Consider the following 57,671-nt stretch of genomic DNA (forward strand, 5'->3'; position numbering starts at 1 on the left):
CAGCCGCCGGACCTCTGCCGCACGACGCGCTGGGCACCCCGGATCACGTCCCGGAACGGGCTGACCACCCGGATGGCGCCCGGGGCGACGCCGAGCCCGGCGAGTTCGTCGAGCAGCAGGCCGAGCGCCTGCCCTTCGGCCGGGACCCAGTGCTTCTGCGCATGCGCGGCCGGGACGTCGATCCACTCGTCCCGGCCGGGGTACGGCGGGCGGTCGCCGGTGCCGTAGACCATGAGCTCGCCGCCGTAGGCGATGCGGTTGGAGATTTCGAACATCAGCCGGTCGCACCGCCGGTGCACCCGCAGCGGGGCACCCACCCAGGTCGACCCCTCACCGATCGGATCGGGCAGGGCGGTCCCGAACCGGTTGAGCCGGTCGGCCACGCGCTGGGCGGAAGTCGCGTCCGGCAGCCACTCCTCGGCGACGGAATACCGCTTGAGCAGCGCCGTCTGCGCGGTGGACGGCAGGGTGACGATCGGCTCCAGCTGCTGGGGATCCCCGACGAGCACGGACCGCCGGGCTCGCCAGATGCCGCCCGCGGTCTGCTGGGGCGTGGCTTGGCCGGCTTCGTCGACGAAGAGCCACCCCAGCGCTTCGGGGCCCAGACGGCCGAACAGCCGCGGCAGTGACGCGAAGGTCGTCGAGATGACCGGCACCACCAGGAACAGCGTCTGCCAGACCGCGAGCAGGGTTTCGTCCCGGAGCTTCGGGTTCCCGCCGAGCACCGCGACGGCGGTCGTGAGGTTGTCGCGGATCGGCGCGCCCGCACCCAGGATGAAGGCCTTGTGCAGCCGGAGCGCCTCCAGGGTGACCCGGTTGCGGGCGGCGGTGAACTCCGGGTCGGCCCAGGGTGCGCACAGCTGGAGGGCGTCGTCGCCGGTGAACGCGGCCGGATCGGGAACCCGGTCCGGCCACCGGTTGTGCGCGGCGGCGAGGAACGAGGTGAGCTGGTTCAGCTCGAACTGGGCCCGGTCCCGCCGGCCACCGGCGTCGCGAAGCCGGGCGTCGAGGGCGGAGCCTTCCGCGGCCAGCTGGTGCAGCGTCGCCGCCCACCGCTCGGCCGCCTGTGCCGCCTGGTCGCGTTGACGGCGCAGCCGGTCGTGTTCGGCGTGCCACGCGCGTCCGGCCCGGAACAGCGTCGAGACGGAGACCCAGAACCCGGGCTTGTCCGCGCGGTGGTCGCGGTGGACCGCCGTGGCGTGCTGCAGCGCGGCCGTGGCGGCCCCGTGCCCGCGTTGCGCTTCGGTGATCCGGCCGCCCAGGACCGCCTGCTGGTGCCGGAGCTGGGCCAGCACCGCTTCGGCGTCGCGCAGGCCGGCCTCCCGGCCCGGGCGGTCGTGCAGGGCCCGGGCCACCTGCGCACGCTCGGCGGCCAGCCGCGTGCACACGGCCTCCGCCTCGCGGAACCGGCGGACGGCCGTCGCCCAGTCGTCGACGGAACCGGGCTCGTCCCGCGCGGCACGCAGGATCCGTTGCATCCCGGGGATGTCGGGCTTCGCGTCCCGGTCCTCCGTCGGCAGGGTTTCCTGCCCCCACCAGAACCGGTTGGCGAACTGGCCGCAGTTCTTGCGGTTGCCGAGCGTGGCGGCGAGCAGGCCCCACGCCGGCTTGCCGAGCACGTGCGTGGCCAGTCCGCGGAAGTAGTCGACGGCGGCCGCGGCCTCCTCGGCGCCGCCGACCGCCGCCACGCCGGGGATTTCCGCGGTCACGTTCGCGGCCGCCTTGTTCCCGGAAGTGGCCACGAGGATCTCCGCGCCGGTCACGGTGGGGGAGACGCCGCGGACGGACGCCGAGTACCGCTCGGTGATTTCGACCCGCTCGAGCTCGCCGGTGAACGCCGCGGCAGGCGAAGACAGCCTCGCGAGCGCCTGGGCCCGCTGCACCAGCACGGCGGCGACGACGTCCCGCAGCAGGGTGGTCTTCCCGGTGCCGGGCGGCCCGTTCACCGCGAACAGGCCGCCCGCGTCGCCGAGCTCGGCCATGATCCGGTCGACGGCGAACTGCTGGCTCAGCACCAGCGGCCGCGCCGGGTCGCCGGGCCACCGCCCGAGCGGCAGCCGGGCGGGCTCGACCCCGTCGAGCACGGCGCGCGGGGTGGCGCGGACGTCGACCCGGTCGCCGACCGGCACGGACCCGGCGTCGGACAGGAAACCGCGCAGACCGGTCCCGAGGTCGCCGGTCCGCACCGCCTTCGCGATCTTGGCGAGGTCGTCGACGTGGAAGCTGTTGAGGAACGTGCTGTCGCGGGCCTCGGCGGCGTCCTTGACCCGCACCTTCGTGCACTGGATGCGGACGCCCTGCGGCCCGAGCGGGCCGGTGACGCCCAGCGCCTTGGCCAGTTCCGCGGTGAACTCGTGGAGTGCCGCCGCGGTGAGGTCGAACGCCGGCGTCCGGGCACCGGCTCCCGGCTCGGCCGGCTTCTTCTTCGCCGGAGTGAGCAGCTTCTCGGCGAAGGTGCCGGCCACCGCGCCGGCGATCCCGCCCACGACCGGGCCGGCGAGCGAGGTGACCGCGGTGGCCGCGGCGGTGGTGACGGCCGCGCCCGTGGCCTTGGCACCGGCACCGGCGGCTTCCCGCGCCGCCTCCTTCGCGTGCTCGCCCAAGGCCTGCATCGCCTTGCCCTGGCGGGAGGGTGGGCTCAGCCGGTCCAGGCCCTCGGCGAAGCCGCGTTCTTCGGCCTCGAAGCCGTCGAGCCAGCCGGTGCCGTCCGGGCCGTTCTCGCTCAGCCGGCCGAGGGCCCAGGCGCAGGCGGAAAGCGCGCCGGAACCCTCGACCAGGAAGCCGTCGGCGTCGACGGTGAAGGCGAACAGGGCCGCCTGGCCGGTGCTGCGGCCGTCCGGCGGGGTCGTGTCGTCGCCGAACGCCCGGGCGAGCGTGTCCCGGATCGACGTCAGCTCGTACAGGCCGCCGTAGACGGTGAACTGCCACGTCAAGCTCGCGCGCAGTGGACGGGCGGTGAGCGGGTGGCCTTCGGACCACGGGGTCTGCTCCCGCGGGCCGAGGTCGAACACCAGCTGGTCGGCGCCCGGGCCGCCACGCCGGTCGAGCTTGGGCACGGTGGCCGGGCTGAGTGTTTCGACGGCCCGCCAGAACTCCACGGTGCGCGCTCGGCTGTCCCCCTGCATGAGCCCCCTCACGTCTGTGGCGGGAGTCACTGTACGCCATGGTCGTCACAGCGGGTCACCGACCGGGTGACCCCCGTCGGAGGGGTCCGGGCTCAGCGCAGGTAGTTGTAGACGCTGGCCCGCGAGATCCCGAGCAGGTCGGTCAGCGCCGGCACCGCGTTCTTCAGCTCCAGGAAGCCCCGCTCTTTCAGGGCGCGCACCAGGTCCTTCTTGGCGGCGGCCGGAAGGCTGCGCGGGGTGTGGCCGCGCTCGGTGGCGTAGTCCTCGACCACGGCGCGCAGCTCGTCGGCCGTGCGGGCGCGCAGGGACTCGGTGAGCGGGGCCGGTGCGTCGGTCGCCGCGAGCCGGGTCAGGGCGTGGGCCGCCGAGCCGAGGAGGGAGACGTCGAGGTTGAGGCACAACGCCGCGACGTACTCGCCGCGGCTGTTGCGGAGGCCGATCGAGGTGCTCTTCGCCGGCCTGCCGTCCGGGAAGCGGTTCGGGTAGTTCTGCAGCACGTCCGGGAAGCTAGCGTCCGCGATCCGGGCGAGGCCCAGCTCGGTCGCCGGGTCGCCGACCGCGCGGCCGGACAGGCCGCCTTCGATCGCGCGGACCGCGTGGGCCGGGTCGCGCAGGTCGTGCAGCACCACCTCGCACAGGCCGGGGAACATCCGGCCGAGGGCGTGGGCGATCTTCTCCGCCTCGCGCAGCAGCAGCTCGTCCTCGGTCATCCGATCAGCTCCCGCAGCTTGTCCGCCGCCTTCAGGCCCGAGCCGGTGAGCACGACGACCGTCGTCTCCCCGGGCCGGATGGCACCCCGCGCGCGGAAGACGTCGATCGCCGCCGCGGCCGTGGCGCTGGTCGGCTCGGCGTAGAGGCCGAGGGACGCCAGGCGGCGGGCGGCCGCGGCGATGGCGTCCTCCTCGATCGCGGCGGTGTCGCCGCCCGAGCGCCGGATCGCCGCGACGACCTCCGGCAGCCGCACCGGACGGCGGATCGCCGTCCCCTCGGCGACGGTCGGGGCGAACGGCGGTGGCTCCCGGTCGTGGAAAGCCGCGTCGACGGGGGAGCAGTTCCGCGGCTGCGCGACGAGCAGCCGCGGGCGCTTCGCGATCGACCCGGCTTCGAGGAGTTCCCCGAACCCGAGGTCGCAGCCCAGCACGATGCTGCCCGCGCCGGCCACCGTGACGACGGCGTCCGGCGCCCGGAAGCCGAGGTCCTCCCACAGCTCGTAGGCGAGGGTCTTGGTGCCCTGCAGGAAGAACGGGTGCCAGTTGTGGCTGGCGTAGGTCGTGCGGCCCGAACGGCGGACGGCTTCGGCGGCGGTGTCGTCGCGGGTACCCGGCACCAGCTCCACGACCGCGCCGTACGCGCGCGTCTGCAGCACCTTCGCCGGCGAGGTCCCCTCCGGGGCGAGGACGGTCGCCGCGATCCCGGCCGCGGTGCTGTAGGCCGCCACCGACGAGCCGCCGTTGCCGGAGCTGTCCTCCAGGAGCTCGCGGACGCCGGCACCGGCCAGCGCGGAGACCATGACGCTGGACCCGCGGTCCTTGAAGCTGCCGGTGGGACTGAACCATTCGAGCTTGAACCGCACGTCGGCGCCGCCCCAGGCCTGCGGGACGAGCGGGGTGCAGCCTTCCCCCAGCGATACCGGGCGGAGGTCGCCGGGCAGCGCGGCCCGGTACCGCCAGAGCGAGCGGACACCCGTGTCGACGTCTTCCGGGCGCAGGCCGGGCCGGGCGGCGACGGTCAGCGGAGCGCCGTCGTCGCCCCGCCAGCGCCGGGGGTCACCGGGGTAGCGCCTCCCGGACCGCTCGTCGGTGTACCAGTACTCCACCGCCACCTCCTCGTCTGGACGAACAGTCCAAGCTTAGACGTACCGTCTAGTGCTACTGCGGAGTACGCGAAATGTCTTCAGCTTCTTCTCAGGAAAGGCTTGTAACGCACGGGCGGAAAATTTCGATCACCTCCTGCTGGCCGGCGTACCGCTGGTGGCTGCCCGAATACCGCCGGTCGTCCCCGGCGGGGTGGCCGCGGCCGCCGATGTCCCCGTTCGTGGTCTTGTGAGCACCGAGAATCCGGCGGCTGCGGCCAATCCACTGTGGACCAGCAGCGCTCTGTGCGGGGCTGCCACGTATTCTTCGCTCGATTCTTCCGATGCTCCCGAAATGCACCAAGAAATCACCGAAGACAACCGGGGAAGAGTGGTGCGTGCGGGTCGCCGAAGCGAACATTTCCGCACGCGCGCTTTACCGGCGGGATAAGCGCGGCGACGCGCGGGGAAACGGCGGACCCGACGGTCGGCGTGGTCCGGTCCGGCCAGCGCGGCCGCGTCCGTCAGGTGGGATGGCTTGCGCCGTCCGGCGCCGCGGACCGGGTGGACCACGCCGGGGAACCGGTCTGCCACGCCCGGTCGGGGCAATGGTGGCGCCCCCGCGAGGGGGAGAACGTGACGGCGACGTTAAATTCTTGCGCCGTCGGCCTGGTCGATCCCGAATTTTCTGAACCTCGGCTATGAAATCGCGGGGGGTTGTTGACGGCACCGAAGGAACCCGCTTAAGTACTCCCCGTTACCCTTCACCCTTTCGTGCGTAGCGGGAGTTCCCATGCGTCTCTCGAAAGACGACTCCGTGCCGGCCGAGCTGGTCGTCGCCGTGTCGCCGCTGCGATGGCCGTCGGCGCGCGGGGTCGCCGCCGCGGCACGCGGGGGCGGGCTCGGCGTGCTCGACCTGACGGCCGGGGGTGCCGCGGCCGCGGAAGAACTCGCGCTGCTGGGCGAATGGGGTGTCCCGGCGTTCGGCGTCCGGGTGGCGCGACCGGCCGACCTGCCCGACGCCGTGACCACCGTGCTGCTGACCGAGGACGCCGGGTGCACGCCGCAGGACTTCCCGGGACGGCACGTGCTGGCCGAGGTCACCTCCCGGGCCGCGGCCCGCCGGGCCGTCGCGGCCGGTGTCCACGGCCTGATCGCCCGCGGCCACGAATGCGGCGGCCGGGTCGGGGAACTGAGCACGTTCGTCCTGCTGCAGGCCCTGCTCGCCGACGACACCTTCGCCGTCCCGGTGTGGGCAGCGGGCGGCATCGGGCCGCAAACCGCCGCGGCCGCCGTCGCGGGCGGCGCGGCCGGGGTCGTCGTCGACACGCAGCTCGCGCTGCTGCCGGAAGCCGAACTGCCCTCGGCGCTCACCACCGCCGTCACCGGCCTCGACGGCTCGGAAACGACCGTCGCCGACGGTGTCCGCGTCCTGGCCCGGCGGGGCATCGACCCCGTCGAGGCAGGTCAGGACGTCTTCCTCGCCACCCGGTTCCGCGACCGCTGGGGCACGGTGACGGCGGCGGTGCGCGGCCTGGCCGACGCCGTCGGCGAGGCGCTGCGCCTGCCGGACGCGGTGCTGGGCCCCGGCTGCGCGGGCAGCCGCGCGCTCGGCACGGCGCTGCCGGTCGCGCAGGGCCCGATGACCCGGGTCAGCGACCAGCCCGCCTTCGCGGCGGAGGTCGCCTCGGGCGGGGCGCTGCCGTTCATCGCGCTCGCCCTCTCCGGCCCCGGCCAGACCCGCGACGTGCTGGAACGGACCCGCGCGGCCGTCGGGGACGCACCCTGGGGCGTCGGTGTCCTCGGCTTCGCCGCCGACGACGTCAAGGCCGCGCAGCTGGCCGTCATCCGCGAACTGCGGCCCACGCACGCGATCATCGCCGGCGGGCGGCCCGCGCAGGCCGCGGCCCTGGAAGACGCCGGCATCGCCACCTTCCTCCACGTGCCCTCGCCGGGCCTGCTGAAGCAGTTCCTCGAGGCGGGCGCCCGCAAGTTCGTCTTCGAAGGCTCCGAATGCGGCGGGCACGTCGGCCCGCGCACCAGCTTCCCGTTGTGGGAAGCCCAGCTCGGCGTGCTCGCCGACTTCCTCGCCACCACTCCGGACGCGGCCGCCGACCTGCAGCTCCTGTTCGCCGGCGGCATCCACGACGAACGCTCGGCCGCGATGGTGGCCGCCCTCGCCGCCCCGGCGGCCGCGCGCGGTGCGGCGATCGGCGTGCTGATGGGCACCGCCTACCTCTTCACCCGCGAGGCCGTCGACGCGGGCGCCGTGCTCCCGCTGTTCCAGCGCCGGCTCCTGGAAGCCGAGCACACCGACCTGCTCGAAACCGCGCCGGGCCACGCCACCCGGTGCGTGCGCAGCCCGTTCACCGAGGAGTACGCGGCGATCAAGGCGGACCTCGCCGAGCGCGGCGTGCCGAGCCGCGACGCCTGGGAGCAGCTCGAAACGCTCAACGTCGGACGGCTGCGCCTGGCGAGCAAGGGCATCGAGCGCGTCGGCGCCGAGCTGCGGGACGTCGCCGAAGACCGGCAGCTCGCCGAGGGCATGTTCATGGCGGGCGAGGTCGCCGTGCTGCGCTCGGCCGTCACCACGATCGCCGAACTGCACACCGCGGTCGGCGAAGGGGCGAACGCCTTCCTGCGGGCGCGGGCCGCCGAGTTCGGCGTCACCGGAACCGAACCGCCCGCGCCCGAACCGCTCGACGTCGCGATCGTCGGCATGGCCTGCATGTTCCCCCAGGCCCCCGACTTGGCCGCGTTCTGGGCAAACATCCTGGCCGGCGCGGACGCCGTCACCGAGGTGCCGCCGCAGCGCTGGGACACCTCGCTGTACTACGACCCCGAGGGACAGGGCGAGCGGACGCCGTCGCGCTGGGGCGGGTTCCTGCCCGAGATCGGCTTCGACCCGCTGAAGTACGGCATCCCGCCGTCGTCGCTGGCCAGCATCGAGCCCGTGCAGCTGCTGGCCCTGGAGGCCGCGCACCGCGCGCTGGCCGACGCGGGTTACGCCGACCGCGCGTTCGACCGGACCCGGACGTCGGTGGTGTTCGGCGCCGAGGCGGGCAGCGACCTGTCGAACGCGATGACGCTGCGTTCGGTGCTGCCGTCCTACGTCGGCGAGCTGCCGTCCGAACTGGACGAACGGCTGCCGAAGATCACCGAGGACTCCTTCCCGGGCGTGCTGGCCAACGTCATCGCCGGGCGGATCGCGAACCGGCTCGACCTGGGCGGGGCCAACTACACCGTCGACGCCGCGTGCGCGTCGTCGCTCACGGCGGTCGACGTCGCCTGCAAGGAGCTGACCGCCGGAACCAGCGACCTCGTCCTCTGCGGTGGCGCGGACCTGCACAACGGCATCAACGACTACCTCCTGTTCGCCTCCGCGCACGCTCTTTCGCCCACCGGCCGGTCGGCGACGTTCGACAGCGCCGCCGACGGCATCGCCCTCGGCGAAGGCGTCGCCTGCATCGCCCTGAAGCGCCTGGCCGACGCGGAACGCGACGGCGACCGCGTGTACGCGGTGATCAAGGGCGTCGGCGCGGCTTCGGACGGCCGGGCGCTGGGGCTGACGGCGCCGCGGCCCGAAGGCCAGTACACCGCGCTGACCCGCGCGTACCGCAATGCCGGCGTCTCGCCCGCGCACGTCGGGCTGGTCGAGGCGCACGGAACCGGCACCGTCGTCGGCGACCGGACCGAGCTCGGCACGCTGACGAAGGTGTTCACCGAGGCCGGGGCCGCGCCCGGCGCGTGCACGATCGGCTCGGTCAAGTCGCAGATCGGGCACACCAAGTGCGCCGCCGGCCTGGCCGGGCTGATCAAGGCCGCCCTCTCCGTGCACACCGGCGTCAAGCCGCCGACACTGCACCTTTCGGCGCCGAACCCGGCGTGGGACCCCTCGACCAGCCCGTTCGTCTTCCAGCCGGCCGCGCAGCCGTGGACCGCCCCGCCGGCTGAGCGGTTCGCCGGGGTCAGCGCGTTCGGCTTCGGCGGCACCAACTTCCACGTGGTGCTCGCCGCGCACGACGGCGTCCCGCCCGCGCAGGCCGCGCACGAGTGGCCCGCGGAGCTGTTCACCTTCGCGACGGAACCGGCGGCGCGGGAGCTGCTGGACCTGGCCACCGAGGTCCCGGCGGGCCGGGAGCCGTGGCGGCTGCGGGACCTGGCGCTGGCGGCCGCGCGGCGGGCGCAGGGACGCCCGGCGCGGTTCGCCGTCGTCGCGTCCACTGTGGACGAACTGACCGGACTGCTGCGGCAGGCACTGGCCGGGCACGACGCGCCCGGCGTGTTCCGCGCGGACGACGCGGTGGCGGGCGAGCTCGCGGTGCTGTTCCCCGGCCAGGGCAGCCAGCGGCCGGGCATGTTCGCCGAGCTCTTCGTCGCCTTCCCCGACCTGCAGCGTTACCTGCGGCTCGACCCCGCGACGGCCGAGACCGTCTTCGGGCCGGCGGTGTTCGGGGAGACGGCGCGGCAGGAGTCCCTGGCGCGGGTCACCGACACGCGCGTCGCCCAGCCCGCGCTCGGGATGGTCGGGCTCGCCGCGTTCCGGCTGCTGACCCGCGCCGGCGTGCAGCCCGCGATGCTGGGCGGGCACAGCTACGGCGAGCTGGCGGCGCTCGCCGCGGCGGGCGCCCTCACACCGGAAGGGCTGGTGCACGCCAGCCACGTCCGGGCGGCGGCGATCCTCGACGCGGTCCCGGAGGGCGACCCCGGCGCGATGGCCGCGGTGTCGGCGTCGGCCGCCGAGGTGCAGGCGGTGCTCGGCGCTTCGCCGGTCGTCCTGGCCAACCACAACTCGCCCCGGCAGACGGTGATCTCCGGGCCCACGGCCGACGTCGAGGCGGCGGTCGGGCAGCTGCGGGACGCCGGGCTCGGCGCGAAGCGGATCCAGGTCGCGTGCGCGTTCCACAGCCCGCTGGTGGCGTCCGCGGGGGAGGCGTTCGGCGCGGCTCTGGACGCGATCGGCGTCGTGCGGCCAGCGGTCCCGGTCTACGGCAACCGGACGGCCGCGCCCTACCCGGCTTCGCCGGACGCGATCCGCGGTGAGCTGGCCGCCCAGCTGGGTGCGCCGGTCCGGTTCGTCGAGCAGGTCGAGGCGATGTACGCGGCCGGGGCGCGGGTGTTCGTCGAAGCCGGACCCGGGACCGTGCTGGGCAGGCAGGTCGCCGCCATCCTCGGCGACCGGCCGCACCGGACGGTCGGGTTCGAACAGCCGGGCCGCCGCGGCCTGCCGGGCTTCCTCGGCGCGCTGGCGCAGCTGGCGGTGGCCGGTGTGCCGGTCGAGACGGCGTGGCTGTTCCGCGGCCGCGACGCGGTGGACGCTTTCGTGGTGCCGCGCCCGAAGCGTCCCGGGTGGACGGTCGACGGCCACCTGCTCCGCGCGGCCGACGGCACGATCCCGGCGGGGGCTCTGCGTCCCGCGGAGCGGATTTCGCTCGGGGTGGTGGCCGCGGCGCCCGCCACCTCGGAGGCGATGGTCGCGGACTTCCTGCGCACGAGCCGCGAGATGATCGCGGCCCAGCGGGACGTGCTCCTCGGCTTCCTCGGCACGGAAGCGCCGTTGCCGGTCTCTGCGCCGATCACGGTCCCGGTCGTCGAGCCGCCGGGGGTGGTGCCGGTCGCGCCGCCCGCCGCGGCGTCGGTGCTGGAGACCGTGGTCGAGGTGATCGGGGAGCGGACCGGGTATCCGGTGGAGATGATCGAGCCGGACCTCGATCTGGAAGCCGACTTGAGTGTGGACTCGATCAAGCGCGCCGAGATCGCGGGCGAGCTGGCGTCCCGGCTGGGGCTCGCGGGCGGTGACGTGGAGGAGTTCGCCAAGGCCCGGACAGCGGCCGCAATCGCGAAACTGATCGGCGACCCGGACCCCGCGGCGGCGTCGGTGCTGGAGACCGTGGTGGCGGTGATCGGGGAGCGGACCGGGTATCCGGTGGAGATGATCGAGCCGGACCTCGATCTGGAAGCCGACTTGAGTGTGGACTCGATCAAGCGCGCCGAGATCGCGGGCGAGCTGGCGTCCCGGCTGAACCTCGAGACCGGCGGCGACGTCGAGGAACTGGCCAAGGCCCGCACGGCGGCAGCAATCGCCGAGCTCATCGACGTCGAGCGCCCCAATGTGGCCTTCGGTGCGTCAGACGCAACGAAGGCCGCCTTGGGTGCGTCTGACGCAACCAAGGCCACATTGGGGCGCTTGGAACCGGGCGAGCCCGCGCCGCTCATCGTTGCGCCGAAACGCCTGGTCATGGCCGAGACCGAGCTCGCACCAGCCGGGGCTCCCGACGTTGCCGGGCGCAAGTTCCTCCTCCACGGCCGCGGCCCGCTCGCTGAGGCCGTCCGGGCCCAGCTCACCACGCTGGGCGCCACCGCCGAGGTCGCCGACGAGGTACGCGCCGGGTTCGACGGTGTCCTGTTCCTGCCGGGAACTGCGCTGCCGTCCGCCTTCCCGCAGTACCAGGCCGCCCTCGCCACCAAGCCGAGATGGCTGCTGACCGCCGGCCCCGGCGAAGGCCTGCGCGGCTTCCACCGCAGCCTCGCCCGCGAATACCCGGACACGCTCACCCGCGTGGTCGAACTGCCACCGGACGAAGCGCCCGAAGCCCAGGCGACCGCGCTCGTCGAAGAACTGTCCACAGTAGATCAAGAACCGGTCGTCGTGTGCAAAGGCGGCAACCGTACCGGCTTCCGGATGACGGAGCAGGACCTCGGCCCGCTCGGCAGCAGCGGCGCCGGCCCCGCGGGCGACGGGGCCGCCGAAGCCGCCGCGATCGGCCTGGACCGGGATTCGGTCGTCCTGCTCGTCGGCGGCGCCAAGGGCATCACCGCCCGGTTCGCCGCGACCCTGGCCGCGGCCGCCGGCTGCCGGATCGAACTCCTCGGCCGGACCCCGGTGCCCGCGAACCAGGACGAATATCCGGAGGCCGAAACGGCCAACGACCTCCGCGCGGCGCTCATCGAAAACGGACTGAAGAGCCCCGCCGAGATCGAACGGACCGTCCGCCGGATCCAGGGCGAACGCGAGGTCCGGCGGACGCTGGCCCAGCTGGAAGCCCTGGGCAGCCCGGCGCGCTACCAGTCGGTCGACATCCTCGACGCCGAAGCCGTGCACCGCGCGGTCAAGGAGATCCACGCCGAGCACGGCCGCCTCGACGGCATCGTCTACGCGGCCGGCGTGATCGAGGACAAGCTCGTCGCCGAGAAGACGCCGGAGTCGTTCGAGCGCGTGTACGGCACCAAGGTCGACGGCGCCCGCACCCTCCTCGAAGCCACCGCCGACCTCCCCGACGAGCCCGCGTTCGTGGTCCTGTTCGGCAGCATCGCCGCGGCGCTCGGCAACCGCGGCCAGTCCGACTACGCCGCCGCCAACGACGCCCTCGAGACGCTCGGCCGCCGGTGGCCCGCCGGACGCGCGGTGACCGTCCACTGGGGACCGTGGGCCCCGACCGGCGAACACGACGGCATGGTGACCCCCGAGCTGATGCGTGACTACGCCCGCCGCGGCATCGCGCTGATCGATCCGGAGGAGGGCACCCTCGGCCTGCTGCGCGAGCTGGCCTGGGGCCGTCCGGACACCGGGGCCGTCGTCCACACCGCCTCGGGCTGGTGACGGACATGCGCGTCGCCATCGTCGGGATGTCGGTGCTGCTGCCCGGCGCTCCCGACCTGGCGAGCTACTGGCGCAACCTGGCCGGCGGCGTCGACGCGATCACCGAGGTCCCGCCCGGCAAGTGGGACCACGCGCACTACGCACCGGACGAGCAGCGCCGCGCCGACCGGCTCTACTGCCGGCGCGGCGGGTTCGTCGACGAACTGGCCGAAGTGGACGTCACCGGGTTCGGGATCATGCCGAACTCCGTGTCCGCCACCGAGCCCGACCAGCTGATCGCACTGCGCGTCGCGGCGCAGGCCGTCGCCGACGCCGGCGGTCCGGACCGGCTGCCCGCCGACCGCGCGAAGGTCGGCGTGGTGCTCGGCCGCGGCGGCTACCTGACGCCCGGGCTGGTCCGCCTCGACCAGCGCGTCCGCACCGCGAGCCAGCTCGTCCGCACCCTCGGCGAACTGCTGCCGGACCTGGACGCCGACCGGCTCGACGCCGTCCGCCAGGCCTTCACCGACCAGCTCGGCCCGGAGGCCCTCGAGTCGGCGATCGGGCTGGTGCCGAACCTCGCCGCCTCGCGGCTGGCCAACCGCCTCGACCTGCGTGGCCCGGCGTACACGGTGGACGCGGCGTGCGCGTCCTCGCTGATCGCCGTCGACCACGCCGTGCGGGAACTGGCCACCGGCCGGTGCGACGTCGTCCTCGCCGGCGGGGTGCACCACTGCCACGACATCACCTTCTGGAGCGTCTTCACCCAGCTCGGCGCGCTGTCGCCGTCCGAGCGGATCCGGCCGTTCCACCGCGACGCCGACGGCGTGCTGATCGGCGAAGGCACCGGCGTCGTCGTCCTCAAGCGGCTCGACGACGCCCAGCGCGACGGCGACCGGGTGTACGCCGTGATCACCGGCACCGGCGTCGCCTCCGACGGGCGCACCGCGAGCCTGGCCAGCCCCGACTCCGGCGGCCAGGTCCGGGCCGTCCGCCAGGCGTGGGCCGCGGCGGGCCTCGACCCGGCCGCGCCGGACTCGATCGGTCTGCTGGAGGCGCACGGCACCGCGACCCCGGCGGGCGACGCGGCGGAACTCGCCACCCTCGCCGAGGTCTTCGGAACCCGGGGGAGCGCGGTACTCGGCTCGGTGAAGTCGATGATCGGCCACACGATGCCCGCGGCCGGGATCGCCGGGCTCGTGAAGGCGGCCCTGGCCGTGCACCACGGCGTTCTCCTGCCGACCCTGCACTGCGACGATCCGCACCCGGGTCTGGCGAGCACTCGATTCTCCACTTTGGACACGGCGAAACCGTGGGACGCGCCGGTGCGCCGCGCCGGGGTCAACGCGTTCGGCTTCGGGGGCATCAACGCCCACGTCGTGCTGGAACAGGCGCCCGGCCGGGCGAAGCCGGTCGTGGTGCGGGAGCCCGAACGCGTGCTGCGGCTCGCCGCGCCGACCGTCGACGCGCTGCGCGAAGCGTTCGACCGGCCCGGCCCGCAGGAAACCGGCGACGGCCCGGTCCGGCTCGGCATCGTCGACCCGACGGAGAAGCGGCTGGCCCTGGCCAGGAAGGCACTGGCCCGGGGCCGGGCCTGGCGCGGGCGCAACGACGTCTGGTTCGCCGACCGCCCCCTGCTCGGGCCGGGCGGCGGCAAGATCGCGTTCCTCTTCCCCGGCCTCGAGTCGGAGCTCACGCTCGACTGCGGCGACGTCGCCCGCCACTTCGGCCTGCCGTGGCAGCACGCCCACGTCGAAGTCGGCGACGTCGGGCGGCAGGGTGCCGCGGTGTTCGAGCTGGGCCGGCTGCTGCACGCCGCTCTCGGCCGGCTCGGTGTCACGCCGGACGCCGTCGCCGGGCACAGCCTGGGCGAATGGACAGCGATGGCTGTCGCCGGCGTCTACGCCGAAGCCGAGGTCGACGCGTTCCTCGCCGGGTTCGACCCGGACGCGCTCGTCGTCCCCGGGCTCGCCTTCGCCGCGATCGGGGCGCCCGCGCCGCGGGTGCTCGAGGAGCTGGCCGGGCGCGCGGATGTCGTCCTCTCCCACGACAACTCCCCGAACCAGGCCATGATCTGCGGGCCGGAAGCGGCCGTCGGCGCGCTCGTGCAGCGGTTCCGTGACGCCGGGGTCGTGGCGCAGGTGCTGCCGTTCCGGTCCGGATTCCACACCCCGATGCTGCGGCCGTACCTGGGCCCGATCCGCGAAGCGGCCGAGCGCTTCACGCTGCACCCGCCGGCTCTGCCGCTCTGGTCGGCGACGACGGTGTCGGAATACCCGGCGGCCGCGGCCGAGGTCCGCGACCTGTTCGTGCGGCACCTGCTGCAGCCGGTGCGGTTCCGCCCGCTCGTGCGGGCACTGCACGACGCCGGGTTCCGCGCGTTCGTCCAGCTCGGCGCCGGCCAGCTGGGCTCGCTGGTCGGCGACATCCTGCACGGCGAAGAGCACCTCGTCGTGGCGGCGCACTCGGGGCAGCGTCCCGGCCTCGCGCAGCTGCGCCGGGTCGCGACCGCGCTATGGGCCGACGGCTTCGACGTCGACTTCGCGCGCCTGCCCGGTGAGCGCCCGGCCGCCCCGAAGGCGGTCAAGCTCGACCTCGGCGGCCGCCTGATCTCCCTCGACGAACAGGTTCGTGCGCGGATCGCGCTGCCGGCGACGCGGAAGTCCGGTGTCGACGATCTGGCCGCGAAGGGGCCGCTCGCCGCCGAGTTCGCCGCCCTGCTGGCCGACACCGCCGAGCTGGCGTCCACTGTGCTCGCCGGCCGCCCCGAAACGCCACTTTCCCGGGAAAGTGACATGTCGGGTGGGCACTTTCCCGGGAAAGTGCCCCCGCCGGGGGAGCTGGAGACGACACTCACGGTGTCGCTGGAGGCGATGCCGTACCTGCTCGACCACTGCTTCTTCAAGCAGCCGCCCCAGGCCGACCCCGGCGACCGCTGGCCGGTCGTCCCGGCCACCACGGTGATCGACCACCTGATGCGGTTCGCCGAGCAGGCCGCACCCGGACGGCACGCGGTCGCCGTGCACGACGTCCGGCTCAGCCAGTGGATCACCGCGGTGCCGGCGGTCACCGTGCCGGTGCGCGTCCGGCCACAGGGCGCCGACCGGGTGCACGCGGCCCTCACCGGCTACTCGCAGGCCGTCGTCGAACTCGCGCCGCAGTACCCGGCCGCCGCGCCGGCGCCGTGGCGGTTCCCGGCGTCGGCCGAGCAGGTGCCGGAGACCACGGCGGCGCAGCTGTACGACGAGCGCTGGATGTTCCACGGCCCGCGCTTCCAGGGCGTCACGGAGCTGACCGCCGTCGGCGAACGCCACGTGCGGGCGGTGCTGACGACGCCGGACGCGCCGGGCGCGCTGCTCGACAACGTCGGCCAGGTGCTCGGCTACTGGATCATGTCCCGGCTGCCCGAGCGGACCACCGTCTTCCCGGTCGCCATGCGCGAAATCCGGTTCCACGGCCCGCACCCGGCGCCCGGTGAGCGCCTGGAGTGCCTGGTCCGGATCACCGGGCTGACCGACGAGTTCCTCGACGCCGACATGCAGCTGGTCCACCACGGCGCTGTCTGGGCCGAGTTGACCGGCTGGCGCGACCGGCGGTTCGACAGCACCGCGCACATCCGCCAGGCCGACCGCACCCCCGAGCGTTCGACGCTGTCGCACGAACAGCCGGGCGGCTGGGCGCTGGTGCACGAGCAGTGGCCGGACCTGGCCACCCGCGAGCTGATCATGCGCAACTACCTCGCCGGTCCGGAGCGCGAGGCCTACGAACGCCGTCCGCCGCGGGGGCGGCGACAGTGGCTGCTCGGCCGGATCGCGGCCAAGGACGCGGTCCGGCAGTTCCTCTGGGCCCGCGGCGAACCCGAGATGTTCCCGGCCGAGCTGCGCATCGGCAACGACGAGGGTGGCCGGCCGTTCGCGACCGGCGCCTACGGCCGGGCGCTGCCGCCGGTGACGGTTTCCGTGGCGCACCGCGCCGAAGCCGGGGTGGCGATCGCCCGCCACGGGCCGTGCGGCATCGACGTCGAAGAGGTCGCCCCGCGTTCGGAGTCCACTGTGGAGGCCGCGCTCGGGCCGGGAGAGCTGGCGCTGTTCGCGGGCCTGTCCGGCGATCCGGAGGTCTGGTTCGCCCGGTTCTGGACGGCGAAGGAGGCCGTGGCGAAGCTGCGCGGCACCGGCCTGCGTGGCGAACCCCGGGACTTCGAGGTCGTCGCGGCCACCCCGGACGAGCTGACCGTCCGCGTCGCGGGCCGCGCGTACCGCGTGTGCTGTGCCGACGTCGAAAACCCGCCCGGTGCGCCGCCGCGCCGCTACGTCGTCGCCTGGACCGAAGAGACGAAGGAGACTGCCGGATGAGCATCGAGACCACGGCCGCGAACGAGGTGACCGTGCTCGCCCAGCTCGGCGAAATGCTGCGCGAGCTGCTCGAGGAGTACGGGCTCGACGGGGAAGACATTGCCGAAATCACCATGGAGACGACCTTCCACGACGACCTCGAGCTGGAGAGCGTCGACCTGGTGGCGTTGTCCGGGCAGCTGCGCGAGCACTACGGCGACCGCGTCAACTTCGCGACCTTCATCGCCGAGCGCGACCTGGAGGAGATCATCGCGCTGACCGTCGGCGAGCTCGTCCGGTACATCGTCGCCTCCCTGCGGGCGACGGCGTGAGCCGGATCCGCGCGGGCGAGCTGGACGTGCACGTCCAGCGGCTCACCCCGGACGGGCCGCCGGACGGCGACGCGCCGATCGTGGTGTGCGTCCACGGCCTGCTCACCGACAGCCTGGCCAGCTACTACTTCACGCTCGGCCCTGCCTTCGCCGAACGCGGCCTCGACGTGCTGATGTACGACCTGCGGGGGCACGGACGGACCACGCGGCCCTCGTCCGGGTACCACCTGGAGCGGTTCGTCGACGACCTCGTCGCGGTCCTCGACGCGTGTGACGTCACCCGGCCGGTGCACGTCGTCGGCAACTCCTTCGGTGCGTCGGTGGCGTTCGGGCTGGCCGCCGCGCGGCCGGACCGGGTGGCGAGCGTGGTCGTGATCGAGGGCGAACCGCCGACCGAGGAGTGGACCCGGCACATGGCCGACGGGCTCGCCGATGCCAAGACCCGGCTGGCGATCGACGAGGTCATCGGCTGGATCGCCGACAACCACGGCGCGCACACCGCGCGGCTGTCCAAGGCCGCGAACAAGATCCTGCAGACCACCACGATCGCCGAGGACATCCCGCGCAGCGCGACGATCGCGGCGGACCTCTCGGCCGTGCGCTGCCCGGTGTTCGCCATCTTCGGCGGCGACTCCGGGCTGGCGGCGCAGGTGCCGCACTTCGAGACCCACCTGGCCGGCTGCCGCTGCGTCGTGCTGCCCGGCCAGGGGCATTCGGTGCTGGTCGAGCGGACCGCGGAGGTCATCGAGCTGATCGCCGACTGGGTTCGCGACACCGCGCGCACGCAGGCCCGGGTGCGGTAGTGGCCCGGTTCCTCTTCGTCGTCCCGCCACTGGTCGGGCACGTCAACCCGGCGGTCGGCGTGGCGGCCGAGCTCACCGCGCGCGGCCACGAGGTCGCCTGGGCCGGCCACGCCGAACTGCTGTGGCAGCTGGCCGGTCCGGAGGCACTCGTGTTCTCCTGCGCCGTTCCGGACCTGCCCGTGCGCCCGGCCGGGCTGAAGGGACCGGCGGCGCTGCGTTTCCTCTGGCGAGACTTCCTCGTTCCCCTGGCCGACGCGATGGCTCCCGGCGTGGCCGCGGCGCTCGACGCCTTCGAGCCGCACGTCGTGGTCGCCGACCAGCAGGCACTCGCCGGTGGCCTGCTCGCCGAAGCCGCCGGCCTGCCGTGGGTCACCTCGGCGACGACGTCGGCCGAGCTGGTCGACCCCCTCGCCGGGATGCCGAAGGTCGGGGAGTGGGTCGGCGCGCTGCTCGACGGGCTGCGCGCGCGGATCGCCGGCGGCCGCGGCACGCCGGACCCGCGGTTCTCGCCCCACGGGGTCCTCGCCTTCACCACCCGCGAACTGCTCGGCCCGGCCACGCTTCCGCCGTCCGTCCGGCTCGTCGGTCCGGCGCTCGGCGCCCGGCCGTCCACGACGGACTTCCCGTGGGACTGGCTCGACCGTCCGCGGCCGACAGTGCTGGTCTCCCTCGGCACGGCGAACACGTCCGCGGGCGCCGGGTTCCTGGCGGCGACGGCCGAGGCGTTCGCCGGGTCGCCCGCGCGCGCGGTGATCGCCGACCCGGGCGGCGTGCTCGGTGACGTCCCGCCGAACGTCCTGGTGCGGCCGCAGGTCCCGCAGCTGCCGCTGCTGCCGCGGGTCGACGCGGTGGTGTGCCACGCCGGCCACAACACGGTCTGCGAAACGCTGTGGCACGGCCTGCCGCTGGTGGTCGCCCCGATCCGCGACGACCAGCCGATCGTGGCGGCCCAGGTGGTCGCGGCGGGCGCGGGCATCCGCCTGAGGTTCGGCCGAGCGGACGCCCCCCGCATCGCGGCGGCGATCGAGGAGGTCCTGACGGAACCGTCGTACCGCCGCGCGGCCGAAGTGGTGGCGGCTTCGTTCCACTCGGCGGGCGGGAGTGCTGCGGCGGCGGGGCATCTGGAGCAGCTGGCGTTGGAAAGCCTGGCGCACCTGCGGACGTAGGTTTTGCCGGTCCCGACGGGGAACCGGCGAAGTGACCGTGCAGGTGTACGCGCAGGAAGCGGGTGCACTCGCCGGTGCGCAACGCGCGGGATGACTTTGACGCGCAGCTGAGCCATTCCCGCGGCACACTGGAAACCATGGGCTTCCTGGACGGGCGGGCCGTGGTGATCACCGGTGCCGGGCGCGGGCTGGGGCGGGCGTTCGCCCGGCACGCGGCCGCCAGTGGCGCCGCGGTGGTCGTCAACGACGTCGATGCCGAACCGGCCGGCGAGACGGTGGCCGCGATCGTGGCCGACGGCGGCACCGCCGTGGCGAGCGTCGGCTCGGTGGCCGACCCGGACTACGCCCGGGCGCTGATCAGCCTGTGCGGCAAGGAGTTCGGGTCGCTGGACGGGCTGGTCAACAACGCCGCCGTCGGTTACCACGCGGCGCCGTGGGAGGACGACGACGCCGGGCGGGCCCGCGCGCTGGTCGAGACCAACGTGCTCGGCCCGCTCCACTGTGGCACCGCGGCCGCGAAAGTCATGTGTGCCCGGGGTCGCGGCGTCATCGTCAACGTCACGTCCGGGTCGATGGTCGGGCAGCGCCGCGCTGCCGCGTATTCGGCGTCGAAGGGCGCGGTGGCCTCGATGACCTATTCGTGGGCGGGGGATCTGGCGGAGCACGGCGTGCGGGTCAACGCCGTCAGCCCGATCGCCTGGACCCGGCTGATGGCCGCCGACCCGAACGGCAACCGTGACGCGCCACCGCCCGAACGGGTGGCGCCGCTGGTGACGTACCTGCTCAGCGACCTCTCGGCCGGCGTCACCGGGCAGGTGCTGCGGCTCGCCGACGGGCACCTGCACGCCGTCCGCCAGCCCGCGATCATCCGCCCCGTCCTGCACCGGGAGACCTGGACCGTGGAGGAGATCGCCGCGGCCGTCGACGGCGAGCTCGTCCTCGAATCGCCGCCGCGGGAGCGCTGGACCCTTTGAGCGGCCCGGACCACCGGAACGGGTGGCTATCCACAGTGGACGCCGGCTACTAGCTTGGAGAGATGACGGCCACCGCGGAGGTCACCCCCGGCGCCGCGGGGCCGCCCGTCCTGAGCCGCGGCCGGGTCAACGCCGTGTTCGGGGCCGTGCTGCTCGGCATGCTGCTGGCGGCGCTGGACCAGACCATCGTCGGTACCGCCCTGCCCACCATCGTCGGCGACCTCGGCGGCGCCGGGCACCTGTCCTGGGTGGTCACGTCCTACCTGCTGGCCGAGACGATCATGACGGTCGTCGTCGGCAAGCTCGGCGACCTGTTCGGCCGCAAGCTGATGTTCCAGCTGTCGGTGATCGTGTTCGGCATCGGCTCGTTCTGCGCCGGCTTCGCCGACAGCATGGTGTGGCTGATCGTCTGGCGCGCGGTGCAGGGCCTCGGCGGCGGCGGGCTGATGGTGACCTCGACCGCGCTCATCGCCGACGTCGTCCCGCTGCGCGAACGCGGCAAGTACCAGGGCGTGCTGGGCTCGGTGTTCGGCGTGGTGACCGTGGCGGGCCCGATGCTCGGCGGGTTCTTCGTCGACCACCTGTCGTGGCGGTGGGCGTTCTACGTCAACATCCCGCTGGTCGTCGTGGTGCTGGTGGTGGCGTCCTCGGCGATGCCGAACGCCCGCGCGGCGGTCAAGCCGGTGATCGACTACCTCGGCATCCTCCTCATCGGCCTCGCCGCGACCGGCCTGACCCTGGTCACCAGCTGGGGCGGCACGCAGTACGCGTGGGGCTCGCCGGTGATCGTCGGGATGGCGATCGGCTCGGTGCTGCTGCTGGCCGCGTTCGTCTTCGTCGAGCTGCGGGCGAAGGAACCCATGCTGCCGATGCGGCTGTTCCGCAACCCGGTGTTCACCGTCGGCGGGATCATGAGCTTCGTCGTCGGGTTCGCGATGCTGGGCGCGCTGTCCTACCTGCCGACGTACATGCAGTACGTCCAGGGCACTTCGGCGACGACGTCCGGGGTCCGGCTGCTGCCGATGGTGCTGGCGCTGCTGGTGGCGTCGATCGCCGCGGGCAACGCGGTGAGCCGGACCGGGCGGTACAAGATCTTCCCCCTGACCGGGGCGGCGGGCATGACGATCGGGCTGTACCTGCTTTCCCGGCTGGACACCGGCACCGGGTTCTGGGAGGCGTCGGCGTACATGGCCGTGCTGGGCCTCGGCATCGGGCTCGGCATGCAGGTGCTGACCATCGCGGTGCAGAACACGGTCGACTACGCCGACCTCGGCGTCGCGACCTCGGGCGTGACGTTCCTGCGCTCGATCGGCAGCTCGTTCGGGGCGGCGATCTTCGGCACTGTGTACGCGAACCAGCTGACGCCCAAGCTGGCCGCGCTCCCGGTGCCGCCGGGGGTGGACCCGCGGGCGCTGCAGGTCCCCACGGCGTTGCACGCGCTGCCTTCGTCGGTGTCTGCGCCGGTGATCCGCGCATACAGCGACTCGCTGCACGTCGTGTTCCTCGCGGCGGCGCCGGTCGGCTTGGTGGCGCTGGTCCTGGCGTTCTTCCTGAAGGAGGTCCCGCTGCGTGACACGGCCCGCGCGGCGGCCCCGGACCTCGGCGACGGCTTCGCGATGCCGGAGGCCCGCACCGACGACCGCGAGCTGGAACGCGCGGTGGCGACGCTGTTCTTCCGCGAGCGCCGGAAGGTGGCACCGGCGATCATCGAGCGCGCCGGTGGGGAACTCGACGAGGGCGGGATCTGGTGCCTGCTGCAGGTCCACCTGCGGGAACGCCGCGGGTCGCCGGCGACGCTGCGGGAGATCGGTTCGTCCTTCGGCGTGCCCGCGCAGGTTTTGGAGCCGGCGTTCAACCGGCTGGAGCTGACGGGCCACCTGAGGTACACCCGCGACGGCTGGGCGCTGACGGCCGCGGGCCGCGAGGAGTTCGGGAAGGTGGTCCGCGCCTGGCACGACTGGCTGGCCGACCGCCTCGGCGACTGGGGCCCGGCCAACCGCGCCGAGCTGGACGCGGCGATCGGCCGGGTCGCGGCCCGGTTGATGGACCAAAGTGCGGAGTCGCGCACCTCCGGTCGCCACGCCCTGGCCTGAAGGGTCAGCGGCGCCAGAAGTCGTGCGGGGTGCGGCCGGGGCGGAAGCCGCAGGACTCCACCAGGGCCGCCGCATCCTCGAAGCCGTGGCCGACCAGGCCCGGCTCGTGGGCGTCGCTGCCGAACGCCACCGCCTCGCCGCCCACCTCGAACCACCACCGGAGCACCTCGCCCGGCAGGGGGACCTTCGTGTTCACCTCGAGCGCCCGGCCGCTCGCCCGCAACGCACGCAGCACCGTCCGGAACTCCTCCTCGAACTCCGCCGCCACGAACGGCGGACCCTCGCCGGGCCACGAGCGCAACGCGTAGTCGATGTGGGCCAGCACCGCGAAGTCCGCCGTCGACTCGACCAGCCCGAGCACCTCGCCGAGGTAGGCCCGCAGCAGCTCGCCCGGCGACCGGTCCGAAACCAGCGTCACCTCCTGGTGGTGCTCGCCGCCCGGCAAGGAGTGCACCGAGCCGAGCACGCGGTCGAAGTCGTAGGCGGCCAGCAGCGCGTCGGCGCGCGGACGGTGCCAGTGCGGCTCGCTCAGCTCCACACCCGACAGGATCCGCAGCTCCGGAAACCGTGAACGGCAGTCCTCGATGCACGCCAGATACCCCGCGACGTCGAGCTCCGGTGGCTCCAGGACGCTGTCCGGACGCAGCCGCACCCGGAAGTGGTCCGGCAGCAGCGGGCGCACCGGCTCCGGCACCAGCCACGGCGTCAGGTCCGCGTGCTCGGTGAACGCCACGGACGGCAGGCCCAGCTCGACGGCCCGTTCGCACGACCCGCGCATGGAGCCGGTGATCGTGTCCCAGGACCATTCGGTGTGGACGTGCCCGTCCGTCGGGAGGCTCACCGGCCCGATTGTGCACCACCGCCTTCCTCCCCACCGCCACCCTCAACGGAGGCGCTTCGCGCCGCTGTACCGTCATGCCATGGCGTCCAAGGCTGTGGAACTGGAAGTCGGCCCGCACACCGTGCGTATCTCCAACCCGGACCGGGTCTACTTCCCGGCCCGCGGCGAGACCAAGCTCGACCTGGTCAACTACTACCTGTCCGTGGGCGACGGGATCGTCAACGCCCTGCGGGAACGGCCCTGCATGCTGCACCGGTTCCCGTCCGGGGTGGCCGGGGAGAAGGTGCACCAGAAGCGGGTGCCGAACGGTGCGCCGCCTTGGCTGGAGACCGTCCGGGTCACCTTCCCGCGCTACAACCGGCACGCCGACGAGCTGTGTGTCACCGAGCTCGCGCACGTGGCCTGGGCGGTGCAGATGTCCACTGTGGAGTTCCATCCGTGGAACTCGCGGCGGGCCGACACCGAGAAGCCGGACGAGTGGCGGATCGACCTCGATCCGATGCCTGACTGCGGTTACGACCGGGTCCGGCGGGTTGCGCACGTGGCCCACGAGATTCTCGACGAGCTCGGCGCGGTCGGGTGGCCGAAGACCTCCGGTGGGCGTGGCCTGCACATCTACGTCCGGATCGAACCTCGGTGGGGGTTCGCCGACGTCCGGCGGGCTGCGCTGGCCTTCGCCCACGAGGTCGAACGGCGGGCTCCGGATGACGTCACCACGACGTGGTGGCGGAAGGATCGGGATCCGCGGCTGCTCTTCGTCGACTACAACCAGAACGCGCGGGATCACACGATCGCCAGTGCTTATTCGGTGCGGGGGAATCCGGAAGGGACGGTGTCGACGCCGATTCGGTGGTCGGAGATCGACGACGCCGAGCCGGGGGACTTCACCATTGCCACTGTTCCGGCCCGGTTCGCCGAGCTCGGTGACTTGCACGCCGGGATCGACAAGGCGGTGTTCTCGATCGAGCCGCTGCTCGAGTGGGCCGAGCGGGACGGGGTCGAGGAGCCGCCTGATCCGGAGTGAACGTTTCCGGCGGCACAGGCGCTCGTGAGCGGTGAGGCGGGCTAGAACCCGCCTCACCACTCACGAGACGTCAGTCCAGGCGCTCGATGATCGTCGCGTTGGCCAGGCCGCCTGCTTCGCACATCGTCTGGAGGCCGTAGCGGCCGCCCGTCTGTTCCAGGACCGAGAGCAGCGTGGTGGCCAGCCGGGCACCGCTGCCTCCCAGCGGGTGGCCCAGGGCGATTGCGCCGCCGTTGACGTTCACCTTGGCCGGGTCGGCGCCGACCTCCTGCTGCCAGGCCAGCACCACGCTGGCGAATGCCTCGTTGACCTCGAACGCGTCGATGTCCGACACCTCCAAGCCCGCCCTGGCCAGGACCTTGCGCGTGGCCGGGATGATTCCGGTCAGCATCAGCAGGGGGTCGTCGCCCGCGACCGCGAAACGGTGGATCCGGGCTCGTGGCCGCAGGCCCAGGGCCGCCGCCGTCTCGCTGCTGGTGATGAGCAGCGCTGCCGCGCCGTCGTTGATCGGTGACGAGTTGCCGGCCGTGATGTGCCAGCCCAGGTCCGGGAAGCGCTGCTCCCAGACGTCCGCGCGGAAGGCCGGCTTCAGCCCGGCGAGGATCTCCGGGGTGGTGCCCGGCCGGACCGTCTCGTCGGTCGTGATCTCACGCAGGGTTCCGTCGGGGCCGGGTGCCTTGAGGGGTGCCACTTCGCCCGCGAACTTGCCGTCCGCCCACGCCTTCGCCGCCCGCTGGTGGCTTTCCGCGGAGAACTCGTCCAGCTGCGTCCGGCTGAAGCCCCACTTCGCGGCGATCAGCTCCGCGCTGATGCCCTGGGGCACCAAGCCGTCCGGGTAGCGCGCGGCGACCTGGGGGCCGAACGGATCACGGCCGGCCACCTGGCTGCCCATCGGGACCCGGCTCATCGACTCGACGCCGGAGGCGATCACGACGTCGTACGCGCCGGCGATGACTCCCTGCGCGGCGAAGTGGACGGCCTGCTGGCTGCTGCCGCACTGGCGGTCGACCGTCACCGCGGGCACCGACTCCGGCAGCCCGGCGGCGAGCGCCGCCCAGCGGGCGGTGTTCATGCTCTGCTCGCCGATCTGGCCGACCGCGCCGCTGATCACGTCGTCGATCCGGGCCGGGTCGAGGCCCGTCCGCTCGACGAGCGATCGCAGAGCGTGGGCGTGCAGGTCGACCGGGTGCACCCCGGCGAGGGTGCCGTTCGGCTTGCCCTTGCCGATCGGGGTCCGTACCGCGTCGACGATCACCGCGTCCGTCATGGCGTCTGCCTCCTCGCAGATCGGGATGTCTTCGGTATACCCCCGGTTGGTTGGAAACCACAACTCACCTGTTCGGCATGTCACATGCGGTTGACGTGCTAGGTTGGATTTTCAATCCCCGTGGAGGTGGCATGGTCCGGCGTGGTCGCGAGTGCTCGGTCGCCGAGGCGCTGGAGGTCGTCGGCGAGCGGTGGAGCCTCCTCGCGCTGCGTGAGATCATGCTGGGGGAGCGGCGGTTCAACCAGATCGCCGAGAACACCGGGGCCAGCCGGGACATCCTGGCCGTCCGGCTGCGCAAGCTCGTCGACGCGGGCGTCCTCGAGAAGGTTCAGTACGAGGCCCACCCGCCGCGCCACGAGTACCACCCGACCGAAGCCGGCCGCGCGCTGCAGCCGATCCTGCTCGGCCTGATGGCCTGGGGTGACAAGTACGTCCACCAGGGCGAACCGCCGACCCTGTGGCGCCACGCCTGCGGCGAGGTCCTCGAGCCGGCCACCGTCTGCGCCCACTGCGGCGACCCGGTCGACGCCCCGGGCACCCGCGCGATCCGGCTCGGCGCCGTGCACTGACCTCACCCCCGAGAAGGCCTCCTCGCCCTGCGCGAGGAGGCCTTTTCCGTGTCCGGCCGTTGACTTGTGGCCGCCGTCACTGTAACTCTTGAACGAATCAGTGCAAGAACCTGACAGATGATCGGCAGATCGCAGCATCTGTCAGGAAGATTTCGGTTCGTCTCCCTCCTCCCCGGATCAGAGGACCCCTCATGAGAACGAAGCGAGTGTTGTCACCCGCGGCTGCCTTCGCCGCCTTGTCCCTGCTCCTCGCCGCGCCCGCCGCTCCGGCGAGCGCGGCCGCGGCGCCCGTCCAGGCCGCCGCTCAAGCCGCCTCCGCCACCTACACCGCCGGCAGCCAGCTCGCCGGGTATCCCGCCGCCAACGTGGGCGACGGCAACCAGGCCACCTACTGGGAAAGCGCGAACAACCAGTTCCCGCAGTGGATTCAGGCCGACCTCGGCGCGCCGACGGACGTCGCGCAGCTCGTGCTCAAGCTGCCGGCGGCGAACTGGGGCGCCCGCACCGAGACCTTCAGCGTCCAGGGCAGCACCGACGGGACCACCTTCACCGACCTGAAGCCCTCAGCCGGGTACGTGTTCGACCCGGCCAAGGCCAACACGGTCACCGTGGACGTCACCGGCAAACCGCGGTTCGTGCGGCTGAACGTCTCGGCCAACACGGGCTGGCCCGCCGCGCAGCTGTCGGAGTTCGAGGTGCACGGCCCCGCCGGCGGCGACACCCAGCCGCCGTCCGCGCCCGGCAACCTCGCCTACACCCAGCCCGCGAGCGGCCAGATCCGGCTGACCTGGTCGGCCTCGACGGACAACACCGGTGTCGCGGGTTACGACGTCTACGCGAACAACCAGCTTCGCGGCAGTGTCGCCGGGAACGTCCTGACCTACACCGACAGCCAGCCCGACGGCGCGACCGTCTCGTACTTCGTCCGGGCGAAGGACGCCGCGGGCAACCAGTCGGCCGACAGCAACTCCGTGACCCGCACCGGCACCCAGGCCGGGACGAACCTCGCCGTGGGCAAGCCGATCACGGCGTCCTCGACGGAGTGGACCTACGTGGCGGCCAACGCCAACGACGACTCCCTGGCCACGTACTGGGAAGGCGGCGGCGGAACGTACCCGAACCTGCTGACCGTCGCCCTCGGCGCGAACGCCGACCTGAACCAGGTGGTCGTCAAGCTCAACCCCGACCCGGCGTGGGGCCCGCGGACGCAGACGATCGCCGTCGAAGGCCGCGAGCAGAGCACGTCCGCCTTCACCACCCTGTCCGCCGCGCAGAACTACAGCTTCAGCCCCGCGACCGGCAACACCGTGACCATCCCGCTCGGCGGCCGCGCCGCCGACGTCCGCCTGCGCGTCACCGCCAACTCCGGCGCGGGCGGCGGGCAGGCCGCGGAGTTCCAGGTCTTCGGCGTCCCCGCGCCCAATCCCGACCTGACGATCTCGGGTGTGTCCTGGTCGCCGCAGAACCCGGTGGAGACCGACGCGATCACCGCGTCGGCGACCGTCCGCAACGCCGGGACGGCGGCTTCCGGCGCGACGAACGTCACCCTCTACCTGGGGACGACCAAGGTCGGCACCGCGAACGTCGGCGCGCTCGCCGCCGGGGCGTCGACGACCGTGTCGGCGAACATCGGCACCCGGGACGCGGGCAGCTACCAGCTGACGGCCAAGGTCGACGAGGCCAACGCCGTCCTCGAGCAGAACGAGGCCAACAACTCCTACACAAGCGCGTCGGCGCTCGTCGTCAGCCCGGTGCAGAGCTCCGACCTCGTCGCCGCGACGGCGTGGTCGCCCGGCAACCCGTCCGCGGGCAACACCGTCACCTTCACCACGACCCTGCGCAACCAGGGGACCGTGGCCAGCGCGGGCGGCACCCACGGCGTCACGGTGACGATCACCGACCAGAACGGCACCGTCGTCAAGACGCTCACCGGCAGCTACACCGGAGCCCTCGCGGCGGGCGCGACCGCGGCGCCGGTGACCGTCGGCACCTGGACCGCCGCGAACGGCCGGTACACGGTCAAGACGATCGTGGCGAACGACGCCAACGAGCTGCCCGTCAAGCAGGACAACAACACCAGCACACAGTCACTCTTCGCCGGCCGCGGCGCGAACATGCCCTACGACATGTACGAAGCCGAGGACGGCGTGCTCGCCGGCGGGGCGGCCGTGGTCGGCCCCAACCGCACGATCGGCGACCTCGCGGGCGAGGCGTCGGGCCGCAGGGCCGTGACGCTGAACTCGACCGGCTCGTCGGTGGAGTTCACCACCCGCGCCTCGACGAACACCCTGGTCACGCGGTTCTCCATCCCGGACTCCGCGGGCGGCGGCGGGATCAACTCGACGCTGAACGTCTACGTCGACGGCACGTTCCTCAAGGCGATCGACCTGACCTCGCACTACGCGTGGCTCTACGGCGCCGAAACCGGCCCGGGCAACTCCCCGGGCGCCGGGCCGCGCCACATCTACGACGAGGCGAGCACCCTGCTCGGCACGACCGTGCCCGCCGGGCACCGGATCAAGCTGCAGAAGGACGCGGCGAACACGACGAACTACGCGATCGACTTCGTCAACTTCGAGCAGGCGACCGCGGTCGCGAACCCGGACCCGGCGCACTTCGCCGTGCCCACCGGGTTCACCCAGCAGGACGTGCAGACCGCCCTCGACAAGGTCCGGCAGGACAGCACCCTCACCGGCGTCTACCTGCCGGCCGGGACCTACTCCCTGTCGAGCAAGCTGAACGTCTACGGCAAGGCCGTCACCGTCACCGGCGCCGGGCCGTGGTTCACGAAGTTCTCCGCGCCCGCCGGGCAGGAGAACACCGACATCGGCATCGACGTCCAGGCGAGTGCGAACGGCTCGACGTTCAGCGGGTTCGCCGTGTTCGGCAACTACACCTCCCGCATCGACGGCCCCGGCAAGGTGTTCAACCTGACGAACGTCGCGAACCTGACGATCGACAACATCTGGGTGGAGCACCAGGTGGTCATGGTCTGGGGCACCAACGTGGACAACACCACGATCAAGAACTCCCGGATCCGCGACACCTTCGCCGACGGCGTCAACCTGACGAACGGGAGCACCGGCAACCACGTCACCGACATCGAAGCCCGGTCCACCGGTGACGACAGCTTCGCGCTGTTCGCCGCCACGGACCTCAACCCGGGCAACCAGTACGACAACGTGTTCGAGAACCTGACCGCGCTCACCCCCTGGCGCGCGGCCGGGCTGGCGGTGTACGGCGGGTACAACAACACCTTCCGGAACCTCTACATCGCGGACACGCTGACGTACTCGGCGATCACGATCAGCTCGCTCGACTTCGGCTACCCGTTCCTCGGGTTCGGGCCGCAGCCGACGACGGTCCAGAACGCCTCCCTGGTCCGGGACGGCGGCCACTTCTGGGGCCAGCAGACGTTCCCGGCGCTCTGGCTGTTCTCCGCGTCCAAGGAGTTCCGCGGCATCCGGGTGTCCGATGTGGACATCCAGAGCCCGACCTACAGCGGCATTATGTTCCAGACCAAGTACAACGGCGGGCCGGAGCACCCGGTCGAGGACACCGTGCTGACGAACGTGTCGATCACCGGCGCCCACCGCAGCGGGGACGCCTTCGACGCGAAGTCCGGAATCGGCATCTGGGCCAACGAGCTGCCGGAACCGGGCCAGGGCCCGGCCGTCGGCTCGGCGACCTTCACCGGGCTCACGCTGGCCGACAACGCCGAGGACATCCGCAACCGCACCACCACCTTCACCATCAACCGCAACTGAGGCTGGCCGCTCGGGCCCGCCGGGGAAGCCGTTCCCCGGCGGGCCCGAGCCGTGCCAGGATGGCGCCGGAGGTGGTCGACGTGCGGATCCTGGTCACCGGCGGCACCGGGCAGCTCGGCTCGGCGGTGGTGGCGCGGCTGCGGGCAGCGGATGCGGAGGTCCGGGTGCTGAGCCGCCGGGCCACCCCGGACGTCGTCCGCGGCGACCTGCGGACCGGGCGGGGCATCGACACTGCCGTCGCCGGGGTGGACGCGGTCGTCCACTGCGCCACCGACTACTTCGGCCGGGAAGCGCAGCTCGCGCGCACGCTGATCGAGGCGGCGCGGTGGGCGGGCGGCCCGCACCTGGTGTACGTCTCGATCGTCGGCGTCGACCGCGTCCCACTGGGCTATTACCGGGCGAAGCGCGAGACCGAGGAGCTGTTCGCCGGCTCGGGCCTGCCGTACACGATCCAGCGGGCGACCCAGTTCCACGGCCTGGTCCGCGCGCTGCTGACGGGTGCGTCCCGGCTGCCCGTGGTGCCGGTACCACGGATCTCGTTCCAGCCCGTCGACGTCCGGGACGTCGCCCGCCGCCTCGCCGAACACGCACTGGACGACCCGGCCGGGCGGGCACCCGACTTCGGCGGCCCGGAGATCCTCACCGCGACCGAGCTGGCCCAAGCCGTCGGCGAGGCGACCGGGCGGCACCGGCGGATCGTGCCGCTGAAGGTGCCGGGGGAGACGTTCCGGGCCTACGCCGACGGCGGGCACCTGACCCCGGCGCACCGCGAAGGCGAGATCACGTTCCGCGAGTACCTGGCCGGGCGAGTCGATCACGAGGAGCGGGACCATTCCGGCGATTCTTGACCGCCGGACCGGATAGGTCATATGTTTGGTGGGCTTCGCGGCCGTTTTCCGCCCTCGCCGAACGGATGACCCATGCCGGAACTGCCTCTCCCGCCGTCGCGGCGGTCCTTCCTCAAACTCGGTGGCGCGGTCGGCGCCGGCGTGGCGCTGGGCGGCCTCCGTCCCTTTGCTGCCAACGCCGAAGTCGTCCGCCCGGCCGGCGAGGATCTCGTCCCCGAGTCCCGGGCCACCACGCTGTGGTACCCGTCGGCCGCGAACGAGGGCAAGATCATCGAACAGGGCCTGCCGATCGGCAATGGTCGGATCGGTGCCCTCGTCGGCGGTGACCCGGCGGCCGACTTCCTCTACCTCGCCGACGCGTCGCTGTGGACCGGCGGCGCCAACGACGTCCTCCAGGACGACGGCCAGTTCCCCTACGAGACGGAGAAGTTCGGCACGCTCGGCCTGCTCGCCAAGCTGCGGATCGCGGTCCCGGCGCACACGGGTGTCACGGACTACCGGCGCACGCTCGACCTGAGCAACGGCCTGGTCGTGCTCACCTACCGGCACCAGGGAGTCCAGTACCGCCGCGAGTACTTCGCCAGTCACCCGGACGACGTCGTGGTGGTCCGGCTCAGCGGTGGACCCGTCACCGGCTCGGTGACGCTGGAACCGACCCGCGGCGAGCCGGCCGCCGGCGCGGGGGCGTTCACCGGCACCTTCGCCAACGGCCTGAAGTACGCCTGCACGGTGACCACGACCGGCTTCAGCGGCTCTGACGTCGTCATCGTGGTCAGCGGCGGCACGAACTACGTGCCCGACGCCGCCCGGAAGTTCCTCGACGCGTCCCTCGACCCCCTGGCCCTGGCGAAGCGGAAAGCGGCCGCGGCGCTGGCCGCCGGTGCGCGCGCCCTGCGGGCGACCCACGTCGCCGACTACCGGCGGCTCTACGACCGGATGAGCGTGGACCTCGGCCAGTCGCCGCCGGACAAGCGAGCCCTGGACACGTGGGCGCGACTGGTCGCCCGCCACGACGAGCCCGGCGTGCCCGACCCGGAGCTGGAGGCGAGCTACCTGCAGTTCGGGCGCTACCTGACGATCACCGGCTCGCGCGACGGCCTGCCGATGGGGCTGCAGGGCCTGTGGCAGAACACCAACACGCCGGACTGGATGAGCGACTACCACACCGACATCAACCTGCAGATGAACTACTGGCTGGCCGACCGCGCGGCGCTGCCCGAGAGCTTCACTGCCCTGGCCGATTACTGCCTCGCGCAGCTTCCGGTGTGGACCGACAGCACGAACAGGCTGTTCAACGACCCGAGGAACCGCTTCCGCAACACGAGCGGGAAGGTCGCCGGCTGGGCGGTCGCGTTCTCCACCAACATCTACGGCGGCTCCGGCTGGTGGTGGCACCCCGGCGGCAACGCCTGGCTGTGCAACTCCCTGTGGGACCACTACGCCCACACCCAGGACAAGGCGTACCTCGCGCGGATCTACCCGCTGCTCCAGGGCGCGGCCGAGTTCTGGGACGCGCGGCTGCTCCCGATGACCGTCGACGGCCGCGAGGTGCTCGTCGACGACCACGACTGGTCACCCGAGCACGGCCCGCAGGACGCCCGCGGGATCACCTACGCCCAGGAGATCGTCTGGGACCTGTTCGAGCACTACCGCGAGGCCGTCGCGGTCCTGGGCCGGGACCGCGCGTACGGCGACCGGATCGCCGGGCTGCAGAAGAAGCTGTACCTGCCGAAGGTGAGCCCGTCGACCGGCTGGCTCGAGGAGTGGATGTCGCCGGACAACCTCGGCGAGACCACCCACCGGCACCTGTCGCCGCTGATCGGCTTCTTCCCGGGCGACCGCATCGCGGCCGACACGGCCCCGCGCGAGCTGCTCGACGGCGTCCGGGCGCTGCTGATCGCGCGCGGGATGGACAGCTACGGCTGGGCGACCGCCTGGCGGTCGGCGTGCTGGGCGCGGCTCAAGGACGCCGACCGCGCGTACCGGCTCCTGCTCACCGTGCTGCGGCCGTCGGTGGACAACGGCAACGGCACCGCGCCCAACTTCTTCGACATGTACAGCCAGGGCAGCTACACGATCTTCCAGATCGACGCGAACCTCGGGGCGCCGGCCGCGATGCTCGAAATGCTCGTCCACTCGCGGCCCGGGGTACTGGAACTGCTGCCCGCGCTGCCCTCGGCGTGGGCCGCGTCGGGCCGGGTGACCGGGATCGGCGCCCGGGGCGGGTTCGAGGTCGACCTCGCCTGGCGCGAGGGGAAGGTCACCCGGGCGGTGATCCGCAGCGTCGGCGGCACCCGGCTCGAGGTGCGCGCCGGCACGTGGCGGCGGACGATCACCCTGCGGCCCGGGGCGTCGGTCACGGTCCGGCCGGGCTGAGCCGCGGCGCCCTGGCCGACGCGAGGAAGGGGACGGAATGATCCGCTGGGCGACGTTCGACTGCTTCGGCACGCTGGTGGACTGGCGCCACGGCATCGCCACCGGGCTCGAGCTGCTGTTCCCGGGCCGCGGCGCGGAGCTGCTGGAGGTCTACTACGGAATCGAGCCGCAGGTGCAGGCCGAGCTGCCGGTGCGGCGGTACCGGGAGGTGCTCGCCGAGTCCGTGCGCCGGACCGCGGCCGAGGCCGGGCTGGAGCTGGTGCCGGACGACGCGTCCGTGCTCGGGACCGGGCTGCCGTACTGGCCGGTGTTCCCGGACACCCGGCCGGCGCTGGCCGCGCTGCGGGAAGCGGGCTGGCGGCTCGCGCTGCTGACCAACTGCGACCGCGACCTCATCGGGGAGACCCAGCGGCGGCTCGCGGTGCCGATCGACGCGATCGTGACCGCGGAGGACGTCGGCGAGTACAAGCCGGGGCACGGCCCCTTCCGGCGGTTCGCGGCCTCCTTCGACGCCACGGCCGGGAACTGGGTGCACGTCGCTCAGAGCCACTTCCACGACATGGTGCCCGCCCGGGCGCTGGGCATCCCGCGCGTGTGGGTAAACCGGCACGCCGACCCGGCGGACCCGGCGGTGGCGGACGCGGTCCTGCCCGGCCTGGACGGCCTGACCGAGACGGTCGAGCGGGTGCACGCCGGGGCCGGCTGACCGCCGTCACGGGTGGCGCACCTCGACCCGGCGGTGCGGGAACAACGCGGCCCGCAGCGCCTTCCACGGGTGCGAAGCCGGCCGCTCCCGCACCACCGGCACCGGCCGGGGGCCGGCCCGGTACGCCATCTCCACCTGCACCCAGTCGTGGATCCAGTCGCCTCGCATGGGGCGCTCCTTTCGTCGTGGAGCCCACGTTCGTCCTGAGGGGCCGGCGGCCGCATCGGGTGATCACGCAGTCCGGCGCCGGCGGACCCCTTACCCGCTATCGTGGCCGGGTGGCCGCGACGGCTTACCTGTTCGTGCCCGGCGACCGGCCCGATCGCTTCGGCAAGGCGGTCGCCTGCGGTGCCGACGTCGTGATCCTGGACCTCGAGGACGCGGTCGGTGCCGGGGCCAAGGATCAGGCGCGCGCCGCGGTGAGGGAATGGCTCGGCCGGGGGCGCGCGATGGTCCGGATCAACGCGCCCGGCACCCCGTGGTTCGACACGGACGCCGCGATGGTGGCCGCGCTGGGCGTGCCGGTGATGGTGCCGAAGGCGGAGACGCCGGAGGTGCTCGCCGGGTTCGGTGAGGTGGTCGCTCTCGTCGAGACCGCGCGTGAGGTGGAACGCGCCGCCGAGCTGGCCGCGGTGCCCTCGGTGCGGCGGCTGGCGTTCGGGAGCGTGGACCTGGCGGCCGAGCTCGGAGTGGCGCCGGAGGACCGGGAGCCGTTCGCCTACGCGCGTTCGCGGCTGGTGATCGCCTCGGCGGCGGCCGGGCTGGCCCCGCCGGTGGACGGCGTCACCGCGGAGTCGTGCAGGTACGGAAGTCGTTCTCGGCCTGATCGAGATCGATCCGGTGTACCAGAGCCGCGGCGTCGGCGGGCACGTCGTCCGCGGGCTGGTCGCCGAAGCGGTGTCATGCGGCCAGGACGTCGTGCTCGAAGTCCTCGACGTCAACACGCGCGCCAAGGTCTCACCGACACCGAGATCGCCCTCCGCTACACCTCACCCTGACGGCGCAGCGTCTCCGCGTCGAAGCCGAACTCCGCCAGCACCGCGTCGGTGTGCTCGCCCAGGGCCGGGACCGCGTCCATCCGTGGCGCGCGGCCGAGGACGGTGATCGGCGGCAGCGTGGCCCTGACCGGCCCGGCCGGCGTCGCGACCTCCGCGAACCGGTCGCGGGCGGTGAGCTGGGGGTGGGCCAGGACCTCCGGCAGGTCGCGACGGCGGGCGTGCGCGATGCGGCCCGCCGTCAGCCGGGCCTCCAGTTCGGTGCCCGTGAGCTTCGCGAAGATCCGCTCGATCTCGCCTTCGAGCGCCCCGCGGTTCGCCACGCGCGCACTGCCCGTGGCGAACCGGGGGTCGGTGATCCAGTCCGGGCGGGCGACCGCGTGCTCGCAGAACGCCGCCCGCTCGCGGTCGTTCTGCACCGCCAGCACCACTTCGGTCCCGTCGCCCGCGCGGAACGTGCCGTAGGGGGCGATCGCGGCGTGGCTGGTGCCCGTCCGCGGTGGCGGTGTCCGCCGTACCCGGCGTAGTACAACGGGAAGCCCATCCATTCGACCAGCGAATCGAACAGGCTGACCTCGAGTTCGGTGCCCTGCCCGGTGCGCTCGCGGTCGTACAGCGCGGACAGGATGCCGGAGAACGCGTACATCCCGGCACCGATGTCCGCGGCCGGGATGCCGCTCTTGGCCGGCTCCGCCGCGGACCCGGTGACCGACACCAGCCCGGCTTCGGACTGGATGAGCAGGTCGTAGGCCTTCGCGTCGCGATACGGCCCGGTCGAGCCGTAGCCCGACACCGAGCACGTGATCAGCCGCGGCCGCGTCGCGCGCAGGGTGGCCGCGCCCAGCCCGAGCCGGTCCGCGACGCCGGGGGCGAAGTTCTGCACGAACACGTCGGCGCGGTCCAGCAGCGCGGCCATGACGCCGGCCGCCGCGTCGGTCTTGAGGTCGAGCGTGACGCTCTCCTTCGACCGGTTCAGCCAGACGAAGTGACTGGAGAGACCGTGCACGGTCTCGTCGTAGGCGCGGGCGAAGTCGCCGCTTCCCGGCCGCTCGATCTTGAGCACCCGGGCCCCGAGGTCGGCCAGGTGCCGGGTGGCCAGCGGCGCCGCGACCGCCTGTTCGCACGACACGACGGTGACGCCGTCGAGGGGCAAGGAGCGCATGGCGGCATCCTGCCAGCCGGTACGGCCGGGCCGGATCCGCGGGAGTTTCGGGCAAATCCGTTGACGCGTTCCGAAGCGGGCTTGCACTCTGAATCGATCAGCTGACCCCGGCGAGCGAGGTACCCCGATGGGCAGGGTCCGGCAGACCGACATCGCGCGCGTGGCCGGGGTTTCGCAGGCCACGGTGTCGGTCGTGCTGGGTGGCAACCGCACCGGGGTCCGGCTGGCGGAGTCGACGCGGCTGCGCGTGCTGAAGGCCGCGGAGCAGCTCGGTTACGCCGACCCGCTGGAGAAACGGCCGTCGCGCACCGGCCTCTTCGGGATCCGCGCCGCCACCCCGGCGTTCGAAGCGCACCCGGCGATCCTGGCCGGCATCGAGGCCGAGGCCGCCGCGCTCGGCAAGGACCTGATCGTGTTCACCACGGCCGGCCGCACCCGGCTCGCCGACGGCTGCCTGTTCCTCGGTGGGCCCGTCCCCGCCGAGCTGCTCGCCACCGGGTTCCCGATCGTCCACATCGGACTCCGCCCGGAGCTCGGCGACCGCGTGGCCTGTGTGGACGCGGATTACGCTTCGGCGTCGGCCGAAGTGGCCGCGCGCCTCCGCCAGGCGGGGCACCGGCGGATCCGCTACCTGCGCGAGTCCGGCGACACGCCGGCGGCGCGGGAGCGCGAGCGTGGGCTCGGCGGTGCTCCCGGCTCGGTGGTGCGCACCGACGGCACCGGCCTCGCGACGGCGATCCGCGGCTGGCTCGCCGAAGGCGTGACCGCGCTGGTGGCCGACGAGGCGGTGTGCGTCCCGGCGCAGCGGGCCCTGCGTGCGGCGGCGGTGTCGGTTCCCGGCGATCTCTCCCTGGCGGTTCTCGGCCGCCCGCCGTCCGCTCCGGAGGTCAGCGGGTTCGAGGTGCCACGGCACGCGCTCGGGCGCGAGGCGGTGCGCCTGCTGGCGACCGTCGTCGCGACGGGGGCAGGTGAGCACCGGCTGCTCACCTGCCCGCCGGTGGTCGGGTCGACGATCGCGCCGGTGAACCGTCAGGACAGCGCGCCGTCGTAGTCGGGCAGCTTGAAGGTCCGCTCGGCGTGCCCGCCGTCGAGGTCGGTCACGTTGTTGCCGATGTTCGCGACGATGGTGTACCCGGCCTGCTCGATGGCGGCCCGGGCCTTGGTCTTGTTGGTCTGGACCGGATCGAAGTTGAACAGGGGACGCAACGAGAGCCCGTCGTTCGGGTAGCCGACCGCCTTCAGGTTCCCTTCGGTCGGCCACCGGATCACTTCGGTGCGGTCGCTGACGAAGAAGACCGCGGCGCCCTTGGCCTTGGCCAGCTGGGCGAGCGCCAGGACCGGCTGGACCGCGGGCGTGGTGAACCCGCCGTGGTAGTAGGTCTCCAGGCTGGTGTTGTCGATGTCGAGCACGATCGCGTTCGGTCCGCCCGGGCGGGCGAGCCGCTGGGTGAGGTAGTCGGCGGCCGGCGTGGTGACCGCGGTGACGTCGGCGATCCAGGTGGCGTAGGACGGCGCGGCGGCCGCCACCGCGGCCGGTGTGACGACGGGGCGGGCATCGGCGGTGCCGGCGCTCCCGAGCAGCACGAGGACGGCGGAGGCGGTGCCGGCCGCCGCGAGGCGGGCTTTCGAGGGTGACATGGCTGACAGTCCACCAGCCGGCGGGAAGGGAACGTACCGGCAAGTAGCCGAATTTATTTCATGTTCGACGGCGACCCGCGATCAGCGTCCGGACGGATCGTTCGCCCGTGCGTTCGCCGCTCGGGGGCGCCGGTGCGGACCGGGGGAGGTCTCGGTGCCGACGGCGGGAGCCGACCGGTACGCCGGCTGGAGGAACAAGCCACCGTACCGGTTGTCCTCGGGCGCGGTGAGCGTTCCGGGCCGGGGTTCCTCGACGACCGGGTGACTGAACAGTGCAGTGTCCACTGTGGAAGTGATGATGGGGTCCTTTCACGGCCGCCACCGGTGATGGGTGGCTCGGCCCAGTGCCCCGGCCGGGCGGTGTCCGCGGTGAGCGACGAGACAACAGATCGGCTGGACGGGGATCGAGGACGGCGCAGGATCGACCACTTGCGCTCGAAAGCCCTCGGATACCACTCAGCGTACACCACGGACGGTGCCGGGGCCGGACGTCGGCTCGCCCGGCCCCGCGTCACAGCTACCGCCGGCCGAGTTCGTACGTCAGCAGGGCCAGGGAGTTCCCGACGCCGCGCGTGCCGATCAGCCGCGCCGGCTTCACCCCGCTCGTCGCCGGGAAGAGCCGTTCGCCCGCGCCGACCACGAACGGGTACGTCATCAGCCGCAGCTCGTCGGCGAGGTCGTGCTCGATCAGCGTGTGGACGAGCCGGCTGCTGCCGTACACGACGATTTCGCCGCTCACCTCCTCCTTCAGCTTCGCGACCTCCTTGACGACATCGCCGGCTAGGACCGTCGGCTCGCCCCAGCCGCCGCCTTCGACGGCGGAGGAGGAGACGACGTACTTGGGCAGGCTCCGCAACCGGTCGGCCCACTCGCCGGTGCGGGTGGCCCACCCCCGCCCGAGGAAGTACGCGTGCGTCCGGCGGCCCATGAGCAGCGCCGCGGCGCCCAGTGCCTCTTCGTGTTCGACCTGCGCCCACGCGGCGCGGTCCGCATCGCCGATCCAGGTGAACCAGCTGCCACGGCCCGACCCCTCGTCGCCGGTCGGGTCCTGGACGACTCCGTCGAGGGTTACGTTCTCGCTGATGATGAGTTTTCCCATGCCGGGACCGACGCCGGGGCACCCGGAAAGGGGGCGGCGCCCCCTTTGTGCCGCCGATGGCGTCCGTACCGGGTGGAATCGCGACGGGGGAGAGGCGGCGGATGGGGAACGAACTGATCGCCAAGGCGCGGGCGGGGGACGGCGAAGCGTTCCGGGCGCTGACCGAGCCGCACCGCCGCGAGCTGCAGGTGCACTGCTATCGGATGCTCGGGTCGTTCCAGGACGCCGAGGACGCCCTGCAGGACACGCTGCTGTCCGCGTGGCGTGGCCTCGGCGGGTTCGACGGCCGGGCGTCGATCCGCACCTGGCTCTACCGGATCGCCACCAACCGGTGCCTCAGTGCGCTGCGCTCGGCGGCCCGGCGCCCGGCCAAGGCGTGGGACATCCCCGGCGTCGAACCGCCCGAGCCGACGCGGCTCGGTGAAGTCGTCTGGCTCGAGCCCTTTCCCGACGCGCTCCTCGACGGGGCCTTCGCCGCGCCGCTGGGCCCGGAGGCGCGGTACGAGCAGAGCGAATCCGTGTCGCTGGCGTTCGTGACCGCGCTGCAGGTGCTGCCGCCCCGCCAGCTGGCCGTGCTCGTGCTGCGCGACGTCCTGGGCTTCCCGGCGGCCGACGTCGCCGCGATGCTGGACACGACGGTCGACGCGGTCAAGAGCGCCCTCAAGCGGGCCCGTTCGGCGCTGCGGCACCGCCCACCCGGCGAACCGGCGCCTCGGCCCGGTTCCCCCGCCGAGCACGCGGTCGTGGCGGACTTCGTGCGGGCTTGGGAGAGCGCCGACATCGACGCGCTGGTGGCGCTGCTGACCGACGACGTGTTCGTGTCGATGCCGCCGCTGCCGCTGGAATACGAGGGCCGGGACGTGGTGGCCCGGCTGTGCGCCGGGCTGTTCGGCGCCGGCCGCCGCTTCGACCTGGTTCCGACGCGCGCCAACGGCCAGCCGGCGTTCGGCGCCTACCTGCGCGGCCCGTCGGGCACCAGCCACGGAACGGGCCTGTACGTCCTCACGGTGGCCGGTCACCGGATCTCGGCCATGACGCGGTTCGAGAACGGTGTGCTCCCGGCGTTCGGCCTGCCGCGGTCACTGCCGGAACGAACCCGGCCGTCGTGATCGGCCGGAGGGGAGCGGGCCTCGAGCATGAAACCGGACAAAACGGGTATGAAGACGGCATGGCTGAAGGTCGAGTGGCGGTGTTCGCGCCGTCCCCCCAGTTGACCGTGACCGTCGAAGAGATCGACGGGGTACCCGATATCCACCTCCACGCCGGCGGGCAGGGTGTGTGGCAGTCGAGGATGATCGAATCCCTCGGGGCCACGCCGGTGCTGTGCTGTGCGCTGGGCGGCGAGACCGGCCGGGTGCTCGAGCACCTGATCGGGGTGGAGGTGGAAGCTCGGGCGGTGGCCGCGCGCAACGGCGGTTACGTGCACGACCGCCGCGCCGGGCGGCGCGACGAGGTGGTGCGGATGCCGGCGGACGCGTTGTCGCGCCACGAACTGGACGACTTGTACGAGCTGACCTTGGTCACGGCGCTGCGCGCGGACGTCGCCGTCCTCAGTGGACCGGCGGGGGAGGACGTGCCGGTGCCGCACACGGTGTACGAGCGGCTGGCCCGCGACCTCGGTGCCCACGGTGTTCCGGTGGTCGTCGACCTGTCGGGGGAGCGGCTGGCCCACGCGCTGACCGGCGGAGCGGAGGTGGTGAAGGTCAGCCACGAGGAGCTGGTGTCCGACGGGCTCGCCGAGTCCGATGCGGTGGCCGACCTGGCGGCGGCGTGCCGGGAGGTGGCGGCGAAGTCCGGGGCCCGGGCCGTCGTCGTGTCGCGTGCCGACGCGGACACCCTGGCCTTGCTCGAAGGCGAGCTGGTGCTGGTCGAATCACCCGGGCTGACGCCGGTGGACCCGCGCGGCGGCGGTGACTCGATGACCGCCGGGCTGGCGGTGGGCCTGGCGCAGGGGCAGTCACTGGAGGACGCGCTCAAGCTCGGCGCGGCCGCGGGCGCGGTCAACGTGACGCGGCACGGGCTCGGCTCGGGCAGCGGCGGTGCGGTGCGCGAACTCGCCGGCCGGGTGCGGGTGAAATCGGGGGAGGAGGCCGGATGCGGGCGCTGATCACCAACGACGACGGCATCGGCTCGCCGGGGCTGGCGGCGCTGGCGCGCGGCGCGGTCGCGCACGGCTGGACCGTCGTGGTCGCCGCACCGGCCGAGGAGGCCAGCGGTACCAGCGCCGGGTTGTCGGCGGTCGGCGACGACGGCCGCGTGGTGGTGCAGCGACGGCAGCTGCCCGGCTTGGCGGACGTGCCGGCGTACGCGGTCGCGGCCCACCCCGGGCTGATCGCGCTGGCCGCGGCCCAGGGTTCGTTCGGCGAGGCCCCGGACGTGGTGCTGTCGGGGGTCAACCACGGCGCGAACGTCGGCCGCGCGGTCCTGCACTCGGGCACGGTCGGCGCGGCGCTGACCGCGTCGATCAACGGCGCCCGGGCGATGGCGGTGTCGCTCGACGTGGGCCTGGAGCCGGATTCGCCGCCGCACTGGGAGACCGCGGTGGCGGTCGCGGCGAAGCTGTTCGACCGGCTCGCAGCGCTGCCCGCCGGTGCCGTGCTGAACCTCAACGTGCCGGACCGGGCCGAGGCCGGCGTCCCGCGGCGGGCGGGGCTGGCCGAGTTCGGAGCGGTGCGCAGCCGCGTCCGGGACGAGGGCGACGGCGCGTTTTCCCTCGCCGCCGTGGTCGTCGAAGGCGAGCTTCCGGCGGACAGCGACGCCCGCCTGCTGGCCGAGGGGCACCCGACGGTGACCGCGCTGCGCTCGGTGACCGAGGACACCGGCATTGACCTTTGACCAAAGTGTATAACGCCCTATTCGGGCCGGCTTGGTTGATTCCACCTCAACCGGTCTTCTCGCTGGTGACTGCACTACGCCGAGGAACGGGTGAACACCCCTGCCTTGTCAACCCTTGACAAGGCAGGGGCGGTGGTATGAACCTTTTCACCGATCGTTCCCGCCGGCCCGCGAGGGCATCCGCCCGGCGCTCAGGGACGAGCCGGACCACGCCGCAGCCCGACTGCGGTGGGTCCGTCCGTTTCCCGGCCAGGGAGGAACCATGCTCACCCACGCCCGGCAGCGGCGCAGCCGCCGCGGACCCGGTACCCGCTTGGCGACCTTGGCGGCGGCCCTCGCGGTCGCCGCGCTCGGCTTCGCCGTCCCGTCGGCGCAGGCCGCCGACGCGCTGATCTCGCAAGGGAAAACCGCCACCGCGTCGTCGGTGGAGAACGCCGGCACCCCCGCGGCCGCCGCGGTGGACGGGAACACCGGCACCCGGTGGTCGTCGCAGTTCAGCGATCCACAGTGGATCCAGATCGACCTCGGCGGCCCGGCGACGGTCAGCCAGGTCGTGCTGCGCTGGGAGGCCGCTTACGCCACCGCCTACCAGATCCAGGTGTCCGACACCGGGTCCGGCTGGTCCACTGTGTACCAGACGACGACGGGGACCGGCGGCACGCAGACGCTGAACGTGGCCGGTTCCGGGCGGTACGTGCGGTTGTCCACGACCGCGCGGGCCACGCCCTACGGCGTTTCGCTGTGGGAGTTCCAGGTCTTCGGCACCGGCGGCGGGACCACGCAGCCCGGCGCGGGCACGCCGCCCGACTCGTTCTGGGGCGACACGAGCACCATCCCGGCCGCGCGGAACGTGCTGACGGTCAAGGTGCTCAACCGGACGAACGGCAAGTACCCGGACAGCCAGGTGTACTGGAGCTTCGGCGGCCAGACCCACTCGATCGCCGAACAGCCCTACCTCGACATGCCGGCCAACTCGGCCGGGCGGATGTACTTCTCCCTGGGGACGCCGAACGGCCAGTACGCCGACTTCATCGAGTTCACCGTCGGTCCGGACGTGTTCAACGGCAACACCACCCGGGTGGACGCCTTCGCGCTGAAGCTGGCCATGCGCCTGCACGCGCACGACGGCTACGACGTGCAGGTCGGCGACGCCTACGAGCTGTTCCAGGAGGACCGCTCGGCCACGTTCGCCCGGTTCCAGAGCGAGGTGCCGACCGAGTTCAAGGGCCTGGCGACGGTGAACGCGCCGTACCGGATCCCGGCTCCGGGCAGCGCTCCGGACTTCCGCACCGGTGGCAAGTACGCGAACTACTTCACCTCCTACGCCCAGTCGGTGGGGGTCAACGAGCCGACGTCGAACATCACCGGCTGCGCCGGATCGCTGGCCGGCAACCCCGACATATGCGCGGCGCTGAACCGGCACACGGCCCACCTGCCGCAGTCGCAGTGGCAGGACCCCGCGCGGTACTACCAGGCGGCACCGGCGAACTACTACGCGAAGTTCTGGCACGACCACGGCATCAACCACCTCGCGTACGGCTTCCCGTACGACGACGTGGCGGGCCAGTCCTCGTTCGTCTCGCACGGGGACCCGCAGTGGCTGGTGGTCGCCGTGGGCTGGTGACCGGGCGGACCGCGGCGGCTCCGGTCGGTCCCAGCAGGCGCACGGCCAGCACACCCGGCCATCCGGGTGATAGGAATGGCCGGTGACCGAACCGAACCTGATCGAAGCCGCCGCGGACGAGGCCGTCACGCTGACCAGCGAGCTCATCCGCATCGACACGACCAACACCGGCGATCCCGACACGCTGGTCGGCGAGCGGGCGGCGGCGGAGTACGTCGCGGAGAAGCTGACCGACGCCGGGTACGAGATCACCTACGTCGAGTCGGGCGGGAAGAACCGGCACAACGTGATCGTCCGGCTCGAAGGAGCCGACCGGTCCCGGGGCGCCCTGCTCATCCACGGTCACCTCGACGCCGTGCCCGCCGACGCCTCCGAGTGGTCGGTCCACCCCTTCTCCGGCGCGATCCAGGACGACTACGTCTGGGGGCGCGGCGCGGTCGACATGAAGGACATGTGCGCGATGGCGCTCGCGCTGGCCCGGCACTACAAGCTGAACGGCGTCGTGCCGCCGCGTGACCTGGTGTTCGCGTTCCTGGCCGACGAGGAGGCCGGCGGCAAGTACGGCGCCCAGTGGCTGGTCGAGAACCGGCCGGAGCTGTTCGAGGGCGTCACCGAGGCGATCAGCGAGGTCGGCGGCTTCTCGATCACGCTCAAGGACGACGTCCGCGCCTACCTGATCGAGACGGCGGAGAAGGGCATCCGCTGGATGAAGCTACGGGTGCGCGGCACCGCCGGGCACGGCTCGATGATCCACCGCGACAACGCGGTCACGAAGCTGTCCGAGGCCGTGGCGAAGCTCGGCAACCACCGGTTCCCGCTCGTGCTGACCGACTCGGTGAAGGAGTTCCTCGCCGGCGTCACCGAGATCACCGGCTGGGACTTCCCCGAGGACGACCTCGAAGGCTCGGTCGCCAAGTTGGGCAACATCTCCCGGATGATCGGCGCGACCCTGCGCGACACGGCCAACCCGACCATGCTCACCGCCGGGTACAAGTCGAACGTCATCCCGTCGGTCGCCGAGGCCGCGGTCGACTGCCGGATCCTGCCGGGCCGGCTGGAGGCCTTCGACCGCGAGCTCGACGAGCTGCTCGGCCCGGACATCGAGAAGGAGTGGATGGAGCTCCCGCCGGTCGAGACCACGTTCGACGGCGCGCTCGTGGACGCGATGACCGCCGCGGTCCTGGCCGAGGACCCGGGCGCGAAGACGCTGCCGTACATGCTCTCCGGCGGCACCGACGCGAAGTCGTTCCAGGAGCTGGGCATCCGCAACTTCGGCTTCGCGCCGCTGAAGCTGCCCGCGGACCTCGACTTCTCGGCGCTCTTCCACGGCGTCGACGAGCGGGTCCCGGTCGAGGCGCTGAAGTTCGGCACCCGCGTACTCGACCGGTTCCTGCGCACCAGCTGATGACCGGGTTCGCGCTCGCCGACGGCACGCCCCTGCAGGTGATCCGCAGGGGCGACCCGGCCGCGCCGGTGACCGTGGTATTCGTCCACGGCTACGCGCTCGACCAGCGCAGCTGGGGCCGCATCGCGCCGCTGGTGCCCGACGCCGCCGACGGGCCGGTGGCCGTGCTGACCTACGACCAGCGCGGTCACGGCGGATCCGGACGGGCGCGACGCGGCACGGCGACCATGGCCCGGCTCGGCGACGACCTCGCCGAGCTCCTCGAACGCGAGGTGCCCGAGGGCCGGGTGGTGCTGGTGGGCCACGACATGGGCGGCCTGGCGATCATGTCGCTGTCGCAGCGGCATCCGGACCTGTTCGCCGCGCGCGTGTCGGGACTGGTGCTGCTGGCGACGTCGTCGGGCACCCTGGCCGCCGAGGTGTCGGCGACCTGGCCGAACGCACTCGGGAAACTGGCGCGCGACCTCGAGACGGTGCTCGGCTCGAAGCTGTTCGGCGTGGTGCGCGAGCACACCAGCCGGGCGGTCAGCGCGGGCCTGCGCTGGTGGCTGTTCGGCGACGACCCGGATCCGGACCTGGTCGAACTGACCGTGAAGATGATCCGCGGCAACTGGCCCCACACGGTGGCCCTGTTCCGCCCGGCCATGGACGCCTACGCCCGTGACGCGGCGTTGACGCAGGTCGGCGACCTGCCGGTGACGGCGATCGTGGGGGAGCGGGACCGGATCGTCCGCGCGTCCGATGTGGAGCAGTGGGTCCGCGGCCTCGGCAACGGCACGGCGGTGGTGCTGCCCGGGGTGGGGCACGTCGTCCCGCTGGAGGCCGCGGCCCAGGTGCTGCCGCGGGTGGTCGCGCTGGTCAACGCGAGCCTGCGGCGTTAGTGCCCGCGGCGACGAACATCGGCACCGCCACGAACAGCCGGTCGTCGCGGGCGCGGGCCTCCTGCTCCTCCAGCCAGGCGCCGTCGCCGCCGAGGTTGGCCAAGACCGGCAGCGCCGTCGCGTCCGTCCACACCACGGTGTGGACCTCCACGGTGACCTCCGTGAACCCGTGGTCCAGCAAGAGGTTGCGGTACCTCCGCGCAATCCTCGGGTGGGGCATGCCGTCCGCGCGCGCGTGGACGATCGTCCGGGTGCGCGCGGGATCGTCGGAGTCGATCACGATGGTGTCCCAGTCCTGGCCGGTGAGCACCGCGCGGCCGCCCGGAGCCAGGACGCGGCGGGCTTCGGCGACCGCGAGCGCGGGATCGGGCAGGACGTGCAGGACCTTGTCCGCGCGGTAGCCGGTGACCGAGCCGTCGTCGAGGGGCAGGGCGGTCGCGTCGGCGACGTGGAATTCCCCGCCGGGCCAGCGGGCCGCCGCCACCGAGATCATGGCCGGGTCGGCGTCGACGCCGATGGCCCGGACCCCGCCTGCGGCCAGCTCGCCGACGGCCCGCCCGCCGCCGCAGCCGACGTCGACCACGACGTCACCGAGTCCTTCGTAAGTACGTTCCCGCAGGCGGACGGCTTGCGGGCGGTCGTCGAGGGCGTCGAGGAGGCTCAGCAACGTGGACATGCCGCCCATCCTGCGACTTAATGCCGACATGAAGTCAATCGGCGAAGTGGCGGCCCGGTTCGGGTTGCCGGCCCACGTGCTGCGGTACTGGGAAGCGGAAGGGCTGCTGGCCCCGGCCCGGGCGGGGACCCGGCGGCGCTACACCGACGCGGACCTGCGCCGGGTGGCCGCCATCCTGGTCGCCAAGGAAGCCGGGTTCGAGCTCGCGGACATCCGCACGATGCTGACCGCCCGGTCCGCGGCCGGCCGGGCGGAGATGGCGGCCCGGCAGCGGGAGCGGCTGCGGGCCCGGATCGCCCGGGCGCAGGCCGCGCTCGAGCTGCTGGACGGCGATTGCCCGCACGAGGACCTCATGACGTGCCCGCACTTCCAAAGCCTCCTGGACCGACAGCTCGAGCGTTCTTGACAACTTCTCTGTTCGGCTGGATGCTGGGCCCATGTTTCCCGTGGCGGTGATCGAAGACGCGGCGGCGGCCGAGGTGTCGCTGGACCCCGTCCGGGCCCGGCTGCTGGCCGAACTGGCCGAGCCGGCCTCGGCGACGATGCTGGCCGCGCGGGTCGGCCTGCCCCGGCAGAAGGTGAACTACCACCTGCGGGCCCTGGAGAGCCACGGCCTGGTGGAGCTGGTCGAGGAACGCCGCAAGGGCAACGTCACCGAGCGGATGATGCGGGCGACGGCGGCGTCGTACGTCATCTCGCCGACGGCGCTGGCCGCGGTCCAGCCCGACCCGGCCCGCTCGCCGGACCGGCTCTCGGCGCGCTGGCTGCTCGCCGTCGCCGGACGGCTCGTGCGGGACGTCGGCCTGCTGATCACCGGCGCGGCCAAGGCCAAGCAGCGCCTGGCGACCTTCGCGCTCGACGGCGAGGTGCGGTTCGCCTCCGCCGCCGACCGGGCCGCGTTCGCCGAAGAGCTCACGGCCGCCGTCACCACGCTGGTCGGGAAGTACCACGACGAGACGGCCGAGAAGGGCCGCTCGTACCGGGTGGTCGTCGCCGTGCACCCGAGCGTCCCGGAGGAGTCCTGAAGTGGGGTACGAGTTCGAACTGACCGACGTCGCCGACGTCGGGGCGACGCCGGAGCAGGTCTGGGAAGCCATCGCGACCGGGCCGGGCATCGATTCGTGGTTCATGGGCCGCAACGAGGTCGAAGGCGGCACCGGCGGGACGATCCGCGGCGCCTTCGGCGGGTACCGGCCCGAATTCCGGATCCGCGAGTGGGACCCGGCGGAGAAGCTCGCCTACGGCAGCGACCCGGCACCGGACGGACGGCGGATCGCCTACGAGTTCCTCATCGAGGGCCGCGAAGGTGGCAGTACGGTGATCAGGTGCGTCACCAGCGGCTTCCTCCCCGGCGACGACTGGGAGGACGAGTTCGAGGCGATGACCGCGGGCGGCGAGCTGTTCTTCCGCACCCTGGTCGAGTACGTGACGAACTTCGCGGGCCGGACGGCGACGCCGGTGACCGCGTTCGGCCCGCCGGTGGGGGACTGGGACGAGGCCTGGACCCGGCTCGGTGCGGCACTGGGCCTGCCGGCACGCCCGGCCGAAGGCGACCGGGTCCGGATCGGCCAAGAGGGCGTGGTCTACGCGGTGAACGACCAGACGGTGGGCGTGCGGACGGCGGACGCGATGTTCCGGTTCGTGCGCGGCATCCAGGGTGTGATGGTGGCCTGCCACCACTTGTTCACCCCCGGGGCCGACACGGACGTCGAGGAAAAGGCCTGGGGTGACTGGCTGAACCGCGTTTTCGGTTGACAGTCGAGCGGAATACATCGATTCTCGATACATGCCTCGCTTTCTCGCGGGCCCCCTCCAGGCGTTCGTGGCCTTCGCGTTCCTCGCCGGCCTGTACGCGCAGATCGTGGTGATCCCGACGACCGCGGCCGACCAGGTCGAGCTCTTCCCGCCGTACGCGCCGTTCCGGGTTCCGCTCGTGACGGCGGCGATCGCGTTCGTCGCCTGCGGGCAGGCCGCCCTGCTCGGGCTGGGCATGCTGCTGCGGCGCGCGAGCCGCGGCTCCGTCTTCGAGCCGTCCACGCTGACCTGGGCGAACGTCGTCGTGGGTGCCGCGGCCGTGGCGACCGCGCTCGCCGCGGCGGTGTTCGGCTACGTCACGCTGTCGGACATCCCGTCACCGGCCGACGGCATGGACGTGATCGGCCTGTGGCTCGGCACGGCCGCCGCGGCCGGCGTGGGCACGGCCGTGGTCCTGCTGGTCCTCGCCGGGCGGCACCTGCTGGTGAAGGCCATCGGCCTGCGCACCGAACTCGACGCCGTCGTCTGACTGCCGCGAGAAGGGTCAGGTCGGCAGGGCGCCGGGAAGGCTCTGCGCCGTCTTCTTGCGGCGCAGCCAGACCCGGCGCGTGCCGTCGGCGTAGAGCCGCACGGTGCGCAGTTCCCAGCCCGCGAACTCCGCGTGGATGGAGAGCTGGATCGCCGCCGCACGCCGGGACACGCCCGGGGGGAGGTGCAGGCGGCGATACTCCCAATCCCCTTCGACCACCGCCTCGCTGACCGTCGTCATGGCTGGATCACCTGGGTCCCTTCTCCGGCGGCCGAGCCGACGATCACCCGGCCGCTCTTCTCGTCCACCCCCACCGAGTCCGGCTGGCGCACGGTGGGGAACCGGTATTTCTCGACGGGCTCGCCGCCGCGAACGTCGAACCCGACCACCTCGTTGCGTTCGGTGAGCGTCACCCACGCCAGGCTGCGCGTGGCGTCGTAGGCGATCCCGTACGCCCCGCCGGGCACCGGGTAACGCTGCTTCAGGATCAGCGGGCCCGCCGAGAACGCCAGCAGGGCGCCCGCCCGCGCGTCGGTCACCAGCACCCGCCCGTAGGAGTCCGCCACGGCGTTCGCGGCGCCGTCACCCGCGCGCAGGCCTTCGCCGACCTTCCCCCCCGCGACGTCGACCGAGAACACCGCCGTCCGCAGCCGGTCCAGCACCACCACACCGTCCCCGGTGTCGACGACGTCGTCGGCGCTGTAGAGCTGCCCGCCGATCGTCCGCGCCGGACCCGCCGCCGGCAGCACCCGGATGTCCTTGCCCGCCCCCATCGCGACCAGCCGATCAGCGCCGTAGGCGATGCTCGACGCCGGCTGCCCGCCCGTCTTCGTCTCCGTGAGCTTCCGGTCCGGCAACGTCAGCTGCTGCACCACACCCTGATCGGGTTCGGCGATCTCGATCCGCCCCGGCGCCGCCGTCAGCCGCGAGACCTTGCCGTATAACGGCATATTCACCGGGGGTGACGCGAGCGCAGCCAAGTCGTACAGCTGCAGGGCCGAGGGCGAAGAAACGGCCACGACGAGGGTCGCCGTCTTCGCGTCGACGGCGACGGCCGCCACCGAACCCGTCCCGAGCACCTGACCGGCGGGTTTCACGGTCACGGCGGGGGAGACGGCCGGGCGCGCGGCGGTCGGGTTCGCCACGATCTGCAGGTCGTCGGAGGTCGACTTGGCCGACGAGCAGCCCGAGAGCACCAGGGCACCGGCGAACGGGAGCGCGATCCACGACACGGCGGCGAACCGACGCACGTTGCGGCCTCCAGGTGTCCCTCGGCGGACGGTCTTCACCAGCATGCTCCTTGATCCCCGTGCCGTCACGTGCGTGTCACCGAACAGACACCTGGCGCTCATCGCGGCCAGCGTTCGGGGTAGCCGACCTCGATCGCGCTGACGTCGTCGAGCGCGGCCCGGATGGCCGGCGGGAGGGTGATGTCCTCCGCCGCCAGTGACCCGGTGAGCTGGCCGGTGTCCCGCGCCCCGACGACCGGGGCGACGACGCCGGGCCGGTCGCGGACCCAGGCCAGGGCCACCGCCAGCGGGGACGTGCCGAGTCCGTCGGCGGCGGTCGCGACGGCCTGCACGATCCGGGCGGCGCGGTCGGTGCGGTGGTGTTCGACGTACCCGGCGTAGGCGCTGTTGGCGCCGCGCGAATCGGCGGGCGTGCCGGTGCGGTACTTGCCGGTCAGGACGCCCCGGCCGAGGGGCGCCCAGGGGAGCAGGCCGATGCCGTGGTGCTCGGCCGCGGGCACGACCTCGCGGTCCACCCCGCGTTCCAGCAGCGAGTACTCGACCTGGGTGGAGACGATCGGCGCGAGGGCCGAGGCGCCCGCGGCGGCGGTGGCCAGCTGCCAGCCCGCGTAGTTCGAGACGCCGACGTAGCGGACCTTCCCGCTGGTCACGGCGTACTCGAGGGCGGACAGCGTCTCGGCGAGCGGCACGCAGTCGTCCCAGGCGTGCAGCTGCCACAGGTCGATGTGGTCGGTGCCGAGCCGCTTGAGCGAGCCGTCGAGCGCGGTGAGCAGCGCGCCGCGCGAGGCGCCGCCGCCGAACGGCCCGTCGGTGCGCTTGGCGACCGCCTTCGTCGCGAGGACGACGTCGTCGCGGGGCACGAGGTCGCCGAGCAGCGAGCCGAGCACCCGCTCGCTCTCGCCCTCGCCGTAGATGTCGGCCGTGTCCACCAGGGTGCCGCCGGCGTCGACGAAGGCGACCAGCTGGCTGGCGGCCTCCTCCGCGTCGGTGTCGCCACCCCAGGTCATGGTGCCGAGCGCCATACGGGAGACGCGCAGTCCCGAGCGGCCGAGCAGTCGCTTTTCCACGACCGCCGAGCCTAGTGGGCTGCCCCGTCCGGAGGAGACCAAGGTGAGTCGTGTCGCGATCAAGGCCCCCGTTAGGGTCTGGCCCCGTGCGACTCGGACTGAATCTCGGCTATTGGGGAGCGGGGAACGACCCCGCGAACCTGGCCCTGGCGAAACAAGCGGAGGACCTCGGGTACGCGGTGGTGTGGGCCGCGGAGGCCTACGGTTCGGACGCGGTGACCGTGCTCACGTGGATCGCGGCGCGGACGTCGCGGATCGACGTCGGTGCCGCCGTGCTGCAGATCCCGGCGCGCACCCCGGCCATGACGGCGATGACCGCCGCGACCCTCGACACGCTGTCGGGCGGCCGGTTCCGGCTCGGCCTCGGCGTGTCCGGCCCGCAGGTGTCCGAGGGCTGGCACGGCGTCCGCTTCGCCTCGCCGGTGAGCCGCACGCGGGAGTACGCGCAGATCGTGCGGACGGCGTTGCGCCGTGAGCGGCTGAAGTTCGCGGGCGAGCACTTCACGCTGCCGCTGCCGGACGGCCCGGGCAAGGCGCTGCGGCTGACCGTCCGCCCGGCTCGCAAGCACCTCCCGCTGTACCTGGCCGCGATCGGCCCGAAGAACCTGGAACTGGCCGGGGAGATCGCCGACGGCTGGCTGCCGGTGTTCTTCTCGCCGGCCCACGCGGGGGAGCAGCTGGCCCACGTCCGGGCCGGTGCCGAGCGGGCCGGTCGCACGCTGGACGGTTTCGACGTCGTCCCGTCGGTGCCGCTGGTGCCCGGCGAGGACTGGCGAACCTGCGCGGACGCCGTCCGCGGCTACGCGGCGCTCTACCTCGGGGGGATGGGGAGCAAGGAGAAGAACTTCTACAACCGGCTGGCGTGCCGGATGGGATTCGCGGCCGAGGCCGCCGAAGTGCAGGAGAAGTACCTGGCGGGCGACCGGGTGGGGGCGATGGCGGCGGTGCCGGCCGAGTTCCTCGACGCGACGTCGCTGCTGGGCCCGAAGGAACGGATCGCGGAGAAGATGACGGAATACGCCGAAGCCGGCGTGACGACCCTGTCGGTGTCGCCCTACACGCCGGAACCGGCCGAGGCGCTGCGCACGGCCGTGGAGGCCCTCGAGCTGGCGGGGGTGGCCTGACGTGGGCTGGTTCGAAGCACTCGTCCTGGGCCTGGTCCAGGGCCTGACGGAGTTCCTGCCGATCTCCTCGAGCGCGCACCTGCGGATCGTGGCGGCACTGGCGGGCTGGGACGACCCGGGCGCGGCGTTCACCGCCGTCACCCAGATCGGCACCGAACTGGCGGTGATCATCTACTTCGGCCCGAAGATCGGGAAGATCCTGCGGGCCTGGTTCTTCTCGCTGTACAAGTCGGAGTGGCGCCGCGACCCCGACGCCCGGCTGGGCTGGCTGATCATCGTCGGGTCGCTGCCGATCGTGGTGCTCGGGCTGCTGCTGCAGGACCAGATCGACAGCGCGTTCCGCGACCTGCGGATCACCGCGACCGTGCTCATCGTGTTCGGCGTGATCCTGCTGGTCGCCGACCGGATCGGCCGGCAGGACCGCACCCTGGACGACCTGACCGTGCCGCACGGGCTCGGCTTCGGCTTCGCGCAGGCGCTGGCGCTGATCCCGGGCGTGTCCCGTTCGGGTGGCACGACCAGCGCGGGCCTGCTGCTCGGCTACACCCGCGCCGAGGCGGCGGAGTACTCGTTCCTGCTGGCGCTGCCGGCGGTGTTCGGGTCGGGCGTGTACAAGCTCAAGGACATCGGCTCGGGTGACGTGCCGGCGCAGTGGGGCCCGACGATCCTGGCGACGCTGGTCGCCTTCGGTGTCGGGTACGCGGTGATCGCCTGGCTGATGGCCTACATCAAGAAGCGCAGCTTCGTGCCGTTCGTGGTGTACCGGCTGATCCTCGGCGTGCTGCTGTTCGTGCTGATCTTCAGCGGGGTGCTGGACCCGAACGCCGGCCCGGTCGGTCACTGATCCGCCCGCGTGGGGACCGCTTGATCGGTTCCCACGTAGGGTGGGGCCCGTGAGTACGGTCATTCTGCTGAGGCACGGCAAGTCGACGGCCAACGGCTCGGGCATCCTCGCCGGGCGCTCCCCGAAGGTCAGCCTCGACGACACCGGCCGCGCCCAGGCGGAGAAGCTCGTCGAACGCCTCGACGGCGTCCCGCTGTCCGGGCTCGTCGTCTCGCCCATGCTGCGGTGCAAGCAGACCGTCGGCCCGCTGGCCACCGCGCGCGGCCTCGAGAAGGTCGTCGAGCCCGGGCTGTCCGAAGTGGACTACGGCGATTGGACCGGCAAGGAGCTCAAGCACCTGGCCAAGGAGCCGCTCTGGCGGGTCGTGCAGGCGCACGCCTCGGCCGCGGTGTTCCCCGGCGGCGAAGGGCTCGCGGCGATGCAGGCCCGCTCGGTCGCCGCCGTGCGCGCCCACGACCGGCGGATCGCCGCCGAGCACGGCGACCACGCCGTCTGGCTGCTGTGCAGCCACGGCGACGTCATCAAGTCCATCCTGGCCGACGCGCTCGGCCAGCACCTCGACGCCTTCCAGCGGATCGTCGTCGACCCGGCGTCCGTCTCGGTCGTGCGCTACACCGAGACGCGGCCGTTCGTGCTGCGGGTCAACGACCACGGCGGCGACCTGCGCGGCATCGTGCCGCCCGAACCGAAGCCGAAACGGGGCAGGAAGGCCGCGCCGAGCAGTGACGCCGTCGTGGGCGGTACCACGGGCCGGTGACCCCGGCCACCTCCGGAAAGCGCTGACATCCACCCTGGCCGACCCCGTAGGGTGGCGGGACCGAGTGTTTGTCCCCGACCAGGAGCCTGCCCGATGATTTCGCCGGACAACCCGTTCGCCGCACCCAGCGAGCTGCCCTACGCCCTGCCGCCCTTCGACCGGATCTCCGACGAGCACTACCGGCCCGCGTTCGAGGCCGGGCTGGCCGAGCACGCGGCGGAGATCGAGCAGATCGCGGCGCAGGAGGCCGAGCCGACGTTCGAGAACACCATCGTGGCCCTCGAGCGCGCCGGCGAGCTGCTGGGCCGCGTGGCGAGCGTGTTCTACAACCTGTCCGGCTCCAACAGCACCGACGAGATCCAGGCCATCCAGGCCGAGTTCGCGCCGAAGCTCGCCGCCCACCACGACGCGATCCACCTGAACCCGCAGCTGTTCGCCCGGATCGACACCCTCCACCGGCGGCGCGACGAGCTGGGCCTGGACGAAGAATCGCGGCGACTGCTCGAACGGCGGCACACCGACTTCAGCCGGGCGGGAGCCGGTCTCGGCGAGGCCGAGCAGGCCCGCCTGCGCGAACTGAACGGCCAGCTCTCCACACTGCAGACGAAGTTCCAGCAGAACCTGCTCAAGGACACCAACGAGCTGGCCGTCGTCATCACCGACCGCGCCGAACTCGACGGCTTCGGCGAGGGCGCGATCGCCACCGCGGCCGAAGCGGCGTCCGCGCGCGGCGAGGACGGCAAGTACGTGCTCACGCTGAGCCTGCCGACCAGCCAGGCGTCACCGCTGGAGACACTGCGCAACCGCGAAGTCCGCGAGCGCATCCACACCGCGTCGATGGCGCGGGGCAACCGCGGCAACGCCTGCGACAACAACGCCGTCGTCGCGGAAATCGTGCGCCTGCGCGCGGAGCGGGCGGTGCTGCTGGGCTACCCCAACCACGCCGCGTACGTCATCGCGGACGAGACGGCGAAGACGGCCGAGGCGGCCGCCGGGCTGCTGGAACGGCTGGCGCCCGCGGCGGTCGCGAACGCGCGTGCCGAAGCCGCCGAACTCCAGCAGCTGCTGGAGGCGGACGTGCCGGGCGCGAAGCTGCGGCCGTCGGACTGGCCGTTCTACGCGGCCCAGGTCCGCCGCGAGCGCTTCGACGTCGACACCGAGGCGCTGCGCCCGTACTTCGAGGCCGACCGCGTGTACCTCGACGGCGTCTTCTTCGCCGCGACGAACCTGTACGGCCTGACCTTCACCGAGCGGGATGACCTGCCCAAGTACCACCCGGAGGTCCGGACCTTCGAGGTCTTCGACGCCGACGGCACCCCGCTGGGCCTGTACCTGCTGGACCTCTACACCCGCGACGCCAAGCGCGGCGGGGCCTGGATGAACACCTTCGTCGACCAGTCCGAGCTGCTCGGCCGCAAGACCGTCGTGGTCAACGTCCTCAACGTGAACAAGCCGCCGGCCGGCGAGCCGACGCTGCTCACCTTCGACGAGGTCGTCACCGCGTTCCACGAGTTCGGCCACGCCCTCCACGCGCTGCTCTCCTCGGTCCGCTACCCGACCTTCTCCGGCACCAACGTGCCCCGCGACTTCGTCGAATACCCCTCGCAGGTCAACGAGATGTGGATGCTGTGGCCGGAAGTCCTGGCCCACTACGCGAAGCACCACGAGACCGGCGAGCCGCTGCCGCAGGCGCAGGTGGACAAGCTCCTCGCCGCCCAGCAGTACGGCGAAGGGTTCTCCACCACCGAGTACCTCGCCGCGTCCCTGCTCGACCAGGCCTGGCACGGCCTCGGCGTCGACGACGCCGTGGGGGAGGTGCAGGCGTTCGAGGCGGAAGCACTCGTGAAGGCCGGGGTGGCCGTCGACGCGATCCCGCCGCGCTACCGCACGACCTACTTCGCCCACATCTTCAGCGGCGGCTACAGCGCCGGGTACTACTCCTACATCTGGAGCGAAGTCCTCGACGCCGACACCGTCCAGTGGTTCCGCGAAAACGGGGGATTGACGCGCGAGAACGGCGACCACTTCCGCCGCACCCTCCTGGGCAGGGGAGGGAGCATCGACCCCATGGACGCCTTCCGCGCCTTCCGTGGCCGTGACCCGGAGATCGAGCCGCTGCTGGCCCGCCGCGGCCTCGACGGAGTCTGAGCCATCCGCAGAACCAGGTCGCTCAGGTGACCTCAATAAGTGTATAACGACCTATACGCCGGGGCAATTTTCAAGAAATTGCCCCGGCTCCTTACTGCTCAAAAGCCCAGCAAGGACAAGGAAAGTCAGCCGCCGGTCACGATCTGGTCGACGAAGCCGTAGGAGAGTGCCTCGTCGGCGTCGAACCAGCGGTCCCGGTCGGCGTCGGCGGTGATGCGCTCGACGCTCTGGCCGGTCTGGCGCGCGGTGATCTCGGCGATCCGGCGCTTCATCCGGCCGAACACCTCGGCCTGGATGGCGATGTCGGTGGCGGCGCCGCCGATGCCGGCCGAGGGCTGGTGCATCACGATGCGGGTGTTGGGCAGCAGGTAGCGCTTGCCCGGGGTGCCGGAGGAGAGCAGGAACTGGCCCATGGAGGCGACGAAGCCGAGGCCGTAGGTGGCGACGTCCGGCTGGACGAGCTGCATGGTGTCGTAGATGGCCATGCCCGCGGTGACCGAACCGCCGGGTGAGTTGATATAGAAGGTGATGTCCTTCGCCGGGTCGTCGGCGGCGAGCAGGAGCAGCTGGGCGACGATCCGGTTGGCGACTTCGTCGGTCACCTCGGAGCCGAGGAAGACGATCCGGTCGCGCAGGAGCTGGTGGTACACCGATTCGTCGGGGGACTGGGCGGGGGCGTGCATGTCGGGTACGGCGAGAAGGGTCATGGGCCGACGGTAGGGCGCATGATCGGGTTCGCGGGGGCGGTTTCGCTGTGGGCGTGAGGTGTTCGCCGGACGCGAAAGGGGCCGCCGTCCGCAATGGACGGCGGCCCCGGTTCGGTGGGTGGGCTCAGATGAGGCCGAGCTTCTGCACGGTGTCGCGTTCCTCGACGAGTTCGGCGACGGAGGCGTCGATGCGGGCGCGGGAGAAGTCGTCGATCTCGAGGCCCTGGACGATCTTGTACTGGCCGTTCTCGGCGGTGACCGGGAAGGACGAGATGAGGCCTTCGGGGACGCCGTAGGAGCCGTCGGAGGCGACGGCGGCGGAGGTCCAGTCGCCGGCCGGGGTGCCGTTGACCCAGGTGTAGACGTGGTCGATGGCGGCGGAGGCGGCCGAGGCGGCGGAGGAGAGGCCGCGGGCTTCGATGATGGCGGCGCCGCGCTTGGCGACGGTGGGGATGAAGTCGTTTTCGAGCCAGGCCTGGTCGACGGCGTCGGCGATGGCCTTGCCGCCGAATTCGGCGTGCTGGACCGAGGGGTACTGGGTGGCGGAGTGGTTGCCCCAGATGGCGACCTTCTTGAGTTCGGTCACCGGGACGCCGAGCTTCTTGGCGAGCTGGGCGAGGGCGCGGTTGTGGTCGAGGCGGGTCATCGCGGTGAAGCGGTCGGCGGGCACGTCGGGGGCGTGCGAGCGGGCGATGAGGGCGTTGGTGTTGGCGGGGTTGCCCACGACGAGGACCTTGATGTCGTCGGCGGCGCCGGCGTTGATGGCTTCGCCTTGGGGCTTGAAGATGCCGCCGTTGGCTTCGAGGAGGTCGCCGCGCTCCATGCCCTTGCTGCGGGGGCGGGCGCCGACGAGGAGGGCGATGTTGGTGCCTTCGAAGGCCTGCTTGGGGTCGTCGAAGATGTCGGTGCCGGCGAGGAGGGGGAACGCGCCGTCTTCGAGCTCCATCGCGGTGCCCTCGGCCGCCTTGACCGCCTGCGGGATTTCGAGCAGCCGCAGCTTCACCGGGACGTCCTGGCCGAGGAGCTGACCGGACGCGATGCGGAAGAGCAGCGCGTAGCCGATCTGGCCGGCGGCGCCGGTGACGGTCACGTTGACGGGGGCTTGGGTCATTGCGGTTCTCCAGCTTGAGACGACTTCGGCTTGTGCCTGTGAGCCTATCCCTCCCGGGCGTTGCTGTTCGGGTGCGGCCGGTCACTCCTGCTGGATCGATCAGGTTTCCGTCACGTTGGCGGCGAGCCGGGTGAGGAGGTCGGCGAGCTGGGCGATTTCGGTGTCGGTGAGGCCTTGGCGCATGCGCTGGTCGTGGGCGATGGCGGCGGTGGCGAGGCGGTGGAAGAGCTGTTCGCCGTCGTCGGTGAGTTCGACGAGGTGGACGCGGCGGTTGGCGGGGTCGCGGCGGCGGGTGACGAGGCCGGCGTCTTCCATGCCGTTGAGGTGGTGGGTGAGGGTGGCGCCCTGGATGCCGACGGCGTCGGCGAGTTCGCGTTGGTTGGCGACGGCTCTGGTTTTGAGCGAGATGAGGATCTGCCAGACGGGCTGGGAGCCGCCGGCGGCGGCGAGGGCCTGGTCGAAGGCGCGGGC

The 57,671-nt window shown here is 72.7% G+C and carries 44 protein-coding genes and 1 pseudogene (2 of these 45 cut by a window edge); 29 read left to right on the plus strand and 16 right to left on the minus strand.

Features of this window, described 5'->3' with window-relative positions:
• The 3 genes from IE317_RS00255 to IE317_RS00265 form a co-directional block, all read right to left on the minus strand.
• Positions 1 to 3,125 carry the 5' portion of a DEAD/DEAH box helicase gene (locus tag IE317_RS00255; RefSeq protein ID WP_191305968.1) on the minus strand. The gene continues 265 nt to the left of window position 1, outside the view, so 3,125 of the gene's 3,390 nt are visible here — the first part of the coding sequence; its start codon is at positions 3,123 to 3,125; the stop codon falls past the left edge of the window.
• Between the two features lie 92 nt (positions 3,126 to 3,217).
• Entirely contained in the window at positions 3,218 to 3,835 is a 618-nt protein-coding gene (locus IE317_RS00260; RefSeq protein WP_191305969.1) for a helix-turn-helix transcriptional regulator, read from the minus strand.
• Entirely contained in the window at positions 3,832 to 4,941 is a 1,110-nt protein-coding gene (locus IE317_RS00265) for a threonine synthase (protein WP_191305970.1), read from the minus strand. Before IE317_RS00265 ends, IE317_RS00260 begins: the two co-directional genes overlap by 4 nt.
• A gap of 769 nt (positions 4,942 to 5,710) precedes the next feature.
• Here IE317_RS00265 and IE317_RS00270 point away from each other — a divergent pair.
• From IE317_RS00270 to IE317_RS00300, 7 genes are all read left to right on the plus strand, one after another.
• On the plus strand, positions 5,711 to 12,517 hold the full coding sequence (locus IE317_RS00270) for a type I polyketide synthase (protein WP_191305971.1): 6,807 nt from the start codon (positions 5,711 to 5,713) through the stop codon (positions 12,515 to 12,517).
• Positions 12,518 to 12,543: 26 nt separating this feature from the next.
• Positions 12,544 to 16,848, plus strand: a complete 4,305-nt coding sequence (locus IE317_RS00275; RefSeq protein WP_229902420.1) for a beta-ketoacyl synthase N-terminal-like domain-containing protein — start codon at positions 12,544 to 12,546, stop codon at positions 16,846 to 16,848.
• Complete coding sequence (locus IE317_RS00280) at positions 16,845 to 17,159, plus strand: acyl carrier protein (protein ID WP_191305973.1); 315 nt, start codon at positions 16,845 to 16,847, stop codon at positions 17,157 to 17,159. The genes IE317_RS00275 and IE317_RS00280 overlap by 4 nt, the downstream gene beginning before the upstream one ends.
• Complete coding sequence (locus IE317_RS00285; RefSeq protein ID WP_191305974.1) at positions 17,156 to 17,962, plus strand: alpha/beta fold hydrolase; 807 nt, start codon at positions 17,156 to 17,158, stop codon at positions 17,960 to 17,962. The genes IE317_RS00280 and IE317_RS00285 overlap by 4 nt, the downstream gene beginning before the upstream one ends.
• Positions 17,962 to 19,128, plus strand: coding sequence for a glycosyltransferase (locus IE317_RS00290; RefSeq protein ID WP_191305975.1), 1,167 nt, complete (start codon positions 17,962 to 17,964; stop codon positions 19,126 to 19,128). The genes IE317_RS00285 and IE317_RS00290 overlap by 1 nt, the downstream gene beginning before the upstream one ends.
• Before the next feature lie 137 nt (positions 19,129 to 19,265).
• Positions 19,266 to 20,102: an SDR family NAD(P)-dependent oxidoreductase gene (locus IE317_RS00295; RefSeq protein ID WP_191305976.1), complete on the plus strand. Its 837-nt coding sequence runs from the start codon at positions 19,266 to 19,268 to the stop codon at positions 20,100 to 20,102.
• A gap of 62 nt (positions 20,103 to 20,164) precedes the next feature.
• A complete protein-coding gene (locus IE317_RS00300; protein ID WP_191305977.1) occupies positions 20,165 to 22,195 on the plus strand; it encodes an MDR family MFS transporter in 2,031 nt (676 codons plus the stop codon).
• A 4-nt stretch (positions 22,196 to 22,199) separates the two neighbouring features.
• Here the strand turns inward: IE317_RS00300 and IE317_RS00305 are convergent, their stop codons facing one another.
• On the minus strand, positions 22,200 to 23,036 hold the full coding sequence (locus IE317_RS00305) for a PHP domain-containing protein (protein ID WP_191305978.1): 837 nt from the start codon (positions 23,034 to 23,036) through the stop codon (positions 22,200 to 22,202).
• 79 nt (positions 23,037 to 23,115) lie between these two features.
• Between IE317_RS00305 and ligD the strand changes: the two genes are divergently transcribed.
• A complete protein-coding gene (gene ligD, locus IE317_RS00310; protein WP_191305979.1) occupies positions 23,116 to 24,060 on the plus strand; it encodes a non-homologous end-joining DNA ligase in 945 nt (314 codons plus the stop codon).
• Positions 24,061 to 24,130: 70 nt separating this feature from the next.
• Here the strand turns inward: ligD and IE317_RS00315 are convergent, their stop codons facing one another.
• The gene (locus IE317_RS00315; protein ID WP_191305980.1) at positions 24,131 to 25,327 is read right to left on the minus strand and encodes a thiolase family protein; all 1,197 of its coding nucleotides are present in this window, start codon (positions 25,325 to 25,327) and stop codon (positions 24,131 to 24,133) included.
• Positions 25,328 to 25,458: 131 nt separating this feature from the next.
• On the opposite strand from IE317_RS00315, the gene IE317_RS00320 reads away from it, so the two are divergent.
• The 5 genes from IE317_RS00320 (at position 25,459) to IE317_RS00340 (ending at position 33,593) form a co-directional block, all read left to right on the plus strand.
• Entirely contained in the window at positions 25,459 to 25,896 is a 438-nt protein-coding gene (locus IE317_RS00320) for a winged helix-turn-helix transcriptional regulator (protein ID WP_191305981.1), read from the plus strand.
• Positions 25,897 to 26,087: 191 nt separating this feature from the next.
• Positions 26,088 to 29,663, plus strand: a complete 3,576-nt coding sequence (locus IE317_RS00325) for a discoidin domain-containing protein (RefSeq protein ID WP_191305982.1) — start codon at positions 26,088 to 26,090, stop codon at positions 29,661 to 29,663.
• A gap of 59 nt (positions 29,664 to 29,722) precedes the next feature.
• Complete coding sequence (locus IE317_RS00330) at positions 29,723 to 30,511, plus strand: SDR family oxidoreductase (RefSeq protein WP_191305983.1); 789 nt, start codon at positions 29,723 to 29,725, stop codon at positions 30,509 to 30,511.
• Between the two features lie 72 nt (positions 30,512 to 30,583).
• Positions 30,584 to 32,887 carry a glycosyl hydrolase family 95 catalytic domain-containing protein gene (locus IE317_RS00335; protein ID WP_191305984.1) on the plus strand — a complete coding sequence of 768 codons (2,304 nt, stop codon included), beginning with the start codon at positions 30,584 to 30,586 and terminating at the stop codon, positions 32,885 to 32,887.
• 37 nt (positions 32,888 to 32,924) lie between these two features.
• Positions 32,925 to 33,593, plus strand: coding sequence for an HAD family hydrolase (locus IE317_RS00340; protein WP_191305985.1), 669 nt, complete (start codon positions 32,925 to 32,927; stop codon positions 33,591 to 33,593).
• A 6-nt stretch (positions 33,594 to 33,599) separates the two neighbouring features.
• Here IE317_RS00340 and IE317_RS00345 read toward each other — a convergent pair whose 3' ends face one another.
• On the minus strand, positions 33,600 to 33,761 hold the full coding sequence (locus tag IE317_RS00345; RefSeq protein ID WP_191305986.1) for a hypothetical protein: 162 nt from the start codon (positions 33,759 to 33,761) through the stop codon (positions 33,600 to 33,602).
• A 110-nt stretch (positions 33,762 to 33,871) separates the two neighbouring features.
• Between IE317_RS00345 and IE317_RS00350 the strand changes: the two genes are divergently transcribed.
• Positions 33,872 to 34,591 (plus strand): HpcH/HpaI aldolase/citrate lyase family protein, encoded by a 720-nt coding sequence (locus IE317_RS00350; protein ID WP_229902388.1) that lies wholly within the window; start codon positions 33,872 to 33,874, stop codon positions 34,589 to 34,591.
• On the opposite strand, the pseudogene IE317_RS00355 reads toward IE317_RS00350, so the two are convergent.
• A pseudogene (locus IE317_RS00355) lies at positions 34,576 to 35,750 on the minus strand (CaiB/BaiF CoA transferase family protein). The gene IE317_RS00350 and the pseudogene IE317_RS00355 sit on opposite strands and share 16 nt — an antisense overlap.
• A 127-nt stretch (positions 35,751 to 35,877) precedes the next feature.
• Between IE317_RS00355 and IE317_RS00360 the strand changes: the two are divergent.
• Complete coding sequence (locus IE317_RS00360; protein WP_191305987.1) at positions 35,878 to 36,801, plus strand: LacI family DNA-binding transcriptional regulator; 924 nt, start codon at positions 35,878 to 35,880, stop codon at positions 36,799 to 36,801.
• Here the strand turns inward: IE317_RS00360 and IE317_RS00365 are convergent.
• Positions 36,780 to 37,388: an HAD family acid phosphatase gene (locus tag IE317_RS00365; RefSeq protein WP_191305988.1), complete on the minus strand. Its 609-nt coding sequence runs from the start codon at positions 37,386 to 37,388 to the stop codon at positions 36,780 to 36,782. The two genes, IE317_RS00360 and IE317_RS00365, sit on opposite strands and share 22 nt — an antisense overlap.
• Positions 37,389 to 37,905: 517 nt before the next feature.
• Positions 37,906 to 38,487 (minus strand): dihydrofolate reductase family protein, encoded by a 582-nt coding sequence (locus IE317_RS00370; RefSeq protein WP_191305989.1) that lies wholly within the window; start codon positions 38,485 to 38,487, stop codon positions 37,906 to 37,908.
• A 101-nt stretch (positions 38,488 to 38,588) separates the two neighbouring features.
• On the opposite strand from IE317_RS00370, the gene IE317_RS00375 reads away from it, so the two are divergent.
• From IE317_RS00375 to IE317_RS00400, 6 genes are all read left to right on the plus strand, one after another.
• Complete coding sequence (locus IE317_RS00375; protein ID WP_191305990.1) at positions 38,589 to 39,596, plus strand: sigma-70 family RNA polymerase sigma factor; 1,008 nt, start codon at positions 38,589 to 38,591, stop codon at positions 39,594 to 39,596.
• 59 nt (positions 39,597 to 39,655) lie between these two features.
• Complete coding sequence (locus tag IE317_RS00380; protein ID WP_229902389.1) at positions 39,656 to 40,594, plus strand: PfkB family carbohydrate kinase; 939 nt, start codon at positions 39,656 to 39,658, stop codon at positions 40,592 to 40,594.
• Complete coding sequence (gene surE / locus IE317_RS00385; RefSeq protein ID WP_191305991.1) at positions 40,582 to 41,322, plus strand: 5'/3'-nucleotidase SurE; 741 nt, start codon at positions 40,582 to 40,584, stop codon at positions 41,320 to 41,322. Before IE317_RS00380 ends, surE begins: the two co-directional genes overlap by 13 nt.
• 262 nt (positions 41,323 to 41,584) lie before the next feature.
• Positions 41,585 to 42,946, plus strand: coding sequence for a beta-1,3-glucanase family protein (locus tag IE317_RS45360; protein WP_191305992.1), 1,362 nt, complete (start codon positions 41,585 to 41,587; stop codon positions 42,944 to 42,946).
• Positions 42,947 to 43,028: 82 nt separating this feature from the next.
• Positions 43,029 to 44,351, plus strand: a complete 1,323-nt coding sequence (locus IE317_RS00395; RefSeq protein WP_191305993.1) for a M20/M25/M40 family metallo-hydrolase — start codon at positions 43,029 to 43,031, stop codon at positions 44,349 to 44,351.
• Entirely contained in the window at positions 44,351 to 45,232 is an 882-nt protein-coding gene (locus IE317_RS00400) for an alpha/beta fold hydrolase (RefSeq protein WP_191305994.1), read from the plus strand. The genes IE317_RS00395 and IE317_RS00400 overlap by 1 nt, the downstream gene beginning before the upstream one ends.
• Here the strand turns inward: IE317_RS00400 and IE317_RS00405 are convergent.
• Positions 45,210 to 45,908 carry a methyltransferase domain-containing protein gene (locus tag IE317_RS00405; protein ID WP_191305995.1) on the minus strand — a complete coding sequence of 233 codons (699 nt, stop codon included), beginning with the start codon at positions 45,906 to 45,908 and terminating at the stop codon, positions 45,210 to 45,212. The two genes, IE317_RS00400 and IE317_RS00405, sit on opposite strands and share 23 nt — an antisense overlap.
• Before the next feature lie 28 nt (positions 45,909 to 45,936).
• Here IE317_RS00405 and IE317_RS00410 point away from each other — a divergent pair, with 28 nt between their 5' ends.
• The 4 genes from IE317_RS00410 to IE317_RS00425 are packed head-to-tail and all read left to right on the plus strand — an operon-like array spanning position 45,937 to position 48,192.
• A complete protein-coding gene (locus tag IE317_RS00410; RefSeq protein ID WP_191305996.1) occupies positions 45,937 to 46,314 on the plus strand; it encodes a MerR family transcriptional regulator in 378 nt (125 codons plus the stop codon).
• A gap of 31 nt (positions 46,315 to 46,345) precedes the next feature.
• A complete protein-coding gene (locus IE317_RS00415) occupies positions 46,346 to 46,933 on the plus strand; it encodes an ArsR/SmtB family transcription factor (protein WP_191305997.1) in 588 nt (195 codons plus the stop codon).
• A gap of 1 nt (position 46,934) precedes the next feature.
• Positions 46,935 to 47,663 (plus strand): SRPBCC family protein, encoded by a 729-nt coding sequence (locus IE317_RS00420; RefSeq protein WP_191305998.1) that lies wholly within the window; start codon positions 46,935 to 46,937, stop codon positions 47,661 to 47,663.
• Between the two features lie 31 nt (positions 47,664 to 47,694).
• The gene (locus IE317_RS00425) at positions 47,695 to 48,192 is read left to right on the plus strand and encodes a DUF2975 domain-containing protein (RefSeq protein ID WP_191305999.1); all 498 of its coding nucleotides are present in this window, start codon (positions 47,695 to 47,697) and stop codon (positions 48,190 to 48,192) included.
• 15 nt (positions 48,193 to 48,207) lie between these two features.
• Here the strand turns inward: IE317_RS00425 and IE317_RS00430 are convergent, their stop codons facing one another.
• From IE317_RS00430 to IE317_RS00440, 3 genes are all read right to left on the minus strand, one after another.
• On the minus strand, positions 48,208 to 48,432 hold the full coding sequence (locus tag IE317_RS00430) for a DUF5703 family protein (RefSeq protein WP_086863416.1): 225 nt from the start codon (positions 48,430 to 48,432) through the stop codon (positions 48,208 to 48,210).
• Positions 48,429 to 49,442, minus strand: a complete 1,014-nt coding sequence (locus tag IE317_RS00435) for a YncE family protein (protein WP_191306000.1) — start codon at positions 49,440 to 49,442, stop codon at positions 48,429 to 48,431. The genes IE317_RS00430 and IE317_RS00435 overlap by 4 nt, the downstream gene beginning before the upstream one ends.
• Positions 49,443 to 49,540: 98 nt before the next feature.
• A complete protein-coding gene (locus tag IE317_RS00440; protein WP_191306001.1) occupies positions 49,541 to 50,509 on the minus strand; it encodes an aldo/keto reductase in 969 nt (322 codons plus the stop codon).
• A gap of 86 nt (positions 50,510 to 50,595) precedes the next feature.
• On the opposite strand from IE317_RS00440, the gene IE317_RS00445 reads away from it, so the two are divergent.
• The 4 genes from IE317_RS00445 (at position 50,596) to IE317_RS00460 (ending at position 55,382) form a co-directional block, all read left to right on the plus strand.
• Positions 50,596 to 51,633, plus strand: coding sequence for an LLM class F420-dependent oxidoreductase (locus IE317_RS00445; protein ID WP_191306002.1), 1,038 nt, complete (start codon positions 50,596 to 50,598; stop codon positions 51,631 to 51,633).
• A gap of 1 nt (position 51,634) precedes the next feature.
• Positions 51,635 to 52,477, plus strand: a complete 843-nt coding sequence (locus tag IE317_RS00450; protein WP_191306003.1) for an undecaprenyl-diphosphate phosphatase — start codon at positions 51,635 to 51,637, stop codon at positions 52,475 to 52,477.
• A gap of 49 nt (positions 52,478 to 52,526) precedes the next feature.
• Entirely contained in the window at positions 52,527 to 53,234 is a 708-nt protein-coding gene (locus IE317_RS00455) for a histidine phosphatase family protein (RefSeq protein WP_191306004.1), read from the plus strand.
• A gap of 93 nt (positions 53,235 to 53,327) precedes the next feature.
• Complete coding sequence (locus IE317_RS00460; protein ID WP_191306005.1) at positions 53,328 to 55,382, plus strand: M3 family metallopeptidase; 2,055 nt, start codon at positions 53,328 to 53,330, stop codon at positions 55,380 to 55,382.
• Between the two features lie 125 nt (positions 55,383 to 55,507).
• Here the strand turns inward: IE317_RS00460 and IE317_RS00465 are convergent, their stop codons facing one another.
• From IE317_RS00465 to IE317_RS00475, 3 genes are all read right to left on the minus strand, one after another.
• Positions 55,508 to 56,089 carry a ClpP family protease gene (locus IE317_RS00465; RefSeq protein WP_191306006.1) on the minus strand — a complete coding sequence of 194 codons (582 nt, stop codon included), beginning with the start codon at positions 56,087 to 56,089 and terminating at the stop codon, positions 55,508 to 55,510.
• Between the two features lie 124 nt (positions 56,090 to 56,213).
• Positions 56,214 to 57,200, minus strand: a complete 987-nt coding sequence (locus IE317_RS00470; RefSeq protein WP_191306007.1) for a malate dehydrogenase — start codon at positions 57,198 to 57,200, stop codon at positions 56,214 to 56,216.
• Positions 57,201 to 57,299: 99 nt separating this feature from the next.
• A protein-coding gene (locus tag IE317_RS00475; RefSeq protein ID WP_191306008.1) for a MarR family winged helix-turn-helix transcriptional regulator crosses the window boundary here: on the minus strand, positions 57,300 to 57,671 show its 3' portion. 60 nt of this gene lie beyond the right edge of the window; only the last 372 of its 432 coding nucleotides appear in the window; its start codon lies off the right edge, out of view; its stop codon occupies positions 57,300 to 57,302.

Source organism: Amycolatopsis bullii (assembly GCF_014654205.1).
In the GTDB taxonomy this organism is placed as follows: domain Bacteria; phylum Actinomycetota; class Actinomycetes; order Mycobacteriales; family Pseudonocardiaceae; genus Amycolatopsis; species Amycolatopsis plumensis.

Excerpts from the sequence above, each read along its gene's own strand:
- IE317_RS00380 (WP_229902389.1), top strand. The coding sequence starts at position 39,656 with ATGGCTGAAGGTCGAGTGGCGGTGTTCGCGCCGTCCCCCCAGTTGACC.
- IE317_RS00375 (WP_191305990.1), top strand. The coding sequence starts at position 38,589 with ATGGGGAACGAACTGATCGCCAAGGCGCGGGCGGGGGACGGCGAAGCG.
- IE317_RS00275 (WP_229902420.1), top strand. The coding sequence starts at position 12,544 with ATGTCGGTGCTGCTGCCCGGCGCTCCCGACCTGGCGAGCTACTGGCGC.
- IE317_RS00465 (WP_191306006.1), bottom strand. The coding sequence starts at position 56,089 with ATGACCCTTCTCGCCGTACCCGACATGCACGCCCCCGCCCAGTCCCCC.
- IE317_RS00360 (WP_191305987.1), top strand. The coding sequence starts at position 35,878 with ATGGGCAGGGTCCGGCAGACCGACATCGCGCGCGTGGCCGGGGTTTCG.
- IE317_RS00315 (WP_191305980.1), bottom strand. The coding sequence starts at position 25,327 with ATGACGGACGCGGTGATCGTCGACGCGGTACGGACCCCGATCGGCAAG.
- IE317_RS00260 (WP_191305969.1), bottom strand. The coding sequence starts at position 3,835 with ATGACCGAGGACGAGCTGCTGCTGCGCGAGGCGGAGAAGATCGCCCAC.
- IE317_RS00415 (WP_191305997.1), top strand. The coding sequence starts at position 46,346 with ATGTTTCCCGTGGCGGTGATCGAAGACGCGGCGGCGGCCGAGGTGTCG.
- IE317_RS00460 (WP_191306005.1), top strand. The coding sequence starts at position 53,328 with ATGATTTCGCCGGACAACCCGTTCGCCGCACCCAGCGAGCTGCCCTAC.
- IE317_RS00410 (WP_191305996.1), top strand. The coding sequence starts at position 45,937 with ATGAAGTCAATCGGCGAAGTGGCGGCCCGGTTCGGGTTGCCGGCCCAC.
- IE317_RS00320 (WP_191305981.1), top strand. The coding sequence starts at position 25,459 with ATGGTCCGGCGTGGTCGCGAGTGCTCGGTCGCCGAGGCGCTGGAGGTC.
- IE317_RS00470 (WP_191306007.1), bottom strand. The coding sequence starts at position 57,200 with ATGACCCAAGCCCCCGTCAACGTGACCGTCACCGGCGCCGCCGGCCAG.
- IE317_RS00335 (WP_191305984.1), top strand. The coding sequence starts at position 30,584 with ATGCCGGAACTGCCTCTCCCGCCGTCGCGGCGGTCCTTCCTCAAACTC.
- IE317_RS00400 (WP_191305994.1), top strand. The coding sequence starts at position 44,351 with ATGACCGGGTTCGCGCTCGCCGACGGCACGCCCCTGCAGGTGATCCGC.
- IE317_RS00280 (WP_191305973.1), top strand. The coding sequence starts at position 16,845 with ATGAGCATCGAGACCACGGCCGCGAACGAGGTGACCGTGCTCGCCCAG.
- IE317_RS00405 (WP_191305995.1), bottom strand. The coding sequence starts at position 45,908 with ATGTCCACGTTGCTGAGCCTCCTCGACGCCCTCGACGACCGCCCGCAA.
- IE317_RS45360 (WP_191305992.1), top strand. The coding sequence starts at position 41,585 with ATGCTCACCCACGCCCGGCAGCGGCGCAGCCGCCGCGGACCCGGTACC.
- IE317_RS00325 (WP_191305982.1), top strand. The coding sequence starts at position 26,088 with ATGAGAACGAAGCGAGTGTTGTCACCCGCGGCTGCCTTCGCCGCCTTG.
- IE317_RS00300 (WP_191305977.1), top strand. The coding sequence starts at position 20,165 with ATGACGGCCACCGCGGAGGTCACCCCCGGCGCCGCGGGGCCGCCCGTC.
- IE317_RS00330 (WP_191305983.1), top strand. The coding sequence starts at position 29,723 with ATGGCGCCGGAGGTGGTCGACGTGCGGATCCTGGTCACCGGCGGCACC.
- IE317_RS00365 (WP_191305988.1), bottom strand. The coding sequence starts at position 37,388 with ATGTCACCCTCGAAAGCCCGCCTCGCGGCGGCCGGCACCGCCTCCGCC.
- ligD (WP_191305979.1), top strand. The coding sequence starts at position 23,116 with ATGGCGTCCAAGGCTGTGGAACTGGAAGTCGGCCCGCACACCGTGCGT.
- IE317_RS00340 (WP_191305985.1), top strand. The coding sequence starts at position 32,925 with ATGATCCGCTGGGCGACGTTCGACTGCTTCGGCACGCTGGTGGACTGG.
- IE317_RS00270 (WP_191305971.1), top strand. The coding sequence starts at position 5,711 with ATGCGTCTCTCGAAAGACGACTCCGTGCCGGCCGAGCTGGTCGTCGCC.
- IE317_RS00430 (WP_086863416.1), bottom strand. The coding sequence starts at position 48,432 with ATGACGACGGTCAGCGAGGCGGTGGTCGAAGGGGATTGGGAGTATCGC.
- IE317_RS00345 (WP_191305986.1), bottom strand. The coding sequence starts at position 33,761 with ATGCGAGGCGACTGGATCCACGACTGGGTGCAGGTGGAGATGGCGTAC.
- IE317_RS00370 (WP_191305989.1), bottom strand. The coding sequence starts at position 38,487 with ATGGGAAAACTCATCATCAGCGAGAACGTAACCCTCGACGGAGTCGTC.
- surE (WP_191305991.1), top strand. The coding sequence starts at position 40,582 with ATGCGGGCGCTGATCACCAACGACGACGGCATCGGCTCGCCGGGGCTG.
- IE317_RS00425 (WP_191305999.1), top strand. The coding sequence starts at position 47,695 with ATGCCTCGCTTTCTCGCGGGCCCCCTCCAGGCGTTCGTGGCCTTCGCG.
- IE317_RS00295 (WP_191305976.1), top strand. The coding sequence starts at position 19,266 with ATGGGCTTCCTGGACGGGCGGGCCGTGGTGATCACCGGTGCCGGGCGC.